Origin of the sequence: Caballeronia sp. LZ034LL, from assembly GCF_031451215.1 — a bacterium.
Classification (GTDB): Bacteria; Pseudomonadota; Gammaproteobacteria; order Burkholderiales; family Burkholderiaceae; genus Caballeronia.
Window position 1 is genome coordinate 516,948 of record NZ_JARUXR010000003.1, and the last position, 56,125, is coordinate 573,072.

The 56,125-nt window shown below is 65.6% G+C and carries 56 protein-coding genes (1 of these 56 running past the window's edge); 28 read left to right on the forward strand and 28 right to left on the reverse strand.

Annotation, left to right across the window (positions count from 1 at the left end; all coding sequences use genetic code 11):
• Both QCE83_RS23405 and QCE83_RS23410 read right to left on the reverse strand, forming a co-directional pair.
• Positions 1-270 (reverse strand): hypothetical protein (locus QCE83_RS23405; RefSeq protein ID WP_309816845.1); only part of this gene is annotated, 270 nt, incomplete at its 3' end.
• On the reverse strand, positions 270-1,613 hold the full coding sequence (locus QCE83_RS23410) for a tetratricopeptide repeat protein (RefSeq protein WP_309816848.1): 1,344 nt from the start codon (positions 1,611-1,613) through the stop codon (positions 270-272). The genes QCE83_RS23410 and QCE83_RS23405, both read right to left, overlap by 1 nt.
• A gap of 276 nt (positions 1,614-1,889) precedes the next feature.
• On the opposite strand from QCE83_RS23410, the gene QCE83_RS23415 reads away from it, so the two are divergent.
• Positions 1,890-3,926: a hypothetical protein gene (locus tag QCE83_RS23415; protein ID WP_309816851.1), complete on the forward strand. Its 2,037-nt coding sequence runs from the start codon at positions 1,890-1,892 to the stop codon at positions 3,924-3,926.
• 33 nt (positions 3,927-3,959) lie between these two features.
• Here QCE83_RS23415 and QCE83_RS23420 read toward each other — a convergent pair whose 3' ends face one another.
• From QCE83_RS23420 to QCE83_RS23440, 5 genes are all read right to left on the reverse strand, one after another.
• On the reverse strand, positions 3,960-5,183 hold the full coding sequence (locus tag QCE83_RS23420) for an MFS transporter (protein ID WP_309816854.1): 1,224 nt from the start codon (positions 5,181-5,183) through the stop codon (positions 3,960-3,962).
• Positions 5,184-5,191: 8 nt separating this feature from the next.
• A complete protein-coding gene (locus QCE83_RS23425) occupies positions 5,192-6,403 on the reverse strand; it encodes a YbfB/YjiJ family MFS transporter (protein ID WP_309816857.1) in 1,212 nt (403 codons plus the stop codon).
• Positions 6,404-6,525: 122 nt separating this feature from the next.
• Positions 6,526-7,440: a LysR family transcriptional regulator gene (locus tag QCE83_RS23430; RefSeq protein WP_309816860.1), complete on the reverse strand. Its 915-nt coding sequence runs from the start codon at positions 7,438-7,440 to the stop codon at positions 6,526-6,528.
• Positions 7,441-7,509: 69 nt separating this feature from the next.
• On the reverse strand, positions 7,510-7,929 hold the full coding sequence (locus QCE83_RS23435) for an organic hydroperoxide resistance protein (protein WP_309816862.1): 420 nt from the start codon (positions 7,927-7,929) through the stop codon (positions 7,510-7,512).
• A gap of 53 nt (positions 7,930-7,982) precedes the next feature.
• A complete protein-coding gene (locus QCE83_RS23440) occupies positions 7,983-8,255 on the reverse strand; it encodes a hypothetical protein (RefSeq protein WP_309816865.1) in 273 nt (90 codons plus the stop codon).
• Between the two features lie 327 nt (positions 8,256-8,582).
• On the opposite strand from QCE83_RS23440, the gene QCE83_RS23445 reads away from it, so the two are divergent.
• The 3 genes from QCE83_RS23445 to QCE83_RS23455 are packed head-to-tail and all read left to right on the forward strand — an operon-like array spanning position 8,583 to position 10,814.
• A complete protein-coding gene (locus QCE83_RS23445) occupies positions 8,583-8,726 on the forward strand; it encodes a hypothetical protein (protein WP_309816868.1) in 144 nt (47 codons plus the stop codon).
• Entirely contained in the window at positions 8,713-9,453 is a 741-nt protein-coding gene (locus QCE83_RS23450) for a response regulator (protein ID WP_309816871.1), read from the forward strand. The genes QCE83_RS23445 and QCE83_RS23450 overlap by 14 nt, the downstream gene beginning before the upstream one ends.
• The gene (locus QCE83_RS23455; protein WP_309816874.1) at positions 9,450-10,814 is read left to right on the forward strand and encodes a HAMP domain-containing sensor histidine kinase; all 1,365 of its coding nucleotides are present in this window, start codon (positions 9,450-9,452) and stop codon (positions 10,812-10,814) included. The genes QCE83_RS23450 and QCE83_RS23455 overlap by 4 nt, the downstream gene beginning before the upstream one ends.
• Here the strand turns inward: QCE83_RS23455 and QCE83_RS23460 are convergent, their stop codons facing one another.
• The 6 genes from QCE83_RS23460 to QCE83_RS23485 form a co-directional block, all read right to left on the reverse strand.
• Positions 10,815-11,582 (reverse strand): glycosyltransferase family 2 protein, encoded by a 768-nt coding sequence (locus tag QCE83_RS23460; protein WP_309816877.1) that lies wholly within the window; start codon positions 11,580-11,582, stop codon positions 10,815-10,817. It abuts the gene before it with no gap.
• 63 nt (positions 11,583-11,645) lie between these two features.
• On the reverse strand, positions 11,646-12,461 hold the full coding sequence (locus QCE83_RS23465; RefSeq protein WP_309816880.1) for a lysophospholipid acyltransferase family protein: 816 nt from the start codon (positions 12,459-12,461) through the stop codon (positions 11,646-11,648).
• A complete protein-coding gene (locus QCE83_RS23470) occupies positions 12,454-13,317 on the reverse strand; it encodes a MipA/OmpV family protein (protein ID WP_309816881.1) in 864 nt (287 codons plus the stop codon). The genes QCE83_RS23465 and QCE83_RS23470 overlap by 8 nt, the downstream gene beginning before the upstream one ends.
• The gene (locus QCE83_RS23475) at positions 13,314-14,642 is read right to left on the reverse strand and encodes an NAD(P)/FAD-dependent oxidoreductase (RefSeq protein WP_309816884.1); all 1,329 of its coding nucleotides are present in this window, start codon (positions 14,640-14,642) and stop codon (positions 13,314-13,316) included. The genes QCE83_RS23470 and QCE83_RS23475 overlap by 4 nt, the downstream gene beginning before the upstream one ends.
• A 42-nt stretch (positions 14,643-14,684) precedes the next feature.
• Positions 14,685-15,401, reverse strand: coding sequence for a 3-oxoacyl-ACP reductase FabG (gene fabG / locus QCE83_RS23480; RefSeq protein ID WP_309816887.1), 717 nt, complete (start codon positions 15,399-15,401; stop codon positions 14,685-14,687).
• 119 nt (positions 15,402-15,520) lie between these two features.
• On the reverse strand, positions 15,521-15,814 hold the full coding sequence (locus tag QCE83_RS23485; protein ID WP_309816890.1) for a phosphopantetheine-binding protein: 294 nt from the start codon (positions 15,812-15,814) through the stop codon (positions 15,521-15,523).
• Between the two features lie 426 nt (positions 15,815-16,240).
• On the opposite strand from QCE83_RS23485, the gene QCE83_RS23490 reads away from it, so the two are divergent.
• From QCE83_RS23490 to QCE83_RS23535, 10 genes are all read left to right on the forward strand, one after another.
• Positions 16,241-16,891, forward strand: coding sequence for a hypothetical protein (locus tag QCE83_RS23490; RefSeq protein WP_309816893.1), 651 nt, complete (start codon positions 16,241-16,243; stop codon positions 16,889-16,891).
• Between the two features lie 20 nt (positions 16,892-16,911).
• A complete protein-coding gene (locus tag QCE83_RS23495; RefSeq protein WP_309816904.1) occupies positions 16,912-18,576 on the forward strand; it encodes an AMP-binding protein in 1,665 nt (554 codons plus the stop codon).
• Between the two features lie 11 nt (positions 18,577-18,587).
• Positions 18,588-19,577 carry an acyl-CoA synthetase gene (locus tag QCE83_RS23500; RefSeq protein ID WP_309816913.1) on the forward strand — a complete coding sequence of 330 codons (990 nt, stop codon included), beginning with the start codon at positions 18,588-18,590 and terminating at the stop codon, positions 19,575-19,577.
• 4 nt (positions 19,578-19,581) lie between these two features.
• The gene (locus tag QCE83_RS23505) at positions 19,582-20,175 is read left to right on the forward strand and encodes an outer membrane lipoprotein carrier protein LolA (RefSeq protein WP_309816920.1); all 594 of its coding nucleotides are present in this window, start codon (positions 19,582-19,584) and stop codon (positions 20,173-20,175) included.
• A gap of 5 nt (positions 20,176-20,180) precedes the next feature.
• Complete coding sequence (locus QCE83_RS23510; protein ID WP_309816923.1) at positions 20,181-22,583, forward strand: MMPL family transporter; 2,403 nt, start codon at positions 20,181-20,183, stop codon at positions 22,581-22,583.
• A complete protein-coding gene (locus tag QCE83_RS23515) occupies positions 22,580-23,401 on the forward strand; it encodes a polysaccharide deacetylase family protein (RefSeq protein ID WP_309816933.1) in 822 nt (273 codons plus the stop codon). Before QCE83_RS23510 ends, QCE83_RS23515 begins: the two co-directional genes overlap by 4 nt.
• 32 nt (positions 23,402-23,433) lie before the next feature.
• A complete protein-coding gene (locus tag QCE83_RS23520; RefSeq protein WP_309816935.1) occupies positions 23,434-24,165 on the forward strand; it encodes a class I SAM-dependent methyltransferase in 732 nt (243 codons plus the stop codon).
• An 81-nt stretch (positions 24,166-24,246) separates the two neighbouring features.
• On the forward strand, positions 24,247-25,455 hold the full coding sequence (locus QCE83_RS23525) for a beta-ketoacyl-[acyl-carrier-protein] synthase family protein (protein WP_309816937.1): 1,209 nt from the start codon (positions 24,247-24,249) through the stop codon (positions 25,453-25,455).
• Entirely contained in the window at positions 25,452-26,252 is an 801-nt protein-coding gene (locus QCE83_RS23530) for a beta-ketoacyl synthase chain length factor (protein WP_309816942.1), read from the forward strand. Before QCE83_RS23525 ends, QCE83_RS23530 begins: the two co-directional genes overlap by 4 nt.
• Positions 26,246-26,734, forward strand: coding sequence for a hotdog family protein (locus QCE83_RS23535; RefSeq protein WP_309816945.1), 489 nt, complete (start codon positions 26,246-26,248; stop codon positions 26,732-26,734). The genes QCE83_RS23530 and QCE83_RS23535 overlap by 7 nt, the downstream gene beginning before the upstream one ends.
• Here QCE83_RS23535 and QCE83_RS23540 read toward each other — a convergent pair.
• From QCE83_RS23540 to QCE83_RS23550, 3 genes are all read right to left on the reverse strand, one after another.
• Positions 26,692-27,462, reverse strand: a complete 771-nt coding sequence (locus QCE83_RS23540; RefSeq protein ID WP_309816948.1) for a class I SAM-dependent methyltransferase — start codon at positions 27,460-27,462, stop codon at positions 26,692-26,694. The genes QCE83_RS23535 and QCE83_RS23540 overlap by 43 nt on opposite strands.
• A gap of 683 nt (positions 27,463-28,145) precedes the next feature.
• Entirely contained in the window at positions 28,146-28,838 is a 693-nt protein-coding gene (locus tag QCE83_RS23545; RefSeq protein WP_309816951.1) for a hypothetical protein, read from the reverse strand.
• A 279-nt stretch (positions 28,839-29,117) separates the two neighbouring features.
• Entirely contained in the window at positions 29,118-29,699 is a 582-nt protein-coding gene (locus QCE83_RS23550; protein WP_309816954.1) for a flavin reductase family protein, read from the reverse strand.
• A 204-nt stretch (positions 29,700-29,903) separates the two neighbouring features.
• Between QCE83_RS23550 and QCE83_RS23555 the strand changes: the two genes are divergently transcribed.
• The 3 genes from QCE83_RS23555 to QCE83_RS23565 all read left to right on the forward strand — a co-directional run bounded on the left by QCE83_RS23555 (position 29,904) and on the right by QCE83_RS23565 (position 33,337).
• Complete coding sequence (locus QCE83_RS23555; RefSeq protein WP_404985421.1) at positions 29,904-30,647, forward strand: PadR family transcriptional regulator; 744 nt, start codon at positions 29,904-29,906, stop codon at positions 30,645-30,647.
• A 39-nt stretch (positions 30,648-30,686) separates the two neighbouring features.
• Positions 30,687-31,517 (forward strand): siderophore-interacting protein, encoded by an 831-nt coding sequence (locus tag QCE83_RS23560; protein ID WP_309816957.1) that lies wholly within the window; start codon positions 30,687-30,689, stop codon positions 31,515-31,517.
• 83 nt (positions 31,518-31,600) lie between these two features.
• Positions 31,601-33,337, forward strand: a complete 1,737-nt coding sequence (locus QCE83_RS23565) for an IlvD/Edd family dehydratase (RefSeq protein ID WP_309816960.1) — start codon at positions 31,601-31,603, stop codon at positions 33,335-33,337.
• A 3-nt stretch (positions 33,338-33,340) separates the two neighbouring features.
• Here the strand turns inward: QCE83_RS23565 and QCE83_RS23570 are convergent, their stop codons facing one another.
• The 6 genes from QCE83_RS23570 to QCE83_RS23595 form a co-directional block, all read right to left on the reverse strand.
• On the reverse strand, positions 33,341-34,117 hold the full coding sequence (locus tag QCE83_RS23570; RefSeq protein ID WP_309816963.1) for an ABC transporter permease subunit: 777 nt from the start codon (positions 34,115-34,117) through the stop codon (positions 33,341-33,343).
• Positions 34,114-34,872: an ABC transporter permease subunit gene (locus QCE83_RS23575; RefSeq protein ID WP_309816966.1), complete on the reverse strand. Its 759-nt coding sequence runs from the start codon at positions 34,870-34,872 to the stop codon at positions 34,114-34,116. Before QCE83_RS23575 ends, QCE83_RS23570 begins: the two co-directional genes overlap by 4 nt.
• Positions 34,869-35,729, reverse strand: a complete 861-nt coding sequence (locus QCE83_RS23580) for an ABC transporter ATP-binding protein (RefSeq protein WP_309816968.1) — start codon at positions 35,727-35,729, stop codon at positions 34,869-34,871. The genes QCE83_RS23575 and QCE83_RS23580 overlap by 4 nt, the downstream gene beginning before the upstream one ends.
• A gap of 7 nt (positions 35,730-35,736) precedes the next feature.
• Entirely contained in the window at positions 35,737-36,669 is a 933-nt protein-coding gene (locus QCE83_RS23585) for an ABC transporter substrate-binding protein (RefSeq protein ID WP_309816972.1), read from the reverse strand.
• A gap of 251 nt (positions 36,670-36,920) precedes the next feature.
• Positions 36,921-37,670 carry a GntR family transcriptional regulator gene (locus tag QCE83_RS23590; protein WP_309816975.1) on the reverse strand — a complete coding sequence of 250 codons (750 nt, stop codon included), beginning with the start codon at positions 37,668-37,670 and terminating at the stop codon, positions 36,921-36,923.
• A 70-nt stretch (positions 37,671-37,740) separates the two neighbouring features.
• A complete protein-coding gene (locus QCE83_RS23595) occupies positions 37,741-38,616 on the reverse strand; it encodes a LysR family transcriptional regulator (protein ID WP_309816977.1) in 876 nt (291 codons plus the stop codon).
• Positions 38,617-39,139: 523 nt separating this feature from the next.
• On the opposite strand from QCE83_RS23595, the gene QCE83_RS23600 reads away from it, so the two are divergent.
• Positions 39,140-39,835, forward strand: coding sequence for a GntR family transcriptional regulator (locus tag QCE83_RS23600; RefSeq protein ID WP_309816980.1), 696 nt, complete (start codon positions 39,140-39,142; stop codon positions 39,833-39,835).
• Positions 39,836-39,848: 13 nt separating this feature from the next.
• On the opposite strand, the gene QCE83_RS23605 is transcribed toward QCE83_RS23600, so the two are convergent.
• Positions 39,849-40,313 (reverse strand): universal stress protein, encoded by a 465-nt coding sequence (locus QCE83_RS23605; protein ID WP_309816983.1) that lies wholly within the window; start codon positions 40,311-40,313, stop codon positions 39,849-39,851.
• Positions 40,314-40,490: 177 nt separating this feature from the next.
• On the opposite strand from QCE83_RS23605, the gene QCE83_RS23610 reads away from it, so the two are divergent.
• The gene (locus tag QCE83_RS23610) at positions 40,491-41,759 is read left to right on the forward strand and encodes a LysR family transcriptional regulator (RefSeq protein WP_309816985.1); all 1,269 of its coding nucleotides are present in this window, start codon (positions 40,491-40,493) and stop codon (positions 41,757-41,759) included.
• Between the two features lie 130 nt (positions 41,760-41,889).
• Positions 41,890-42,558: an O-methyltransferase gene (locus QCE83_RS23615; protein ID WP_309816987.1), complete on the forward strand. Its 669-nt coding sequence runs from the start codon at positions 41,890-41,892 to the stop codon at positions 42,556-42,558.
• A gap of 67 nt (positions 42,559-42,625) precedes the next feature.
• On the opposite strand, the gene QCE83_RS23620 is transcribed toward QCE83_RS23615, so the two are convergent.
• Positions 42,626-44,200, reverse strand: coding sequence for a SulP family inorganic anion transporter (locus tag QCE83_RS23620; RefSeq protein ID WP_309816989.1), 1,575 nt, complete (start codon positions 44,198-44,200; stop codon positions 42,626-42,628).
• A gap of 82 nt (positions 44,201-44,282) precedes the next feature.
• Positions 44,283-44,930 (reverse strand): carbonic anhydrase, encoded by a 648-nt coding sequence (locus tag QCE83_RS23625; RefSeq protein WP_309816991.1) that lies wholly within the window; start codon positions 44,928-44,930, stop codon positions 44,283-44,285.
• Between the two features lie 276 nt (positions 44,931-45,206).
• On the opposite strand from QCE83_RS23625, the gene QCE83_RS23630 reads away from it, so the two are divergent.
• Together QCE83_RS23630 and QCE83_RS23635 are read left to right on the forward strand one after the other, a co-directional pair.
• Positions 45,207-46,028 (forward strand): alpha/beta hydrolase, encoded by an 822-nt coding sequence (locus QCE83_RS23630; protein WP_309816994.1) that lies wholly within the window; start codon positions 45,207-45,209, stop codon positions 46,026-46,028.
• Positions 46,029-46,106: 78 nt separating this feature from the next.
• A complete protein-coding gene (locus QCE83_RS23635; RefSeq protein ID WP_309816997.1) occupies positions 46,107-46,517 on the forward strand; it encodes a hypothetical protein in 411 nt (136 codons plus the stop codon).
• Positions 46,518-46,541: 24 nt separating this feature from the next.
• Here the strand turns inward: QCE83_RS23635 and QCE83_RS23640 are convergent, their stop codons facing one another.
• Positions 46,542-47,297, reverse strand: coding sequence for a FadR/GntR family transcriptional regulator (locus QCE83_RS23640; RefSeq protein WP_309817001.1), 756 nt, complete (start codon positions 47,295-47,297; stop codon positions 46,542-46,544).
• Positions 47,298-47,848: 551 nt separating this feature from the next.
• Here QCE83_RS23640 and QCE83_RS23645 point away from each other — a divergent pair.
• The gene (locus tag QCE83_RS23645; RefSeq protein WP_309817004.1) at positions 47,849-48,274 is read left to right on the forward strand and encodes a hypothetical protein; all 426 of its coding nucleotides are present in this window, start codon (positions 47,849-47,851) and stop codon (positions 48,272-48,274) included.
• A gap of 63 nt (positions 48,275-48,337) precedes the next feature.
• Here the strand turns inward: QCE83_RS23645 and QCE83_RS23650 are convergent, their stop codons facing one another.
• Positions 48,338-48,565, reverse strand: a complete 228-nt coding sequence (locus QCE83_RS23650) for a hypothetical protein (RefSeq protein ID WP_404985429.1) — start codon at positions 48,563-48,565, stop codon at positions 48,338-48,340.
• Between the two features lie 190 nt (positions 48,566-48,755).
• Here QCE83_RS23650 and QCE83_RS23655 point away from each other — a divergent pair, with 190 nt between their 5' ends.
• Complete coding sequence (locus QCE83_RS23655) at positions 48,756-51,425, forward strand: excinuclease ABC subunit UvrA (RefSeq protein ID WP_309817008.1); 2,670 nt, start codon at positions 48,756-48,758, stop codon at positions 51,423-51,425.
• Here QCE83_RS23655 and QCE83_RS23660 read toward each other — a convergent pair.
• Positions 51,416-52,159, reverse strand: coding sequence for a YdcF family protein (locus tag QCE83_RS23660; protein WP_309817011.1), 744 nt, complete (start codon positions 52,157-52,159; stop codon positions 51,416-51,418). The genes QCE83_RS23655 and QCE83_RS23660 overlap by 10 nt on opposite strands.
• A 400-nt stretch (positions 52,160-52,559) precedes the next feature.
• Here QCE83_RS23660 and QCE83_RS23665 point away from each other — a divergent pair, with 400 nt between their 5' ends.
• The 4 genes in view from QCE83_RS23665 to QCE83_RS23680 are tightly spaced (at most 4 nt apart) and all read left to right on the forward strand, a layout consistent with a single transcriptional unit that may run on beyond the window.
• Positions 52,560-52,811 (forward strand): acyl carrier protein, encoded by a 252-nt coding sequence (locus tag QCE83_RS23665; protein WP_309817013.1) that lies wholly within the window; start codon positions 52,560-52,562, stop codon positions 52,809-52,811.
• Positions 52,808-54,061, forward strand: a complete 1,254-nt coding sequence (locus QCE83_RS23670) for an acyl-CoA dehydrogenase family protein (RefSeq protein WP_309817016.1) — start codon at positions 52,808-52,810, stop codon at positions 54,059-54,061. Before QCE83_RS23665 ends, QCE83_RS23670 begins: the two co-directional genes overlap by 4 nt.
• Before the next feature lie 4 nt (positions 54,062-54,065).
• Entirely contained in the window at positions 54,066-55,133 is a 1,068-nt protein-coding gene (locus QCE83_RS23675; protein WP_309817018.1) for an amino acid--[acyl-carrier-protein] ligase, read from the forward strand.
• Positions 55,130-56,125, forward strand: the 5' portion of a protein-coding gene (locus QCE83_RS23680) for a DUF1839 family protein (RefSeq protein ID WP_309817020.1). The gene runs 9 nt beyond the window's last position; only the first 996 of its 1,005 coding nucleotides appear in the window; it begins with the start codon at positions 55,130-55,132; its stop codon lies off the right edge, out of view. Before QCE83_RS23675 ends, QCE83_RS23680 begins: the two co-directional genes overlap by 4 nt.

Consider the following 56,125-nt stretch of genomic DNA (forward strand, 5'->3'; position numbering starts at 1 on the left):
CACTGCAACAGCCATCGCACCAGCCGCAACTGCCGCCGCGCTCACACTGCGCATTCCCAGCTTGACGATGGCTCCCGCACTCATCGCCATCATGCCCATCGACACCATGCTGCCGACGCCTTCCGGCAGCGTCGACAGGTATTCCATCGGATCGAGCACGAAGCCCACATGCGGATGCGGCAGGGGCATGACGACGCCCGCAGGCGTCTGAATCATGTGCACGTCCACGCCGATGACGGGTGTCAGGTGCGTGACCGCCGGCATGCCCATTACGCTTGGTTCCTGAGGCTGCCAGCTTCGATGTGCGCGGTGATGGCCTCAGGCGGCAGCGGCTTGATGGTCTCGGGCCAGTTCTCCCCGTACAAGGCGCGTAGTCGCGCTGTCAGTTCGCTGCGTTGCCGGTGGAGGACGCCGACACGCCCAAGCGCCTGCTGCGCAACATGCTGAACGTTACTGTTCGCGCGCAGTGCCGGATCGATCCATAGCCCAGCATCAAGCGCCCGAAAGTTCGCATTCAACGCGTCTTCCTGGCGACGCAACTGATGCATGCACTCGCCCACCATCCGCCACGCTTCCACGCCAGGAAGGCCGTCCTGCTCCGCCTGTGCGAACGAAGCCGCCTGTTCGTAGCGCTCGGCGGCGCGGGCGTACTTGCCCTGCATCCAGTGGACACTCGCCTCACCGAACAGGCTGTTGACGGCCAGTTTGTTGCCTGCCGGATGTCCAGCGTTCACCGCTTGCAGTGCGGCTTGCGTGGCCTGTTCGTAGGCAGCGAGCGCCTGGTCAGGCTCGTTCCATTTCAAGTACGCAGCGCCCGCGACCAGATGCACGGTCACGCTTTGATCGAACCAGCCCTGCTCGCTCGTGATCGCCAGCGCCTCGGCGCGCACCGATTCAAGTCGCACCACATCGCAATGTGTGAGCGTTTCGCTCAACTCCACGAACAAACGCTGAAAGTCACCTTGCGGGCCACGCTGATCCGACTCGGCCAACAACTCACGCGGCAGCGTTTCCATGCCGTAGCGCCCATGCACCACGACCATGTGTTCAGGCTTGCGCTGACGCAGCCACGCGAAAGCATCGGCATCGGTGCCGATCAGCACGAAGCGCACACGATCCGCTTGCCATGCGTCGCGCTGAATGCCATCGAGCAGTTCGTTCAGCCATCGTTCGAAGGCGCCCGGCTTGCTGACCTGTCCGGGTTCGAGCATCAACACCAGTTCCGGGAACACGTCCGGGTGATGCTGCAACAAGCTGCGTGTGAGTGTCAGCAGATACGCGGTCGGCGTCTCGCCTTGCGGCTCCAGCGCCTGCCAGTCGGCAGCGATGCCATTTGCAAGCGCACCTTCGCAATTGGCTTTATAGAACGCGATGACTTCCTGGGCGAGCGCACGAGCATATTGCTCTGCGTGATCGAAGCGCGAGGTCAGTCGCAGCACCGCATTCGACAGCGTGCGCTGTCGCTGAACATAGATCTCCACCATGCGCAGGTCGGCCTCATTTGCCTGCCAGTAGAGGAGAGACGCGCCTGAGTTACTGCGAAAACACAGCCAATCCTCATGCACCGCCATCAGGCGACGTTCGACCGGATTGCTGGGGTGCCATGTCTGCATCGTGCGCTCGAAGTCTCGTTGATCGAAGCTATCGAGCGTGCTGCATCCGGCACTGCAACGGAATGATTAAAGTCTGATTTGTGAGGCCAACAAAGAGAAGCCGAAGCGCAGCGTTTCGGAGAACAAGTTCTTGGTGGCCCTTCACACAAGCTCGACCTATGCCCGGATACCGCCCGGGCCTGGCATTCCGAATCGACACTGTGATGGCCGCGCGTCGTGCGGCCGTGTTGCCTTTTGCGGCGACACGCATCCACTATCCTCGAACAGGAGAATGCCATGCGCGTTGGTCAGAGCCCCTATCCTCAGCGAACCACCACCGATTATCTCGATCCTCAAAGTCATCAGAACCTGAACCGCGTCACTCAGAAACCCGACGGCGGTTACAGCGTCAAGGACTATAACGGCCGCGGCAACGTCGGCTCGCTGCACGAATACGACGCCTCGCGCAAGCCCCTCCAGTCGACGGGTTTCGATCCCGGCGAAGGCCGGGGCGGCACGCTTACCAAGGTCAAGTTCCATCCCGACGGCAGTCGCACGGTGTCCAAGCTGGGGCAGAACGGGTTGATGACTTATGAAGTCGGCAAGGATGGCAAGGAAACGAATATTCAAAGCCGGCCATTGACGGCGAATGAATTTCGGGATTATTTGAAGTGGCAATCCGAGGCTGACACGCCGGAAAACGGAGCCGATACGCAATCGGAGGCCGCGCCTGCTCCTCAGGCAGCAACTCAGCAACAGACGGCCCAGGCTCCCGAACCTCTGGCTCAACAACCCATGGGCGATGCCTCACAGAACGCCGGGCAGCAGCCGACGATGACCCCGCAGACCGCAGCTCAACAGCAGCCGGTCACGGTCCCGCAAACGGGTCCGCAGCACCAGATGGCTACAACTCCGCAAGTTGCGCCTCAACAGCCGCCGGCGATGGCCATGCAAGCGACTCCGCATAAGCAGATGGCTCCGGCTCCGCTGACCGCGCCTCATCAGCAGACGGCTCCGGCCGCGCAAACACCGTCGCAGAAGCAGACGGCTCCGGCTTCGTTGACTGCCCCCCACCAGCAGACGGCTCCGACCGCGCAAACGCCTTCGCAAAAGCAGATGGCCCCGGCTCCGCTAGCCGCACCCCATCAGCAGACGGTACCAGCCACGCAAACGGCTCCGCAAACCCAGACGGCTTCGGCTCCGCAGACCGCGCCCCAGCAGCAACCGGCGACGGTCCCGCAAACGCCTCCGCAAGGCCAGACGGCTGCGGCTCCGCAGACCGCACCCCAGCAGCAACCGACGACGGTCACGCAGACGCCTCCGCAAGGCCAGACGGCTACGACCCCGCAGACCGCGCCCCAGCAACAACCGACGACGGCCACGCAAACGCCTCCTCCGCAAGGCCAGACGGCTGCCGCCCCGCAGACCGCGCTCCAGCAGCAACCGACGACGGCCATGCAAACCGCAGCGCAGCGGCATACAACACCCGATCAGCAGACCGCCTCGCAGCCGTTGAAGCAGACCACGCAGAGTTATTTCGATCCGCAAAGCGGCCGCGAATTGAACCGCTTGGTTACACGGCCCGATGGCAGTCACACCATTTACTCGTTCAACGAAAATGGCCAGGAAGCGGGGCAGGACAGCTTTGACAGCAGCGGCAAGCCCACCCATTTGATCGGCTACGATCACGACGAGGGTCCGGGGGGGACGTTGACGGTTTCCAACTTCAAGAACGACGGCCGCGACGTAACGAAGGCGAATCAAGCCGGCATGACAAACTACTCGGTTGACGCCAACGGCAACGAGTCGAATATTCATGGGCAGGCGCTGACGCCGCAGAACTACGCGAACTATGCGACATGGCAGCAGCCGAACGCCGCGGCACCACAGCTCGCCAACGCACACGCGCAGACTCCGACGCAGTTGCAGTTGTCACCGGCTCCGACACAACAGCAACCGACGCCGCAAGCTCCGACGACGCAACAACAGCAACCGACGCCCCAAGCTCCGACGACGCAACAGCAGCAACCGACGGCACAAGCCCCGACGACGCAGCAGCAACAACCGACGGGACAAGCTCCAACGCAACACCAGCAGCCCGCAACACAGACTCCGTCGCAACAGGAGCAACAGCCAACACAGACTCCGACAGAGCAGCAACAGCCGGAAGCTCAGCCCGCCGCTGAGCAAGCGCCCGCCGCAGCCGACCCTGCCAACCAGCCAGACACCACGGCTGTGAACAGCGACGCTCCGGCCAAGGAAGCTCCGGAAGCCCCCACCGCGTCACAACCGGACACAAACTCCGTCGATACGTCCTCCACCCAGAGCGAATAACCTTCCCAGGCGCGCCCACCCGGGCGCCGAACCTCACCGCGTGCGCGCCCACCCCGCAAGCCCCGCGCACGCGATCAGCAAACTGCCCGTCACGAAGAACACCGAATGCAGGCCGAGCATCACGCCGATCTGCCCGCCGATTACCGGCCCGATCACCTGTCCGCTGAACTGCGCCGACTGCAGATACCCGAGCAGCGTGCCGCTGCTGTCCTCGTCGACGGCACTGCGCGCGAGCTTGGCTATTGACGGCAGCAGTCCCGCCAGCGTCATGCCCATCACCACGCGCAGTCCCGCGAGCTGCCACCAGTGGTGCACGAAAGCTTGCGGCAGCATCGCGAGTCCCGTCAGCACCAGACAGCCGACGATCACGTTCCAGCTGCCGATCCGGTCCGCCAGCGCGCCCAGCCGCGCCGCCGTCAGCATGCTGCCGAGCGCCGAGCACGCCATCACGAGGCCCGCGATACGCGTCACGTGATCGCCTGCCACGCCGAGACCGCTGATGTACACCGTGATGATCGGCTCGATCGACATGTTGGCGAGCAGCACCATCATCGCCGTCGCGAGCAACGCGGCGACCACCACGTAATTCGTGCGCCGGGCCGGTTCCGCGGCATGACGCGCGCCACGGCGCCTGGCATCGCCGGGATGGAAGTCCTCCCTGACGAACACGATGCTCAGCAGCGCAGCCACCGCGATCATCGCCGCGCCCGCGAAGAAAGTCCCGCGTATGCCGATCAGCCCCGGCAGGAACCCGCCCACCAGCGGCCCGGCGAGATTGCCGGCGAGCGCGCCCGTCGACAGCACGCCGAGCGCCCAGCCCGCGCGCTCGCGCGGGGCCTGCGTGCCGATCAGCACCGTCGAGGCCGACGCATAGCCGCCGATCAGCCCCGCCAGCAGTCGCAGCGCCACGAGTTCATATACCGAATGCGCGACCCCGATCAGCGACATCACCACGGCCATGCCGAGGGCCGCGCGCACGAGCATCGGCTTGCGGCCGTAGCGGTCGGCGAGACGGCCCCAGAGCGGTGCGGTGACGGCGGTGCCGAGAAAGGTCGCGCTGAACGCGACGCCCGACCACTGGATCACGCCCGCCTGTGACTCGACGCCCAGTTGCCGCACGTACAGCGGCAGGAACGGCAGCAGCATGCTGAGACTGACGAGCGTCGTGAACGAGCCGAACACGCACACCGCGAGATTGCGCCGCCAGTAGTCGGCGTTGCGTTCGGCATAGCCGGCAGGCGGCAAGGCCGCTGACATGATCGGGCTCATCGCGTTTCTCGCCGCGTCGCCGCGAACAGGTCGATGGCGAGCGCCATCACGAGCGCCCCCGCGCCGATGCCGAACAGCAAGCGGTAGTCGCCGCCGCTGTTCGCAAAGAGAAACGACATGCCGTACGCCGCGAGCGCCTGCAGGATGGCGAAGGACGTCGTCGCGGTGCGCCACGCGCCCTTCTGCTCCGCCGGATGATGCGCGAGCAGTTCATTGACGCGCCCCAGCACGAGCGGCACGATGCCCGGTGTGAACGCGCCGACCACCACGCTCGACATCATCAGCAGCGCTGTGTTCGAGGTCAGCGCGGGAATCGCGACCGCCGCGGCCTGCAGCAGATAGGCCACGCGCAAGGCCGGCCCGAAGCCGGCGCGATCGGCGAGATGACCGGCCAGCAGCGGCCCGGCAATCGCGCCGATGCCGTACAGCACCCAGAATTCGGCGCCGGCATCGACACCCTTGCCGAGACCGCGCGCGACGAAATCCACCAGAAAGATCATGTGCGGCACCAGACCGGCCGCATTCAGTGCGTATTCGGCGAAGAGCGCGCGCAACGCGGTCGGACGCGCGGCTTTCGCGTGACGACGCGGCGCCGCATGAGCGACATGCGCCGGTGCATCCTGCGCGGGCCAGCCCCGCCAGGCCACCACGGTCAGCAGCAGCGACACCACCGCGAGCCCGAGCCACGTCGCCGTGAGTCCCTGCCGCAGCAGCAACGGCACGATCGTGCCCGATGCCGCGATGCCCAGCCCGATGCCTGTGAAGATCGCCCCGCTCGCAAAACCGCGCCGCGACGGCGCGACGTGCGCGATGATCGTCGGCGCGGCGAGCACCATCAGCGCGCCGCCCGCGATGCCCGAGAGAAAGCGCCACGCGAAGAACCAGGCGAACGACAGCGGGATCGCGCAGGCGACGAATGCGAGGGTAGCGAGCACCATCATCGCGCGCAAAACCGTCGCTGCGCGCGCATGGCGTGCGAAGACACCGGCCATCAGCGCGCCGGCGAGATAGCCACCGAGATTGGCCGCACCGAGATACGCGGCCGTCGAGGCCGGAAACCACTGCGCGCCGATGATTGCCGGCAACAGCGGCGTGTACGCAAAACGCGCCAGCCCGATGCCCACCAGACTCGCACTCGCGCCGGCCAGCACGCCGCGCCACACCTGGAACGTGCCGCGTTCCGTTTGAACGACAACTGCATCACTCATACCGCCTCCACGACTGCGGCGGACGCGGTCTACGCATCCTGCCTGTGGAGTCAATATATATTCGACCGGTTGCCGAGAGAATCAGCGCTCAATGGAAGACACTCTTCCGCCCAACGGTTGAATCAATCCAGCCGCAACCGCTTGAATTCGCGGCGCAGGCGCGGCGTCGCGAAATCGACGAATGCGCGCACCTTCGGCACGGCAAGGCGTCCGTGCGGCGTGAGCAGATGTACAGGCAACGGCGCGTGCTCGCGATCGTCGAGCACGATCTGCAGCGACGCGTCGCGCACTTCCTTCGCGACGTGATACGAGAACAGCCGCACGAGGCCGTGTCCATCCACCGCCGACGCAATCGCCGCCCGCACCGTGTTGACGATGAAACGCGGCGCGAACTGCACGACCTGCGGAATGGCCGCGCCGCCCGCGGTCGGAAAGCTCCACGAATCCAGGCCGAAATGGGTCATCGACACAATCTCGTGGCGGGCGAGATCGGCGGGCTGGAGAATCGGCGGATGCTTCGCCAGATAGCGCGGCGACGCCGCCACCACGCGCCGCACTTCGCCCACCGGCACGGCCACCAGGGTCGAGTCCGGCAGATGCCCGATGCGCAGCGCGATATCGATGCCCTCGTCGATCAGGCTGACCGGCCGGTCCAGCAGTTGCAGCCGCACGGAAACCGCCGGAAAGCGCGCGATGAAGTCGTCGAGCATGGGACGCAGCAGATCTTCGCCGGCGGCGACCGGCGCGGTCAGCGTCAACAGGCCGCGCGGCGCGGAGCGTTCGTGGGCGATCAGGAGATCGGCTTCCTCGAGATCGGTAAGGATGCGGCGGCACGCGGCGGCATAGCGCTCGCCGGCGTCGGACAGCTTGATGGTGCGCGTCGTGCGATGCAGCAGCGCCGTGCCCGTGTGCTCCTCCAGAAACGCAATCGCCCGGCTCACGGCGGCGGGCGAGCGGCCGAGCCGTCGTCCCGCGCCCGCCAGGCTGCCTTCGTCCAGCGTGGCGATGAAGACTTTCATCGCGTCGATTCGGTCCATAAGGGAGCGGCGGCGCCGGGTCGTCTTGAGAAGCGCCCAGTCTAACGCGGGCGCCCCTTCCGGGCCGCGTCAGACCACGGTGATCGTCACGTCGATATTGCTCTTCAGCGCCTTCGAATACGGACAGGTCTGATGCGCCATCTGCGCGATCTCTTCGGCCAGCGCGCGCTCGATGCCCGGCAGGCTCACATTCAGGCGCGCACGCAGCAGATAGGCGTCGCCGTTCATGCCGAGATCCACTTCCGCGTCGACCGCCGTCTCGGCAGGCAGGCGCGTCTTCAGTTTCGCGGCGGCCTTGCCCATCGCGCCGATGAAGCACGCGGACCAGCCCGCGGCCAGCATCTGCTCCGGATTCGTGCCCAGGCCGGTCGAGCCCGGCGGCGAGAGCTTGACGTCGAGACGGCCATCGGTGCTACGTGCATGGCCCTCGCGGCCGCCGACGACGCGGGTCTTGCCGGTGTACAGCACGGTATCGATCTGGGTGGTCATGATGGATCCTTGTCCTCTGTTGATGACTGATTGAGCTGATTGAGCTGAATGGTTCAGTGATGAGCGAACAGCCGGGCGGTGTCGCTGACCGCCACGGCGCGCGCGCCGGATTGCGAGCGCGTGTCGTCCATGCCGCCGTACGCCTCCGCCGGCGCGGCGGCGGCTTCCTGCGCGAGGGTCTGCACGCTGACGCCGCGCTGCGAGGCGGGCGCGCCGGCCAGCGGGTCGTAGTGCGGCGCGGGGCCGTAGCCGCTGCTGGCGAAGGCGGAACCGGCGGCGGCCGCGCTGGTGGCGAGGAGGGCGGCGGTAACGAAGTGCTTGATCATGATCGGTGCTCCATACGAGAGAGTGATGAGTGATGACGGGTGCGTCGGCTGAAAGTGCTCACTGCGCCGTCGGTGGATGCATTTGAATGCCCGGAGGTATCCGGCATGTGTCCGCCAAGCGGGTCCGCTGCAATGTTTTGTATCGGCCATGCGGCAGATACAGTGAGATACGAAGGCCGCGCGCGCGCCCCAAATCACCGCGACATGCGTTGGCAACCGTATGTATCGCCCGGCATGCGGGATACACTGCGATACAAACCATCCGCCGGGACGCGCTATAACGCATTCATCGACGCAAACAACGCGTCACCCGCCGGAGCTTCCCGCATGAAACGCTTGCTCGCGATGTTCGCCTTCCTCGCAGGCGGCCTCGCCACCGAATTGGCGCATCCGGTCCAGTGCCTGCTCGTCAATCCGGGCCGGATGCAATCCTGGCGTCAACGAACACGGTCCAACGATGGAAAACACTGACCACGTATTGATCGTCGACGACGATCGCGGGATTCGCGAACTGCTCGCGTCCTATCTCGAGAAGAACGGCATGCGCGTGTCGCTCGCCGCCAATGGCCGGCAGATGCGCACGGCGCTGGAGCAAGGCGCGCCGGACCTGATCGTGCTCGACCTGATGCTGCCCGGCGAAGACGGTCTCGTGCTGTGTCGCGAACTGCGCGCCGGCAAGTTCCGCGACGTGCCGGTGCTGATGCTCACCGCGCGCAACGAGGAAGCAGACCGGATTCTCGGCCTCGAAATGGGCGCCGACGATTACCTGCCCAAACCCTTCGCGGTGCGCGAACTGCTGGCGCGCATCAAGTCGGTGTTGCGCCGCACGCGCATGCTGCCGCCCGGCATGGAAGTGAGCGAATCGAGCCCGATGCTCGGCTTCGGCGACTGGAAACTCGATACCACCGCGCGTCATCTGCTCGACGCCGAAGGCACGATGGTCTCGCTGTCCGGCGCGGAGTACCGGCTGCTGCGCGTGTTTCTCGATCATCCGCAGCGCGTGCTGACGCGCGATCAATTGCTGAACCTGACCCAGGGACGCCAGGCCGACGCCTTCGACCGCAGCATCGACCTGCTCGTGTCGCGCGTGCGCCAGAGGCTGCGCGACACGGCGCGCGAGCCGCGTTACATCAAGACGCTGCGCAGCGAAGGCTATGTGTTTTCTGCCGAAGTCAAACCGCTCGGGCCCTCAGAATGAGCACGCTATCCACCGCTTCCACTACTGGCGCCGCTCCGGCTGCGGCGCTGCTGCGCGGGCCGCGCACGCTGTTCGCGCGGCTCGCGCTGATTCTCGTCGTCGGGCTGGCGCTCGCGCAGACCTTCTCGTTCCTGCTCACCATGCACGAACGCGACGACTCGATGACCCACATGATGGTCGGCTACGTCGAGCGCGAGGTGGCCACGTCGGTCGCGCTGCTCGATCACCTGCCGCCGGACGAACGCGCGCAATGGCTCCCGCGTCTCGCGCGGCGCAGCTACAGCTTCGTCCTCGGGCCGGGCGAAAGCGGCACTCCGTCCGCCGCGCCGCTCTCGGCGCGCTTTGCGCAATCGATGGTCGCGGGCGCCGCAGCGGGCCTCGGCACGCACGTTCCGCCGACGGTCAACGCCGTGCCCGGCGGCAAGGAACACTTCCAGGTGCATCTGAAGCTTTCGGACGGCACGCCGCTCACCATCGACATGCGGCCGATGGTCGGCATGCCGCTGTCCGACTGGCTGCCGCTGGTGCTGCTGCTGCAGCTCGTCGTGCTGGGCGCGTGCTGCTGGCTCGCGGTGCGCATCGCGACCGGGCCGCTCAAGCAGCTCGCGCGCGCCGCCGACACTCTCGGCCCCGATCTCAAGGCCAGCCGCCTGCCGGAAAGCGGTCCGGAGGAAGTGGCGCATGCAGCGAAAGCGTTCAACGCGATGCAGGATCGCGTCGCGATGTACATGACCCAGCGCATGCAGATTCTCGCGGCCATCACCCATGACCTGCAAACGCCGATCACGCGCATGCGGCTGCGCGTCGACACGATGGACGACGATGCCACGGGCGCACGGCTGCGTCAGGACTTGCAGGAAATGGAATCGCTCGTGAAGGAAGGCGTGACCTACGCGCGCACGCTGCACGGCACCCAGGAAGCGCCGCGCCGCATCGACCCGGACGCGCTGTTCGAGAGCATCGCCGACGACTATCGCGATGCCGGGGAGGACGTGACGCTGCGCGGCAGTATCGGCGGCGCGCTGATGGCGCCGCCGCAGGCGCTCAAACGCGTGGTGGGCAATCTCGTCGATAACGCGCTGAAGTATTCGGGCGCCGCCGAGATCGAGACCGGACGGCAGGACGACGGCCGCGCGTTCATCGCGGTGCTGGATCGCGGGCCGGGGATTCCCGAAGAATCGCTCGCCGCCGTGTTCGAGCCCTTCGTGCGGCTGGAGGAATCGCGCAACCGGCAGACGGGCGGCACCGGACTGGGACTTGCGATCGCCCGTCAGCTCACGCTCGCGATGGACGCCTCGCTGACGCTGCACCGGCGCGAAGGCGGCGGGCTGGAGGCGCGGCTGGTGCTCAGGCCGGCGTGATCATCGTCCCGTGAGCCTGCGGAAGACGAGCAGCGGCAGCCGCAGCACGAAACCCGCCAGCAGCCGCAGGTGCATCCACGTCAGCAGCAGGTTGTCGCGGCCATACTGGAAGTGCGACACGCCGCCCTCTTCCGCCGTGAAATAACGCACCGGCGCGTCCAGGTTGATCGGGCGCACGCCGCGCCAGCAGAGCCGCACCACCGCTTCGGGATCGAAGTCGAAGCGGCGCATGAACGGCTGCGAGCGCATCACGGCGGCAAGCGGCGCGATCGGATAGACGCGAAAGCCGTACAGTGAATCGCCGATGCCCATCCACAGCGTCTCCAGATTCGCCCAGCCGTTCGATATGCGCCGGCCCTGCACGCGCAGTTGCGGCGCGCTCGCGTCGAAGCGCGGACGGCCGAGGATCATCGCGTCCGGCGCGGCGCGCGAGCTTTCCATGAAGTGCGGAATCAGCGCGGCGGGATGCTGGCCGTCGGAGTCCATCGTCAGCGCGTGAGTGAAACCCAGCCGCGCCGCTTCCTCGAGCCCCGCGAGAATCGCCGCGCCCTTGCCGCGGTTGTGCGGCAGCACGATCACGCGCAGGCCCGCGTCGGCTTCGGCCATCCGGGTCAGGCGTTCGGCGCTGCCGTCGGTGCTGCCGTCCACGACGACCCACACCGGATTCCACTGCTCGCGCGCGCCGCGCACGGTTTCCTCGACTTTCACACCGGGGTTGTAGCTCGGAATGAGGACGAGATGCGTGGACGATGCGCGTGACGAAAGCATTGAGAGATGGAATCGAACGAAACGGGATGCGACGAATTTTAACGGCTGCGGGACATCCGCCCGTCAGCTGCGTGGACGATGCGGGTCCAGTTCGCCGGCATAGAAGCGCTGCAATTCGGCGATGAAGCCTTGCAGCGCGGCGTGATCGCGTCCCGGCGGCGCAAAGCGGCGGCCGAGCGTCACGCGATAGGTGATCGGCAGCGCGGGCTTGCGGAAGATCTGCCAGCCTTTGCCGAGAAAGCCTGAATCCGTCTCGATGATGAGCGTCTGCACCGGCGCCTGCGCACGCGCCGCGATCAGCGCAATGCCGCCCTTCAGCGGATTCACGGAACCGGAGCCGAGGCCGGTGCGCGTGCCCTCGGGAAACAGCAGCAGCGGACTGCCACGCTGCAATTCGCCGACGGCCGCGCGAATCAGCCCGACCGGCGAGTCGTTGACGATATAGCCGGCGAGCAGCGCGCCCGGCCCGAGGAAAACGTTGCCCGCGACATCGCCCTTCATCACGCAGCAGGTGTCCGGCACGCGCGACGCGATCAGCAATGCGTCGAGCAGGCACGGATGGTTCGGCGCGAGGATCATGGCCGGCTGGCCGGCGAGCGCGTCGAGGGCCGAGAGATCGAAACGGCACGCGCCGAGCGAACGCAGCAGCACGAAATACAGATGCCAGACGCGCTGCACCGCCGCGCGGCCCACGCGCCGCCCGTCAGCGGCGGACAGCACGCGCCGCAGCAGCCACGCGAGCGGGCACCACGTCAGACACACGAGCGCCAGCACCAGCAGCGCGAAGTAGAAGGCCACGCATTGCCACGCGCATTCGAGCGCGCCGCCCGCCGTGATGCGGGCGCCCGCGCCGCCGATCTTGCGCTGCGCGTCACTCATCGCTCGCCACCATCTTCGACGACTGCCCGAACACCCACGCCACCGCGATGCCGCCCGACAGCACGCTCTTCTGCCGCACGAGCGGGCTGTCGTCGAAATGCGCGCCCGCGAGATTCGCATAACGCACGAACGCGCCGACCCAGTAGCGGCTGAAACGCCGCGACATCGACACCAGCGCCTGCGAGCCGGCGTAACCGCCGCTCGCATGGAAGGCCGGGCGCGCGGCGGTCGCGTATTGCGGGGCGACTGTGTAGTAGTGGTCGCTGTATTTGCTGTCGGCGAACATCGGGCCGGCGAACACGGCCGCGTGCAGCCCGGAGACGTGGCCGACGTCGGTGAAATCGAGATTCAGGTTCGGCGTGAACTGCCAGCCGACCGTCTTCGGCGACGACTCCAGCGTGATGCCGAGCCGCACCGGCATGCGCAGGTCCAGCTGCATGTCGCGCGACGCCGAACGCCACAGATGCACCTCCACCGAAGGCCCGACCTCGATGGTCGGCTTCAGGTCGGGCATGCCGGCGCGGGCGTTGTCGTCGCGGCTCGACACGGGCAGCGAACCGAGCACGCTGATGTTGAAGTTCACGCGATCGGTGTCGAGCAACTGGCCGCGCACACCGTCGCGATCGGCGCGCAGATACTTGCCGCGATACACGATGTACGGAAACGGAAAGACCCACGCGCGCGTCTGGTCCGAGCCGGGATAGTGCGGAAACGCGGCGACGCCCGCGCCGACACCCACTTCCCAGAGCGGTTTCGTGGGCGGAGGCGGCGCTTCGTCGGCTGCGGCGGCGCAGCTCGCCACGAGCAGCACGAGCCATGCAAGACGCGCGGGACGAATGACGGTCGGCGTGGTCAATTGGCCGGCCGCTCCATGTGCTCCGCCTCACTCAGGTTGCGGCGCCGCATGCGCCAGGCGCGCAGCGAATTGCGAAAGTCGAGCGCCGCCGTAACGTAATAAACGCCTTTGAACGCGCGCAGCGAATGCCAGATCGGCGTCTTGCCGAAGATGTCGCCCGCCAGCAGCGACAACAACGCCTCCTTCATGCGCAGCGGATTGCGCGGGCCCATGAAGAGATTGCGCATCGTCGGCGACGTCATGCGATAGATGAACCACGAGAATTCGCGCGGGCCATGCCGCACGTCGCGGTCGAACTTCGCGAGCGCAGCCCGGGCACGGGCCGGATGCGCCAGCGCCGTGTCGATGGCTTCCGCGCCCGCGAAGGCGCTTTGCATCGCCAGCATCACGCCGGAGGAGAACACGGGGTCGATGAAAGCAAATGCATCGCCGAGCAGCAGGAAGTTCGGCCCGTGCGTCATCTCGCCGGTGTACGAATAATTGCCGGTGGCGTGGACTTCGCTGACGAGCTCGGCGTCCTTCAGACGTTCCGCGAGCGGCGCGCACAGCGCGATGGTGTCGCGGAAGAACGCTTCCACCGAGGTGCCCTTCGGCCGCTGCTTGAGATACGCGGGCCACACCACCGCACCGATGCTGGTCGTCCCGTCCACGAGCGGAATGAACCAGAACCAGCCGTGCTCGAACCAGAACACGGTGAGATTGCCTTCGTTCTCGCCGGGGTTGCGCTGCGCGTGGCGGAAGTGCGCATAGAGCGCCGACGAATTGTGCCGCTCGTTGCGCCGCTTGGTCCTGAAGTGATTGGCGAGCAGCGTATCGCGGCCGGAGGCGTCGACGACAAAACGCGCCTGAACCGTCTCGCTGCGGCCGTCATCGTGCTCGGCGTGGATGGTGGCGCTCGCGCCGTCCGCCGCGAACACGACCTCGCGGGCGCGGCACCCTTCACTCACTTCAGCGCCGTGGCGGGCCGCGTTGCGCAACAGGATCTCGTCGAGTTCGGAGCGGCGCACCTGATAGGCGCTCGGCATCGACTTGTCCCAGGCGTCGGCGAACAGGAAGCGCTGCATGCGGCCGTCATGCTGCGGCGACACGAATTCGGCCGCCAGCTTGACCATGCCGATCCTGCGCACTTCGTCGGCCACACCGAGTTTCTCGAACAGGCGCAGGTTCGCGGGCAACAGCGACTCGCCGATATGAAAGCGCGGATGCCGCGCCTTCTCCAGCACGCGCACGCGATAGCCGCGCTCGGCGAGCAGCGTCGCCGCTGTCGATCCGGCCGGTCCGCCGCCGATCACGGCCACGTCCCAGGCCTGCGTCGCTTCAGTCATCCACGCTCCTTGTTTTGGTCTCGTTCCGGCGGATGCGCCGGTTCAGGCGATCCCGCCATTGATCGACAGCACTTGCCCGGTGACATACGCCGCCGCGTCCGACACCAGGTACCCGACCATGCCCGCGACTTCCTCCGCCGTGCCCGCGCGCTGCGCCGGCACCAGCTGCTTGATGCGCTCGGGCGGGAACGCTGCGCCGAGCATCGGCGAATCGATGACACCGGGCGCCACCGCGTTCACCGTGATGCCGCGCGACGCCAGTTCCTGCGCGAGCGCCCGCGTCGCGCCGATCAGCCCGGCCTTCGCGGCCGCGTAATTGACCTGCCCGCGATTGCCCATCAGCCCCGCCACCGACGACAGATTGACGATGCGCCCGTGGCGGGTGCGGATCATCGGCAGGAGCAGGGGCTGGGTGACGTTGAAGAAGCCGTCGAGCGTGACGTCGAGGACGCGTTTCCATTGCTGACGCGTCATGCCGGCCATGGGCGCGTCGTCATGGATGCCGGCGTTGTTCACCAGGATCTGCACCGGCGCGTCCGCCAGGATGCGTTCGACGGCGTGCTGGGCGGCGTCGGGATCGGTGACGTCGAAGGCGATGGCGTGCGCCGTGCCGCCTGCCGTGCGAATGGACTCCACGCACGCTTCGGCCCGCTCGATGCCGCCGTTGGCGTGCACCCAGACTTCGTGTCCCGCGGCGGCCAGGGTCCGGCTGATGGCCTGTCCGATGGCGCCGCTGCCGCCCGTCACGAGCGCGCGCATGGCTCGGCTTGTGTCATCGATTGCACTCCGCTGGTTGATTGCGCCGTCCAGTCTCGATGCACTGGATTTCACCCGCGTGAAGGCGCCCGAGCCAAGGGGACTGGGGGCCGGAACGGGGACTAGCGCGTGCGATGCGCCGCGACGTGTGCCGCGAGCGCGCCCAGGCTGGCGAAAATCTTCTGGTTGTCGGGATTGTCCGAGCGCAGCTCGAACCCGTATTTTTTCGAGATCAGCAGCGCGATCTCGAGGATGTCGATGGAATCGAGCCCGAAGCCTTCTTCATACAGGCGCGTATCGGCCGATACGGCCTTGGGATCGACGTCCTCGAGATTCAGATCGGCGACGATCAGCTCGGCCAGCTCTCTTTCCAGTTCGTTCATCGTATTGACAGAGCGGCGCGAAAAACGCGCCAAAGGCCGCCCGGCGGTAGTGCCCCGCGCGCTTGCGCACGCTTCCGGCGGCCTGATTTCAAGATAATTGCGGTTCGCGAAATTCTAGACGAAGCCCCTTGGGACGCCTAGTGGGAAAGGTAACCGCTCGTAGGGCAGGCCCCTATGCGAAATTTCTGAGAAGAATCAGTGATTTCCACGCGGGGCCGGGCGCAGGTGGCCGTAGGGTAGAATCCGGCCCGTCCGACGGTTGTAAGAGCATCGAACAATCGGTTACAGACCGGGCGCGCACCCGCACGAGAAAATAAGCGTCAGGCAGGCGACTGCCGCATTTTTGTTCAACAAACGGGCGTTTTCGACAACGCCGCAGCCGCAATTCATGGTGCGCACTCTTTTTCTTCCGCGAGCCTGCTCGCAGCCGTTGGTGCATCTGCTTCCGGAGTCCGGCCGGTGAAGGCCGCCCGCGTCCTGCGCGCGGCGGGCGTCGTGGCCGGCATCGTCGCGTACCAGTGCGCCGCGCATTACGCGGTGTCCACGCCGGGCGCGCACGGCATCGGCCTGGCGCTGGTCCTCGCGCCGCTCGCGCTGATCCTGCTCAACGCCGCCGCGCGTTCCGCGGCGCGCGCCTGGCTGCTGCCGCTCTGGGCGCTGGCCGGCGTAGTGCTGTGGCTCGGACGGGCACCGCTCGTCGAGCATTTCGGCTGGGGCTTGTGGATCGAGCACGCGGGCTTCAACCTCGCGCTCGCCTGGACCTTCGGACGCACCCTCGCGGCCGGTCGCGAGCCGCTCTGCACCCAGTTCGCCACCCTCGTTCACGGCCGCATCGAGCCGCGCGTCATGCGCTACACGCGCCGCGTCACACTGGCGTGGACTCTGTTCTTCAGCGCCACCGCGCTCGTCTCCACGGTGCTGTTCGCGGGGGCGTCCATCGTCACGTGGTCGACGTTCGCGAACTATCTCTCGTTGCCGCTCGTCGGACTGATGTTCGTCGTCGAATATGCGTGCAGGCGCATCGCGCTGCCGGGGATGAAGCCGTCGAGCATCATGGACGCCGTCCGCGCCTATTCCCAGTCCACGCAGATGCGCCGCGGCGCGCCATGAGCCCGCCGGGCCCGTTACTTATGCAGACCTTCCCGCTGGTTTTCCACGCATCGCCCGATCAGACGCTCGCCTGGCGCGATGGCGCGCCCGTCAGCGTCCGCGCGTTCCTCGCCGACGTGCGGCGCGTGGCCGCCGCGCTGCCCGAGGGCGGGCATGTGTTCAACGTCTGCGCGGACCGCTACCGCTTCACCGTGAGCCTGTGCGCGACGCTGTTGTCGGGCCGCATCAGCCTGCTGCCGTCCACGCACACGCCCGAAATGGTGCGCGCGCTGGCGTCGTTCGCACCGGACGCGTTTTGCCTGCACGACAGCGACGACTGCGCGATCGACCTGCCGCGCATGCGCTATCCCGAAGACGCCGCGCCCTGTGTCGACAGCGCCGACGATACCGATGTGCCGATGATCGATGGCGCGCGCGTCGCGGCCTACGTGTTCACGTCGGGCTCGACCGGCGCGCCGGTGCCGCATCGCAAGACCTGGGGCTTCCTGGTAAAGAACGTGCGCGCGGCGGCGGCGCGTCTGGGCCTGCTCGGCGGCACGCCTGCCACGCTGGTGGGCACGGTGCCGCCGCAGCACATGTACGGTTTCGAATCGACGGTGCTGCTGGCCCTGCTCGGCGGCCTCGCGTTCAGCAACCGCCAGCCGTTCTATCCGGTCGATATCCGCGCCGAACTCGCCGCCGTGCCCGAACCGCGCGTGCTGGTGAGTTCGCCGATCCACCTGCGCGCACTGTTCGCCAACGAAGCGCCGCTGCCGCCTGCCGCGCTGGTGCTGTCGGCCACCGCGCCACTGTCCGAGAAACTGGCGCTGGACGCCGAAGCGCGGCTCGCCGCGCCGCTGATGGAAATCTACGGCAGCACGGAAACCGGCCAGATCGCGACGCGCCGCACGTCGCGCGGAGCGGCGTGGGAATTGTTCCCCGATGTCACGCTGACGCCGCGCGCCGATGACAACGGCGACACCACCATGTGGGCGTCGGGCGGACACGTCGAGACGCCGGTGCCGATGGGCGACGCGCTCGAACTCATCGACGGCGCGTTTTTCCTGCTGCACGGACGGCGCGCGGACCTGATCAACATCGCGGGCAAGCGCACGTCGCTGGCTTACCTGAATCATCAGCTGAATGCGATTCCGGGCGTCATCGACGGCGTGTTCCACATGCCCGACGACACCCCCGCCGACGACGAAGCCGTGCGCCGCCTGATGGCGCTCGTCGTCGCGCCGGAGCTCGACGCGGCGGAATTGCAACGCGCGTTGCGCGAACGCATCGACGCCGCGTTCATGCCGCGTCCGCTGCTGTTCTTCGATTCGCTGCCGCGCAACGCCACCGGCAAGCTGCCGCGCGACGTGCTGACGCGGCTCGTCGCGCAGGAACGCGAGCGGCGCGCGGCGCTGTCGTTTTCCGTGCCGCCCGGCCATCCGGCGCTCGCCGGCCACTTTCCGGGGCGTCCGATCGTGCCGGGCGTCGTGCTGCTCGATCACGCGCTCGATGCGCTCGGCATCGCGCTCGGCCAGCGTTTCGATGTCTGCCGGATCGAATCGGCCAAGTTCCTGAGCCCTGTGGCGCCGGGCGAGGCGCTGGACGTCGCGTATGAGACGGCGGCGAGCGGCGCGATCCGCTTCACGATCCGCGCGGGCGCGCGAGCGGTGGCGAGCGGTTCGCTCACGGCACCGTCAGCGACATGAAGCGCGCGCGCATGAACCGCGACGACTGGGCCGAGCGCCAGGAACGCAGCAATTTCGCGTTGCTGCGCTTCATGACGTGGATTTCGCTGCGCTTCGGCCGCCGCGCCGGGCGCGTGCTGCTGCGGCTCATCACCGCCTACTTCGTGCTGTTTTTGCCGGCGGCGCGACGCGCGTCGCGCAGCTATCTGAACCGCGCCCTCGGGCGGCATGCGGGCTGGCGCGACGGCTATCGGCATGTGTTTTCGTTCGCCTCGACGATCCACGACCGCATCTATCTGCTCAACGAACGCTTCGACCTGTTCGAAATCCGCACGCACGGCGTCGCGGACGTCGAGGCCGCGCTCGCGGATGGCGGCGGCGCGTTCCTGATGGGCGCGCATCTCGGCAGCTTCGAGGTGGTGCGGGCGATCGGCCGGGCGCAGCCGCATATTCGCATCGCGATCACGATGTACGAGGAGAACGCGCGCAAGATCAACGCGATCCTCGCCGCCGTGAATCCCGCCGCGCATCACGACGTGATCGGCCTCGGCAAGGTGGACGCGATGCTCAAGGTGCGCGAGCGGCTCGATGCCGGCAGCCTGGTCGGCATCCTGGCGGATCGCACGCTGCGTCAGGCCGGCGATACGCTCAAGGAACGCGATTTCCTCGGCGCGCCTGCCGCGTTTCCGCTCGGCCCGCTGCACATGGCGGCGGTATTGCGGCGGCCGGTCATCTTCATGACGGGGTTGTATCTCGGCGGCAACCGCTACGATATCCACTTCGAGACGCTCGCCGATTTCTCGAAAGTGGAACGCGGCGAGCGCGCCGCCGCCGTCGATGTCGCGCTCACGCGTTACGTGGCCTTGCTGGAGAAGTACTGCCGGGCGGCGCCGTACAACTGGTTCAACTATTTCGACTTCTGGCAGGCCAATGCGGCGTCCGCGCCGCAACGCGCGGCCAAGGCATCCAGCGCCGCCCAGGCTGCAGATGCCTGCGTGCCCGAAGTCGCACGGGATTCCTGAGCTTATGCGAGTTTTGATCGCGGCCCTGACCGCTGCGCTGGTGTGCGGCGCTTCCTCACTCGCCACGGCCGCCGACGCGCCTTCCTCCGCGTGGACGCTCGACCGCCTGATGAATACGCTCGGCGCGAAGAAATCCGGCCGCGCGCATTTCACCGAGACGCGCTATCTGAAGATCGCGCAGGAGCCGCTGGAGTCGTCGGGCGAGCTGGTGTTCGTCGCGCCGGATCATCTGGAAAAGCATACGGTCAGTCCGAAGCCCGAGAACCTGGTCGTCGATGGCGACATGCTCACCGTCGACCGCAACGGCCATACCGTCACCATCCCGCTGCGCAATTACCCCGAACTGGGCGCGTTCATCGAAAGCATCCGCGCGACGCTCGCCGGCAACCGCTTCGCGCTGGAGCAGGCGTACCGGGTGTCGGTGACGGGCAAGGGCAACGACTGGACGCTGACCCTCGTGCCGATCGATTCGCGCATGCAGAAGAAAGTCAGCGAGATCACGCTCGCCGGGACCGGCGCTGCCTTGGCGCGCGTCGAGATCAGACAGGCCGACGGCGATCATTCGCTGATGCGCCTGCAAGACGCCTCCGCCCACTGACGCCGATGTCCTCAGGCGCGCGCGGCCTCGTCGCGGTGTGGCGGGTGCTGCGCCAGCCCGCCGTGATCCTCTGGCTGTGCCTGCTTGCGGCGTGCGCGGGCGTGATTGCGCGCACGCAGTTTTCCGCCGATCTCTCCGCCTTCCTGCCGCGCACGCCGAGCGAACAGCAACGCGTGCTGGTCGAGCAACTGCGCGACGGGCTGGTGTCGCGGCTGATTCTCGTCGGCATCGAGGGCGGCGATGCGGCCGGGCGCGCCGAGGTGTCGCGCAAACTGGCGGCCACGCTGCGCAACGACGCGCGTTTCTCCGCGATCCATAACGGCGAGCCGGTCGCGCAGGCGCGCGACGAGCGCTTCGTGTTCGAGCATCGCTATCAGTTGAGCCCCGACGTAACGCGCGAGCGTTTCAGCGAGGCGGGTCTGAAGGATGCGCTGACGGGCAGCCTCGACCTGCTCGAATCGTCGGCGGGCATGATGGCGAAGGACCTGCTGCCGCACGATCCGACCGGCGAAGTCACCGCACTCGTCAGCCAGCTCGACAGCGGCGCGCAGCCGCCGTTGCAAGACGGCGCGTGGGCGTCGCGCGACGGCCGGCGCGCCGTGCTGCTCGCGCAAACTTCAGCGGCCGGCTCCGACACCGACGCCCAGGGCGCCGCGCTCGGCGCCGTTCAACATGCCTTCCGGCAGGCCGCGCCGGCGGCGTCGCCGTATCGGCTGCTGCTGACGGGTCCGGGCGTGTTCGCCGTCGAAACCCGCGACACCATCATGCGCGAGGTGCGCTGGCTGTCGGCGGCGAGCATCGCGTTGATCGTCGTGTTGCTGCTGGCCGTATACCGCTCGCTGCCCACCCTGCTGCTCGGCCTGATGCCCGTGCTGACGGGCATCGCGGCCGGCGTCGCCGCCGTGAGCCTCGTGTTCGGCACGGTGCACGGGCTGACGCTGGGCTTCGGCACGACGCTGATCGGCGAGGCCGTCGACTATTCCATCTACCTCTTCGTGCAATCCGCCGGCATGCGTTTCGGCGGCCGGCGCCAGTCGCTCAAGGACTGGGTCGCGGGCTTCTGGCCGACCATCCGTCTGGGCGTGCTGACGTCGGTCTGCGGCTACGCGTCGATGCTCTTCTCGGGCTTTCCGGGCCTCGTGCAACTCGGGCTGTATTCGATCGTCGGCCTGGCGACGGCCGGCATCGTCACGCGTTTCGTGCTGCCGTATCTGCTCCCGGCGAACTTCGCGATCCGCGATGTCTCGCGCCTCGGCACGCTGCTCGCGCGCGGCGCGGCGCGCGCCTCGAAGCTGCGCGGCGCGCTCGCGGTGCTGCTGGTCGCCGCGCTCGCCGTGCTGCTGATGCAGCGCCACGGCCTGTGGAGCCAGGAACTCGCGGCGCTGAGCCCGGTGCCGAAAGCCAGCCAGGATCTCGATGCCGGCCTGCGCGCAGATGTCGGCGCGCCGGACGTGCGCTATCTCGTGGTGGTGTCGGCGACGACGGAGCAGGCGGCGCTCGAACGCGCGGAGGCGGTCGCGCGGCAATTGCAGCCGCTCGTCGATGCACGCGTGATCGCGGGCTTCGAAAGCCCCGCGCGCTATCTGCCGAGCGAGGCGGCGCAACGCGCGCGCATCGCCAGCCTGCCGCCCGCCGACACGCTGCGCACGCGGCTCGCCGACGCGCTGCGCGAGCAGACCATTCGTATCAAGCCGGAGGTGTTCGAGCCGTTCATCGCCGATGTCGACACGGCCCGCGCCCAGCCGCCGTTGCGCCGCGTCGACTTGCAGGGCACGTCGATGGCGCTGGCCGTCGATTCGCTGCTCACCGGAAGCAATGGCCGCTGGACCGCGATGCTGCCGCTGCGCGCCGCCGCGGGATCCGACCTGCAGGCGCAGCGGATTCGCGCGGCGCTGGCGGAGGCCCACGTGCCGGACGCGCTGTTCGTCGACATGAAAGCCGAAGCCGACCGGCTCTACCAGAACTACGTGCACGAGGACATCCGGCTGTCGCTGGGCGGCTTCGCGGCGATCGTCGTGCTGCTCGTGCTCGCGCTGCGCTCGCCGGTGCGCGCGGCCCGCACGCTGGCGCCGCTGGTGGCGGCGGTGATCGTCGTGATCGCCGGGCTGGCGGCGGCGGGGAAGGCGCTGACCATCCTCCATCTGATCGGCATGCTGCTGATCGTCGCGGTCGGCTCGAACTACGCGCTGTTCTTCAATTACCGCCCGCACGGCGAACGCGGCGCCGTTTCGCCGCAGACGCTCGTCTCGCTGCTGATCGCCAATCTGGCGACGGTGCTCGGCTTCGGCCTGCTCGCGCTGTCGCATGTGCCGATGCTCGAAACCTTCGGACTCACGGTCGGCCCCGGCGCGATTCTCGCGCTGCTGTTTTCGGCGATTCTCGCGCCGCGTCCGGAGTCCCGGCGATGACTGCGCCGCTTGCACCGCCCGGACAGCCGCGCCGCTGGCGTGCCACGCCGCTCGTCGGCGGCGTGGCGGCCGTGCATGCGGGCGCGCTGGCCGCGCTGCTGGCGGCGCCCGCAAGCTGGCCGTGGGCGGCGGGCGGCGTCGTGGCCTCGCATCTGGCGCTGACGGCGGCGGGACTCTGGCCGCGCAGCGCGCTGCTCGGTCACAACTGGACGACGCTGCCGGACACGGCCGGCGCGTGCGTGGCGATCACAATCGACGACGGTCCTTCTCCCGAGGTCACGCCGCGCGTGCTCGACCTGCTCGACCGGCATCAGGCGCGCGCGACCTTCTTTTGCATCGGCGAGCGGGCGCGCGAACATCCGGGCATCGTGCGGGAAATCGTTGCGCGCGGACATGCGGTGGAGAACCACAGCCAGCGGCATCGGCATCATTTTTCGCTGCTGGGGCCGCGCGCGATGCGGCGCGAGATCGAAGCCGCACAGGACACGCTCGGCGATATCGCGGGCACGCGGCCGCTGTTTTTCCGCGCCCCGGCCGGCCTTCGCAATCCGTTTCTGGAGCCGGTGCTGTGCCGGCTCGGCCTGCATCTCGCCAGCTGGACGCGGCGCGGCTTCGACACCCGCACCGGCGATGCGGCGCTCGTCGCGCGCCGTCTGCTGGACGATTTCGCACCGCGCGACATCCTGCTGCTGCACGACGGCCACGCCGCCCGCGATGCATCCGGCGCACCGGTCATCCTCGCCGCGCTCGACACCGTGCTGCTCGCGGCCGCCGCGCGCGGCCTCGCTACCGTCACGTTGCGCGAGGCGATCGCGTAGACTGCACGGGCCCATCGTTCTTCAGGTCCCGCATGGTCCCGGCCGAGCTCATCGAGACAGCCCGTCGTCCTTTCCGCGCCGCAGGGCGCTTCGCGTGGCATTTCGCGGCCGCCAAGCTGCGGCACGATCCCTTCTTCTCCTACTTGCTCGCGCACGGCCTGATTCCGGACGGCGCGCGCATCCTCGATCTCGGCAGCGGTCTGGGGCTGCTGGCCGCCTGGTTGATGGCGGCGCATGCATGGCATCGCGATGGCGCGCCCGGTACATGGCCGACGCACTGGCCCGCGCCGCCGCTGCTGAGCTCGCTGCATGGCATCGAACTGACGCCGCGCGATATCGAGCGCGCGCGCATCGGCTTGCGGGCGCACCGGGCGCGCGTGCAGTTCGTCTGCGCCGACATTCGCGCCGCGCCGTTTCCGCAAGCGGACGTGATCGTCGCGTGCGACGTGCTGCATTACGTCGATGCCGACGCCCAGGAATCGATCCTGCGCCGCATCCGCACGAGTCTCGCGGCGGACGGCGTGTTGCTGCTGCGCGTCAGCGACGCGGCGGCGGGCTGGCGCGCGGGCCTCGACCGGGCCGTCGATTTCGGCATGCAGATTGCGCGCTCCGGCCGCGCGAACGGCCTGACTTGCCGCAGCGAGGCGCAATGGCTGGCCCTCCTCGACGCGCTCGGCTTTCACGTGACAACGCTTCCGATGGGCGATGGCGCGCACGAGGCGAATCGTTTGATGATCGCCCGCCTTGGGCGCATCGGCCTCTGAGCCGCTGAGCCCCTGAGCCCCGTCCGGCTCGCGACGGAGCGTTTGTTACAATTCATCGAATACCGAATGCCCGAGCCCGTAGTGAACCCTTTTCTGCTGACGCACTTCACCGCCACGAGTTGCGCGGGACGCGGCCTCGACGCGACGCGCGCCGCGCTCGTCGAAGGACGCGGCGGACTCGCCCCATGCGACTTCGACGGGGCCGATCTCAAGACCTACACAGGCCGGGTCGCCGGCATCGAGGACGAACCCGTCCGCGCCGATCTTTCCGCCTTCGACTGCCGCAACAACCGGCTCGCGCAGATCGCGCTGACCCAGGACGGTTTCGACGCACGCGTGCAAGAAGCCATTGCGCGGGTGGGCGCGTCGCGCGTCGGCGTGTTCATGGGCACGAGCACGGCGGGCATCCTCGAAACCGAGCTCGCCTATCAGCGCCGCGATCCGCTCACCGGCGCACTGCCCGCCGACTTCAACTACGCCGCCACCCACAATCCGTTTTCCCTCGCCGCCTTCGTGCGCGCGTATTTCGGCGTGCGCGGGCCAGCGGTGTCGGTGTCGTCGGCGTGTTCGTCGGGAGCGAAAGTGTTCGGCTCGGCGCGCCGCATGCTCGATAGCGGCCTGATCGACGTGGCCGTGGTGGGCGGCGTCGATACGCTGTGTCTCACCACGCTCTACGGTTTCAATTCGCTCGAACTGCTCGCGCCGGGACCGTGCAGGCCGTTCGATCTGCATCGCAACGGCATCAACATCGGCGAAGCGGCGGCCTTCGGGCTGCTGGAACGCGATACGCCTGAGGCCGACGCCCAGGCGATTCGCTTCCTCGGCATCGGGGAAACGAGCGATGCGCATCATATGTCGTCGCCGCATCCCGAGGGTCTCGGCGCGCGGATGGCGATGGAACAGGCGCTGGCGAGCGCCGGACTCGATGCACGCGACATCGGCTATGTGAACCTGCACGGCACCGCGACGCCGAGCAACGACGCCGCCGAAAGCCTCGCACTGAACAGCGTCTTCGACAGCGTACCGTGCAGTTCCACCAAAGGCGCGACCGGGCATACGCTCGGCGCGGCGGGCGCGCTCGAAGCCGTCATTGCGGCGCTCGCGCTTCAATATCAGATGATCCCGGCGGGTGCGAATACGACGGAACCGGACCCGGCGCTCGGCCTCGATTACGTGACGGCGACGCGCCGCGCACCGTTGCGTGCGGTGCTGTCCAACTCGTTCGGCTTTGGCGGCACCAATTGCAGCCTGGTGTTCGGGCTGGGCGCGCGCGAAGGGGAATCGGCATGATTCCGCTGCGTGCGTATGTCGAAGGGATCGGGGTGATCGGGCCGGGGCTCGGGAACTGGCCGGAGGCTGCGGAGGTGCTGACGCAGCGCGCCGCGCTGCATGCCGCGCGGACCGTGTTGCCCGCGCCGGCCGGATTGCCGTCCGCCGAGCGTCGGAGGACGGGGCCGGTGGTGCGCGCCGCGCTCGCCGCCGCGCATGAAGCGGTGGCGCAGAGCGGCCGCGACGCCGCGACGCTCGCGGCTGTGTTCGCGGCATCCGGCGGCGATGGCGGCAATTTCCACGCGATCTGCGAAACCCTCGCGAGCGACGAGCCGCAGCTCTCGCCGACCCGTTTTCACAACTCGGTACATAACGCGCCGGCTGGTTATTGGAGCATCGCGACGCGCGCGATGGCGGCGTCGAACGTGCTGTGCGCGTATGACGGCAGCTTCGCGGCGGGGCTGTTGGAGAGCCTTGCGCAGGTGAGCGTCGATGGCGCGGCGACCCTGCTCGTCGCCTACGACACGGACTATCCGGAACCCTTGCGCAGCGCGCGGCCGATCGACGATGCGTTCGGCGTCGCGCTCGTGCTCGCGCCGCGTAAGAGCGAGCGCTCACTCGCGCGCATCGAGGCGCGGCTGTGCGCGGCGCCCGTTGCCGCGCTCGATGATGCCGCGCTGGAGGCGCTGCGCGTGTCGAATCCGGCGGCGCGGGCGTTGCCTTTGCTCGAAGCAATCGCCGCCTCACGGACAGCGAGCGTGGTGCTCGATTATCTCGACGACACACAGCTTGCCGTGGACGTTGAATCGCCATGCTGAACGCTGCCCGCACGTTGAATCGCGACGAAATCGCCGCGCGCATCCCGCATGATGGCGCGATGTGCCTGCTGGAATCCGTCGTCGCATGGGATGCGGAGCGCATCCACTGCACGGCGACGAGCCACCTTGCCGCCGATAACCCGTTGCGCTTCAAGGACCGGCTTGCATCGGTGTGCGGCATCGAATACGCGGCGCAGGCCATGGCGACGCATGGTGCGCTGGTCGGAGCGGATCACGGGGAACGCCCGCGCGCCGGTCTGCTGACAAGCGTGCGCGGCGTGGACCTGTTCGTCGATCGGCTCGACGCGCTGGATGGGCCGCTCGATATCGAGGCCGAGCGTATCGGCGGCGATGAGAACACGGTGCTGTATCGCTTCAGCGTGCATTGCGGCGGGCGGCAGCTGCTGAGCGGCCGCGCTGCTGTGATTCTCGATGCGGGTCAGGTCGCGGGTTTTACCGCGCCGGGTTTGACTGCGCAATAGGCTGAGAAGATGCCGAGCTCCACCTCTCGCCGCACTTCGATGAATCCGGCGCTCCTGATTGCCGCGAGGACGGTCGCGGGCGGCACGCAGGCTTCGATGCTGTCCCAGTAATAGCGCATCAGCTCGACGCTCTCCCCCTTCTTCCCCACGACGCGCGCAATCAGCGGCACCACGCCGCGCATGTAGAACTTCAACGCGGCAAGGCCCAGTCCATGTTCGGGGCGCGTGATTTCGAGAACGCACAGACGGCCGCCGGGCGCGAGGACGCGAAAGTATTCATCGAACACACGGGTCAGGTCGCTGACGTGGCGCAGCGCGAAGCCCATGCTCAGGAAGTCATACGAGGCGTCATCGCAGGGCAGCTGCTCGGCAGTGCCGATGCGCGTCTCGACGCCAACCGGCAACTGCGCCTGTCCGACCATGCCCGGACTGGGATCGACACCAGTGACGAGCGCCGCGTCGCCGGTAATCGCGACGGCCTCTTTTGTAACGAGCCCGGTGCCCATGCCGACATCGAGCACGCGCATGCCGCGCGTCAGGCCCGCCGAGCGCAGCGCACGGTTGCGATACCACGGGCCGGAACCGAGCGCCATCGCACGTTCGATGGCGTCGTAGTCGCTCGCGGTACGGTCGAACATGCCGCGCAGCCAGGTGCGGCGGTTGGATTCGTCGGGGTAGTAGGCGGTCAGGGGCTCGTGCGGGACCTCGGGGTGGGATGGTTCACGCATGGTGGTCGAGGGCCGGTGTGGCGTTCTTTGCGTTGGCCGACAACCGTGCGCGGCTTTGATCATGCAGTTGCAGCGATTGAGTCATGAAAATCATGAAGGGAGATCCGCTGTAAGGTCGACAACGGAGTATCGCGGGTGGAGAGGTTTGCGTAAACGGGTGTTTGGTGGGTTACGGGGGGTTGAGGTCCGCTACCGCGCTTGCTTGCGCAATCGAATTCGACGCATTGGGGACGAAATCATTGGCTGATTGCCAGCGTTCATTAATTCGAGATGGGGTCGGGCGGGAACGGCGTGCGTCTTATGCGCGGGGTTTGAGCGGGACGCGGATGGCAGATGTCAGATTGACGGGGCGGATTCAACAGGCTGCTGACCCGAGCTTGGTTCGTGCTCTCGCAGGCCTTCGCTGACTTTTGATGCCTTCAGCGCCCTCAAGCCCGGATTAATTTCTCGCGATCGGGTCCGCTTCGATGCGAGTTTGCATCGGCGATATCTGTCGTGATCTGCGAAGCAAGTGGAGATTCGCTGTGGGCGCGCCGCGTTCGAAACGCTTTCGGCACGTTGCATTGCTACCGCGCTGAAACGATGTAACGCTGCATGCAAAACGCAAAATGCCCTTTGGCATTTGGTATGCAAAAGGCCTAATGCAAAGTCCCTAACGAGGTGAACGACGAGGCGACAAGGCCTCAGTGGGCCGCGCGCGCAGCAAGCACTGGCTCGTTTGCCACGCCGCCCACGACGACCGACGCCACCACCGCATTCATCGCCCCCGAGGCCGCCGCCGATACATCCGCCGCGGACGTCGGCGCCGCCACCGGCGCCGGCAACGACAGCGTGATCGCACGCTGTGCACGGCGCATCGAATTGCGCACGCGCCGCTCCGGCCGGCTCAGCATGCCGCCGCCCACGAGCGCCACGAACGAAGTCACCAGCGGCACGGCGAGCAGCATCGTCGCGAACTTGAACAGCCCAAGCCGCAGCGGGCTGCGAGCCGCCCACGCCGACCAGCCGATTGCAAAACACACATAGGCGATGCCGGCAGGCGCGCCGGCAAGCTCGGGCGCACCCACGAACAGCGCGAAAGGCAAAGGAAAAACGAGCATGAAGAGCGCGACGCTCGCGAGCGCATGCACCAGCAGGGCTCGCCGGCGCTTCACCAGACCGCTCAGCGACCAGAACGCGAGCACCAGCACGAACGGCGGACAGGCGGCCACCACGATCGCCAGCGTCAGATAGACCAGCACGCCTGCCAGCAGATTGCGCGAGTAGCCCGCCGACGATGCGTACCACACCAGGTACGCCGCCGCGCCCGCCCCCACGCACAGGCAGTACGCCAGCATGCCGCTCTGCCCGTCGGGCGCAACAACGAGCCTAAGCAAAAGCAGGCTTGTGAAAGCGATGAGATAAACCAGAAAACGCAAGACCGAAAAACGTTGCTGCATGCCACACCCCAGTTCCCCTGACGGCCCCGCGGTCCTCGTGCGGCAGATGCGCCGGGGAGACCGTCTGTGTCCGTCCGTCGCCTGCGTCCGCGTTCGGATGGCGGATCGCGAGGCTCAAGATGTCGCCGCCAATGGCCACTGAGGCGTTCGCGATCGACTTTTATTTATCGACTGAGGAATGGGAAATCTTTAGCGCGTGATTAAAAACGCAAAAGTTCAGCGCGGCAGCGCCTTGGCCTTCTTCATCGCGGACGCACTCACGAAATTACCGGCGCCAAGATGGTGCAGCGTATGCAACGGCTCGTTGGACTCGTCGAGGTGCCAGTGACCTTCGGAGAACACGACAGGATCCGCGGCCGCCGCGACGACTTCCGCGAAACACGTGTCGTACACATCCTCGGTGTGCTTCTCGTCGATGAGCTTGCATTCCAGCCACGCCGCGCAGTTTTTCTCGATAAGCGGCAGCCCGAGCACCGGACCTTCCACCGTTTCGATGCCGAACGCCTTGAACTTGTCGAGTTCGCGTCCGTCCGTCGTGCCCACTGCGTAGGTCATGTCCATCGCGGCCGCGCCCGGCACGATCACGCCGAAGGTCCCGCTCGCAGCGGCGAGTTCGCGTGTGAACGTGCGCTTGTCGATGACGATGGCGATGCGCGGCGGGGTGAACTCCACTGGCATCGACCAGGCAGCGGCCATCACGTTGCGGCGGCCGGCGTGCGCGCTCGTGACCAGCACCGTCGGACCATGATTGATGAGACGGCTCGCGTGTTCCAGCTTGACGGGAAGAAAGTGGCTCATGGGGTTTCGAAAAAAAATGGAACGATTTTCGTGGAAAAAAAGCGGAACGAATGGCTTAGAAAAAAAGCGGAACGGATTGCGTGATTTTAGGCGGCGACCGGCACACACGCCCCGGATCCGCTCGAAGCCGATAATTCGCCTTGACAGACACTCTTACGATATATATCTTTAGATATGTTTTACGACATATCTGGAGCGTACCTCATGAGATCCCGTTGCTTTCAGCACGCACGTGAAGCCGGCTTCCGTGCCTTTGGTTTCGATTTCCCCTTCGACGCGCCCGAGTGGTTCGAACGGTTTGCCATCGAGCGTCGCGGCATGATCGGGCGCCACGGCCGTGGCGGCGGTCGCTTCGGCGGCGGCCCTGGCGGTCCCGGAGGCATGGGTGGGATGGGCGGCATGGGCGGGTTCGGCGAAGACGGCATGCCGCGCGGCCGCAAGTTCTCGTCCGACGACCTGCAATTGCTTCTCCTCGCCATGCTGGCCGAGGCGCCGCGTCACGGCTACGAACTCATCAAGGCGCTGGAAGACCGTTCGAACGGCTTCTACGCACCCAGTCCCGGCATGGTGTATCCGGCGCTCACGTATCTGGAAGAACTCGGCCACACCACCGTCGAACTGGAAGGCAACCGCAAGCGTTACGCGCTGTCCGAGACCGGCCGCGAGTACCTCACGGCGAATCGCGAACGCGTGGACATCATGCTCGCGAAGCTCACGCATTTCGCACGCAAGATGGATCTCGTACGCCGCGCCTACATGGGCGAGGACGTCGAGGACCCGAGCGGCGACACCGGCTGGGTGCCCGAGCTGATCGCCGCGCGGCGCGCGCTGAAGAAAGCCATGCTGCTGCGCACGAACGCATCGGCGGACGAACAGCGCCGCATTGCCGCGATCCTCGCCCGCGCCACGACCGAGATCGAACAGAACGCCGCGCCGAAACAGGCGTAATCAGGACGCAAAGAAAACGGAACAAGGAAACCGCATACGATGACCGATTCCATCCTCCACCAACGGCCCGACCTCGAAGTCACCCGTGTCCGCCACCCGCTCAGGTTTCGCCTGGTGCAAGTGCAGCGCGTGCAGACGCTCAACCCTTACTTCGTGCGCGTGACCTTCAGCGGCGACGATCTCGCCGATTTCGTCACCGCCTCGTTCGACGATCACGTCAAGCTGTTCTTCCCCGCGCCGGGCGACACCATGCCCGCGCTGCCGCAATCCGGTCCGGACGGTCCGGCCTTCGATCCGTCGAAGCCCCGTCCAGTCGCACGCGATTTCACACCGCGCCGTTTCAACCCGGCCGCCCGTGAACTCGACATCGACTTCGCGTTGCACGAAGCCGGTCCCGCTACCGACTGGGCATCGCAAGCCGCGCCGGGTCAGTATCTCGGCATCGGCGGGCCACGCGGGTCGTTCGTGATTCCGGTGCAGTTCGACTGGCATCTGCTGATCGGCGACGAAACCGCCTTGCCCGCCATCGCACGACGCGTCGAAGAACTGCCTGCCGGCACGCGCGTCGCCACGTTGATCGAAGTCGCCGATCCCTCTGCGCGCATTGAATTCGACACGCACGCCGACCTCTACGCGCAATGGCGTTATAGAAACGAAAGCGATCATCCCGGCGGCGCGCTGCTGCTCGCCTTGCGGGAAACCTACATGCCCGAGGGCGACGGCTATGTATGGGCCGCAGGCGAAGCCACGCTCATGCGCGCCGTGCGCCAGTTGCTGACCGCCGAGCGCGGCATCGACAAGCGGCGCATCCGCGCGTCCGCCTACTGGAAGCGCGGCGAGCAAGGCGTGCATGGCAGCATCGAAGACTGAGCATGTGCGGTCCGCTTTCATGGCGCGGACAGCCGGACCCAAAGCCGCGATAATCGCGTCATGGAGACAACCGGCAACCGGACATGACCGACGACACCAGCAAGAAGCCACGCGGCCTGCGCAAATCGCTGACGAGCTATGGAGACAACGGCTTTTCGCTCTTTCTGCGCAAGGCCTTCATCAAGGGCGCGGGCTATACCGACAGCGCGCTCGACCGCCCGGTCATCGGCATCGTCGACACCGGCAGCGCATACAACCCCTGTCACGGCAACGCGCCGCAGCTGATCGAAGCGGTCAAGCGCGGCGTGATGCTGGCAGGCGGCCTGCCGATGGACTTCCCCACCATCTCCATCGCCGAATCGTTCTCGCAACCGACGAGCATGTATCTGCGCAATCTGATGTCGATCGACACGGAAGAGATGATCCGCGCGCAGCCCATGGACGCCGTCGTGCTGATCGGCGGTTGCGACAAGACCGTGCCCGCGCAGTTGATGGGCGCGGCATCGGCGGGCATTCCTTCCATTCAACTGATCACCGGCTCGATGCTCACCGGCGCGCATCGTGGCGAACGCGTCGGCGCATGCACCGATTGCCGGCGCTACTGGGGCCGCTTTCGCGCTGAAGAAATCGATGCCGATGAAATCGCCGCGGTCAACAACCAGCTCGTCGCAAGCGTAGGCACCTGCTCCGTGATGGGCACCGCGAGCACCATGGCATGCATCGCCGAGGCGCTGGGCATGACGGTGCCCGGTGGCGCATCGCCGCCGGCGGTGACGTCGGACCGCATGCGCATCGCCGAACTCACGGGCACGCAAGCCGTGAAGATGGCGCACGAGCAGCTCACCATCGACAAGATCCTCACCGCCGAGGCCTTCGAGAACGCCATGCGCGTGCTGCTCGCCATCGGCGGCTCGACGAACGGCATCGTGCATCTGACGGCCATCGCGGGACGCATGGGCTATGAAGTCGATCTGAAGGCGCTCGACCGCATGGGACGCGAGACGCCTGTGCTCGTCGACCTCAAGCCTTCCGGCGCGCATTACATGGAAGACTTCCACAAGGCCGGCGGCATGGCGAGCTTGCTGCGCGAGCTCAAGCCGCTGCTGAACCTCGACGCCCTCACCGTGACGGGACGCACGCTCGGCGAGGAGATCGATGCGGCCGGCCCGGCATTCGCGCAGGACGTCGTGCGTCCTTTCGACAGACCGGTCTATCCGCAAGGCGGCATCGCCGTGCTCGAAGGCAATCTCGCGCCGGGCGGCGCGATCATCAAGCAGTCGGCAGCCGACGCGCGGCTGATGGAACACGAAGGCCGCGCGGTCGTGTTCGAGAACGGCGCGGACCTCGCGGCGCGCATCGATGCCGATGATCTCGACGTCACGCCGGACGACGTGCTCGTGCTGAAGAACATCGGGCCCAAGGGCGCGCCAGGCATGCCGGAAGCCGGCTATATCCCGATCCCGCGCAAGCTCGCGGTGCAGGGCGTGAAGGACATCGTGCGCATCTCGGATGGCCGCATGAGCGGCACCGCGTTCGGCACCATCGTGCTGCATGTGACGCCGGAGTCCGCCATCGGTGGACCGCTCGCGCACGTGCGCAGCGGCGACCGCATTCGCCTGAGCGTATCGAAACGGGAACTGAGCCTGCTGATCAGCGATGAAGAACTGGCGGCGCGCGCGCAGGCATCGCCCGTGACGGAACCGAGCGCGGATCGTGGCTATCGCAAGCTCTTCTATGACACCGTGACGCAGGCGGACAAGGGCGTCGACTTCGACTTCCTGCGCGCGGCACACATGCGCGGCGTGACACCGCGCGGCTGATGATCAGTCTTCATGCGTGAGATGACGCTGCCACGCCAGGAACAGCATGTTCACCAGCGTCGCGAACACGAACAGCATCAGCGCGAGCGCCATGATCGTGCTGGTCTCGTTGCGGTTCATCGCGATCATCAGCAAGCGTCCGATGCCGCTTTGCGACGCGAACATCTCGCCGATCAGCGTGCCCAGCAAGGTCAGCGAGAAGCCGATGCGCAGGCCCGCGACCACCTCGGGCACGCACGCGGGCAACAGGACGAAGCGTGCGAAATCGCCGGGGCTCATGCGATAGGTTCGCGCCGCCCGCGCGTAAATGGGCGGCATGTTGCGCACGGCATTCATCGTGAATAATGCAATCGGCACGATGCCATGCATCACGCCGAATACGATCTTGGCCCATAGCCCGAGGCCGCACGCGAGCAGCACCACGGGATAGAGCGTCACCTTCGGGATCGAATAGAAGCCCATCATCAGCGGCTCCATCACGTTGCCGGCAAGGCGTCGCGCGCCCAGCAGCAAGCCGATGCCCACACCCGCCACCGCCGATATCGCAAACGCCGACGCGAATGCGAGCGACGTCACATAGAGACTCTGCGGAAAGTCCACATCGCTCACGATATGCACGGCGCGCTGCACGGTATGCAGGGGCGTTGTCAGCACATCGGGGCCGAGCCATTCGCTCAGGATCTGCCACAACCCGACCAGCACGACGATCAGCGCGAGCGCATCCGTCCAGCGTCGCGCGGCGCGCGGCTTCGCGACAGTCGATGCAAGCGCCGTGCTCATGCCGTCTCCCTGCGGATACGCCGGTAAAGCCGCTTCTCCGCTTGCCGCAACAAGCCGTTGATCGTCGTGACGAAGACCAGCATCAGCACCATGAGGCCATACATGACGGCGTTGTCGAACGCGTTGTAGGCGAACGCGATCTGATAGCCGAACCCCGAACCCGACAGCACGAATTCACCGGCCACGACCGCAATGAACGCATACACCACGGTCAGCTTGATGCCGGTGAAGACGAACGGCAGGCTGGCGGGCAGCGTAATCAGGCGTATTTCGTCGAGCGTGCTCAGGCGGCATACGCGTGCAGTGCGCAGAAGAACACGCGGTACGCGTTCGAGACCGTTGAGCGTGTTGACGGCCATCGCGACCACCGCGAACAGGAAGCCGATGCCCACCAGCGGCCAGCGATTAAGCCCGAAGATCACGATCAGGATCGGATACAGCACGAATACGGGCACCGCGTAGTACGAGAGCAGCAACGGGTCGAGCACGCGGCGCAGACGCGGCAGCCTGAACAGCACCACCCCGCCGATAAAGCCCGCGATCACCGCGAGCACCACGGCCAGCAAAGCGCTGCTGAGCGTCTGCACGATATCGAGCGTGAACTGCCCCGACGTAAGGATCTGCCACGCGCTGAGCGCCATGCGCGAAGGCGGAATGAACGACACCGGGTTGATCCACGCGAGACGCGTCGCCACTTCGAGCAAGGCGAGCAGCGCGACGACCAGCCCGATGCGCCAGCGCGCCGCCTCGTTCATGGCCGGCTCCCGAGCGCCTTCAATGCCTCGTCGCGCAGCAGGCCCCACACTTGCGCGGTCAGCTCGCCGAAGCGCGGATCGAGCGCGATGGTGCTGTCGCGCATGCGCGACCAGCCCGTCTCGATGGTCGCAATGAATCGCCCCGGACACGCCGACATCACGCCGATGCGGTCCGAGAGCAGCACCGCTTCATCGATCGAATGCGTGATCAGCATCACGGTCGCGCCGGTATCGCGCCACAGCTTCAGGGTTTCGTCGCCCATCAGGAGGCGGGTCTGCTGATCGAGCGCGCCGAACGGTTCGTCGAGCAGCATGAGACGCGGCCGGACCACCATGGCCCGCGCAATGCACACGCGCTGCCGCATGCCGCCCGACAATTGCGCGGGATAGGCGCGCGCAAACGACGCGAGGCCCATGAAAGAAAGTGCATGCTGCACGCGTTCGCGCACTTCGTTTTCCGGAACGCCGGCGCGGCGCGCGGCGAACGCGGCGTTATCGAATACATTGAGCCACGGGAAGCTCGCGTCTTCCTGGAACACGACCGCCACGCCGTCGGGCACCTGTCGTCCCACCGGCTGCCCTTCGAATTCGACCGCGCCGCCGCTCGCCGGATTCAGGCCCGCGAGCACGTCGAGCAAGGTCGACTTGCCGCAACCCGAAGGACCGACGACAGAAAAGAATTCGCCTGCACGCAATTCGAGGCTCACCGGCCCGAGCGCATGAAAAGGCGGCTTGCCTGCGGTGCCGGGATAGATGCGCGTGACGTCCGTCAGGCGCGCCTGGATGCGCTGCTCGCCGGAGCCGGCGGGCTCGTTCGACACCACCGATATCTTCGTGCGACGCGGCAGCACGCTCATTGCGGCCTCACTTCGCCGCGCGCAGGTCGGCGGGCAACTGCGATTCGTCGATGATCTTCGTCCAGTCGAACGCACCATCGGGAATGGCCTTGACGAGAATCAGGCCCTTCAGCACTTCGTCCATGCTCTTGCGATCGAAGCCGCCTTCGCTCCAGTATTTCGGATCGGCATCGAGCACGTTATTGATCGCCGAGGCCGCGACGGCCGGGTCCATCTTGTACTGCTTCGCCAGAATCTGCGCGGACTCCTCGCGATGCGCGGCAATGTACTGCACGGCCTTGCGGCGCGCCTTGATGATGCCGCGTATCACTTCCGGATGCTGCTTCAGATAGTCCGTGCGCACGATGCCGACGGTCTGCGTTTCGTTGGGCACGATATCGCTCGAACGAAACGCGATGCGCAACTGATCCTTCTTCGCGCTATACGACGGCTCAGTCATGTAGGCCACGTCCACGGCGCCCTGCTGCAGCGACGTCAGCATCCCGCTCGAGCTGCCCACGGGCTTGCGCTGCACCTGTCCCGTCAGGCCGGCGCGATCCAGCGCGATGGTGACGATGGTATCGGTCGTGGACTTCGGACTGCTGTAGCCGATGGTCTTGCCCTTCATCTGCTGGATGTTGGTGATCGTGCCGTTCTTCTGTTCGACCCACACGAGATCCGCGAGGCTTTGCACGCCGCCATGCACGATGGTCAGGTCGACGCCCTGCTTGACCGCCGAAATGGCCGCGGGCAGTGCGACTTCGCCGTAGGGAATGTCGGATGCCATCGCGTTGCGCACTGTCGTGCCGCCGCCTTCGGACGTAATGAAGCCCGTGACATCGACGCCTTCTTCCTTGAAGAAACCCTTGTCCATGGCCACCGCGAAGGGCACGCCATACATGCCGTCGCCCCAGTGCGTGACGGTGAGCGGCGCGGCCTGCACGCGAGCGGTGCCTGCCATGACCGCAGCGGCCGCCATGAAGGAAAACAGACCGGCTCTCCCAAGCTTCCCAAGGGCAAACATGTAGGCGTCTCCGTGCATGAGCGGCGGCATCTACCGTGGTGCGCGAACTCGTGCACAGGCGCCCGCCTTGTGATTTTGAATACGGTTATCGCGGATAACCGTGCAAGTTAATGTATGCATTAACTCCATGAAAGTCCAGTTTGATGCAGGGCGTAGATACCCTCGTCTTGCATTCGGCGAACGATGTTTCAGGCCTGCTGAATGCCGTATTGCTGCAGCACGGCGGTTTGATCGCGCCAGCCCCGTTCGCGATGAGCGCGGTACAGCGCGCTTGCTTTCGCTGCATCGCCGCAGCGCAAAGCATCGATGATCGCGCGATGTTCCTCGATCGACTTTGCAGGCTGCGGATGCGGGCGGACGCGCTGCGTGAAGCGCCTGACGCGATGCACCTGGTCACGGCAGTTCATCACGATGCCTCGCAGCCGTGCATTGCCGCTGAGCGCGACGAGGGTCTCGTGAAAGACCTCGTCTGCTTCGGCCCAGGTCAGCATGTCGCCGGCTTCGAGCGCGCGGACCATCGTGTCGCAGGCATCGGCGAGCGGCGTGAGGTCGATGTCGGGCTGCGCAGCGACGAGCCCCGCAGCCGTGGATTCGAGGCTGATCAAGACCTGATAGATATGCCGGATATCGGAGATCGACGTGGGAACGATGCGAATGCCGTGGCGCGGCACGATCTGCACCAGCCCTTCACCCTGGAGTCTCAACGCGGCCTCACGGATGGGCGTGCGGCTGAAGCCCAGCATCAGGCCCAGTTCCTGTTCGAGCAGATAGGACCCGGGCGTGAGTTCGCTTTCGATGATGCGTCGGCGCAGTTCGCCATAGGCGAGATCCGCGGTGTTGAGCCGGGCGGGCTTGGCGCTGTCGACGGGATGATCGTTCGAGATGACCTTCACGCGCCTCGCTGGATGCGGCGCGACCGTGCTGCGCGATGCGGCCATGCTGAACTCCCTGAAGGAAACTCCGCGTTGAGCGGATAGTACTGCATCGGACCCGTCAGGATATAACCCGTCACGCGCGCGCAAGATGGGCGACCAGTTTGCTGCATGCCTCGGGCAAGGCACCCGGCGAGCGTATGGCGATCAGCAGTTCGCGCATCGCCCAGACATCCGTGAGCGGCACGAAGCCCAGCCCGTGTTGCCGCGCCACCGCCTCGGGCATCACGCCGAAACCCAGCCCCGCTTCGATCATCAGGCACTGGGCGTCATAGCTCGACACCTGCATCCGCACCCGCACCGAACGCCCTATTTCGTTGGACGCGCGCGTGAGGCTCAGCGTGATGGCCGCATCGACGGGCAGCGTGATGAACTCATGTTCGAGCACGTCGGCGAAGGCCGTCGCCTGCTGCTGCAGCAGCGCGTGTCCCGGCGGCGCGACGAGTACGAGGTGATCTTGGCGATAGGGAATTGTATGGATCGCATAACCATGCGGAACGGACGTAAAGATACCGATGTCAGCCGCATTGCCGGCCACCGCGCGCACGACCTGCACGCTGGGTTTCTCGTCGAGCTCGATGCGCACATGCGGATGGAGCACCGCGAACGACTGAAGATCGCGCGGCAGGAACTGCACGATCGACGAGACGTTCGCCACGATGCGCACGACGCCGCTCGTGCCGCCTGAGTACTCGCGCATCTGCACGACGATGTCGTCGATTTGATGCAGTGCGCGATGCGCGAGCGTCCTGAGCCGCTCGCCCGCTTCGGTGGCGACGACGCCCTTGTTAGTGCGGCGCAACAAGCTCACGCCGATCGACGATTCGATCTCGCTGATGCGACGGCTGACGGCGGCGGCCGCAATATGTTCGCGTTGCGCAGCCGCGGCGATCGTGCCGGCCTCGACCACGGCAAGGAAGAGTCTTAGCGAGAGTGGATCGAGCGTCTGCATGAACGATGTCCTTGTACGGCCAGCAGTTCACGACGTCTTTTTGGGGGCGCTGGCCATCGCATGCGGCGATGGCGGCATGACGAGACGTTGCTTTGCCGTCATCGCCGCATCACGCAGAATGCGCGCAAACGTTACCGTCTGACGGAAAGACATGCAATAGGCATCTTTTAACGACACGCTTTCCCATACGACTCCACATCCTCATCATGCATCGCCGCACAGTGGCGGCAATCGGCCTCGGGGGCTTGTCGTTGCCGCAGAAAGTCTGAAGGTGCGATCGGTCTCTCTCCCGATCGCGCGGCCGCGTGCAAGTCCGTTTCAGCCGCCCCTTCGGGGGCGGCTCTTTTTTGTGCGCACATCTGTCCGCGCATCTGTCCGCCTATCCGCGAGCCGTATTGTTTAATGCATGCATTGAACAATACGGCGAGTTTCTTTTCTTATAATGAAGACAGCCTGTCGCCCGATGATCAGCGGGCCGACCTGTCCTCCGTGCATCGACGGCAACGTTATCGGAAAGCCCAGCATGGCTCCAGCCCGACCCGTTGAAGCAATCAGCAAGCCACGCGAGAAATCCACCGACACGGTCTATCTCGCGCTGCGCGAGCAGATCCTCAGCAACGCGCTGCGGCCCGGAACCCAAATGCTGGAACAGGAACTGGTGCAGTGGTTCGGGGTTAGCCGCACGCCGGTGCGCGAGGCGCTGATCCGCCTGCAGAACGAACGTCTCGTGCAGATCATCCCGCGTCACGGCATGCGCGTGTGCAATGTGTCGCTGACGGACCTCGAGGAAGTTTTCCAGGTGCAGACAAGTCTCGAAGCCACTGCGGCCGCTGCCGTTGCCGCGCGCAAGCCCGGCGCCAAGGAGTTCAGGCCGCTCGAGAAGGCTTGCGCGGACATGGACCGCGCGCTGGACAAGGACGACCGCGATGCCTGGGCCGCGGCGCATGACGCGTTCTATGCGCGGCTCGTCGAACTGAGCGGCAATCCGCGTCTCATGCAGATCGTCGGCGAATGCGTCGATCAGGTGCGCCGCGTGCGCGAGCTGACGCTGCGGCTGATCGCGCCGGATGCATCACAAGCGCAGACCTTGCGCGAAGTGATCGAAGCCTTGCGCCGGGGCGATGCCGAAACGGCCCAGGCGCTCTGCCGCGACAACCGGCTGCTCAATCTTCAGACGCAGGTCGAAACGCTTCAGCGCTACCGGATCCTCGACGTCTGAGCGCCGTCATGCGCTACGCGTATTGCAAGGTGCGCGGGGTCGGGGCATGTGCAATCAGCACGTTGCGGCCCGTCCGACGGCGCACGATATTGCGCACATGATGCATGTCGATACCGCCGAACGACGACCTGCCCGCACCCAGCACGATGAGATCCACATCCAGCCGGTTCGCTTCGAGGGCGATCACGCCGCCGATGCTATGGCCGTCCTCCGGAAGCCTGCGCGTTTCCCAGTCAGCCTCCATGCCGGCGTTCGCCAGCATCTTTTCGCAGTGGCCGCGAATCGACAGCGCGAGTTGATCGACGAGCTCCGGCATGTTGCAGAAAGTCTCGACCGACCAGCCTGCCCACCACGGGGCGGATTCGATCACGTGCAGCAGCGTGATGCGGGCAGCGTTGCCGCGCGCGAGTTCGATAGCCTTTGACAAAGCGGCTTCGCTGAAGCCGGGGCCCACGGCGACGAGAATATGCGGGTACATGGCATTGCCTCCATTCGTTGTACGGCACTCTCTTCGAGTGACCGTCGTTGTTTGCATGAAGGCATGATGGCCGCGCAAAGTTAGGAAAGACTGAGCCTGACATTTCCCCCGATGCGTTCCGATGCCGCGGCTCGCGATAAATTAAACTGATGGCATCGACCTGCATGCCGGACACCCATGGACTCACGCGACCTTTTCAACCTCGCCTACCTGCGCGCGTTCCGCCTCGTGGCGGAGACCGGCAGCGCCACGCGCGCCGCCTCCGCGCTGTTCCGCGCGCAATCGGCGGTCACGCGTTCATTGCAGGAACTGGAGGCGGCCGTCGGCGAAACCCTGCTGGAGCGCCGTCCATCGGGCATGCTGCCCACGCCTGCGGGACGCGCCGTGCTGCTGCGCTGCCAGCGCATCTTCGCGGAACTGGAGGAACTCGCGCAGTGGTGCGCGGCACGGCAGTCGCGCCGCAGAACTGCGGCGGCCAGTACGCTGCCGGCGTTTCTGCTCAACACGCGGCGGCTGCAACTGTTCTCGGCACTCGCGCGCCACCGGCACATGCCGAGCGCGGCGCAAACCCTGGGGCTGAGTCAGCCCGCGGTCAGCAGCGCCATCCGCATCATGGAAACAGGCGCGGGCATGCAGTTGTTCTATCGCAGCCCGCGCGGCCTGCTGCTGACGAGCGAAGGCGAAACCTTCGTGCTGCACGTGCGCCGCGCGTTGAACGAACTGCGCCATATCCCCGACGATCTCGCCGCCCTGCGCGGCACCATTCAGGGCGTGGTGACCGTCGGCGCACTGCCGCTCGGCCGTACGCTCATCCTGCCGGGCGCCATCGCCCGCGTGGCCGCGCAGTATCCGGGCGTGCGCATCGTGACCGATGAAAGCGCGTACGAAACGCTCGTGGCGGGACTGCGCGCGGGCGACATCGATTTCGTGCTTGGCGCGCTGCGTCCGAACGATGCGTCGAGCGGGTTGGTGAACGAGCGCTTCATGTCGGAGGATATCGTCGTGATCGCGCGCAGCGGGCACCCGCTTGCCCGTTCGCGTGGCCTGGCGCTCGCCGATCTCACCACCGCGCAATGGATCCTGCCGCGCAACCAGGCCCCCGCGCGCGGCATGTTCGAAGCACAGTTCAAGCGCGGCAAGCTCAGGCCGCCGATGCCTACCGTCGAAACAGCGGACCTCGCCGTCATCCGCGGCTTGCTACTGCACACCGACATGCTCGCGGCAGTCTCGGCGCAGCAACTACATTACGAGCGTGAATCGGGGCAACTGGCCGTGCTCGACATCGCGATGCAGAACACCCGGCGCGACATCGGACTCACGCTGCGCGCGGGCGGATCACCCTCACCGGCCGCGCGCGCGATGATCGACGCGCTGCGTCTCACCGTCGATCAACTGGGCCACGCCATGCGCCGCGATGCACAAGCTGCCGCGATGTCACGCGCATGACAAGCGCGAGGTGCAATCTGAATTATTTATCGGGGAAGCGGCTTTTGCAGTGCGTGCTTGCGGTGCGGTATGGTGACTGTCGCGCATGGCGTGAACCGCAGCACATCCCAGCGAATAACGAGGAGTTGGCATGAACGAACAGCAGTGGATCGCAATGGACGAATACCTTTGCGAACGAACCCAGGCGCCGGACGAAGTGCTCGAAGCCGCGCTGCGCGACAGCGCGAACGCGGGATTGCCCGCCATCAACGTCGCGCCGAACCAGGGCAAGATGCTGCACATGCTGGCGAAGCTGCGCGGCGCGCGGCGCATCCTCGAACTCGGCACGCTGGGCGGCTACAGCACGATATGGCTCGCGCGCGCACTGCCTTCGGACGGCACGCTGCTGACACTCGAAGCCGTCGACGCGCATGCGAACGTGGCACGCGGCAACCTTGCACGGGCGGGCTTGTCGAGCGTGGCGTCGGTGATCGTCGGCGATGCGGTACACACGCTGCAGTCCTTCGTGCGCGACGGCATTCCGCCGTTCGATTTCATCTTTCTCGATGCCGACAAGAAAAGTTATCCGGCTTATCTCGATCTTGTCCTGCGCCTCAGCCGCCCGGGAACGCTGATCGTCGCCGACAACGTGATTCGTCGCGGACGGGTACTGGAAACCGGCAGCGATGACCCCGACGCGAATGGCGTGCGCACCTTCTTCGACATGCTCGCCACCCATCCCCGCCTCGACTCCACCGCCATCCAGACAGTCGGAAGCAAGGGATGGGACGGCTTCTCGATGTCCATCGTGACCGAATGAAGTTATGAAGCTGTGAGGTTATCGGGCACGTCTTGCGCGATGCGTTGCGCAAGACGTGCTTCGAGCATTATTCCGATGCGGTACGCGGTCTTGCCGCGCCGAACCAGCGGTTCCGGACAGGCGTGAACGTTTCTTCCTCCACACGCGGCATGTTCCGGCATTCGACGTGCATGTTCCGCGCAGGCGCGGCGGCCACGAACTTGTCGATCTCCTCACGCACATCCGGATCGACATAGTCGGCTCGCGAAGCATCGAGAATCACCACGGCCCCGTCCGGGATCGCGGCGAGCCGGCGCTTGAGCGTCACCTTGCACAGGAACGACACGTCCTTGCGGAACGACAGCAGGTAATGGTCATCGTGCTGCGCCATCGTGATCGGGCGGCGCAGGTTGGCGCGCACGGCAAGGAACAGACTGCATGCAATGCCGATCACGATGCCGATCAAAAGATCAGTGAGCAGCACGCCCGCAATGGTCGCGATGAACGGTGCGAAACGTTCGAAGCCTTCCTTCGCGACGGATGCGAAGAGCGAGGGCTTGGCGAGCTTCAGTCCCGTGAAGATCAGAATGGCAGCGAGACATGACAGCGGAATCAGGTTGATCACACTCGTCAGGCCGAATACGCTCACCAGCAGCAACACGCCATGCACGAACGCCGACCAGCGGCTCTGTGCGCCCGCTGTCACGTTCGCCGAGCTGCGCACGATCACCGAGGTGATCGGCAGCGCGCCGACTGCGCCGGCCAGCATGTTGCCGATGCCCTGCGCCTTCAGTTCACGGTCCGGATTCGCGGTGCGCTTCTTCGGATCGATCTGCTCGACTGCTTCGAGGCTGAGCAGCGTCTCGAGACTCGCAACGATCGCGAGCGTCACCGCAAGCCGCCACACGCCGGGATTCAGCAGTTGGGAGAAGTCCGGCAGCTCGAGCGCTTTCGTCAAGGCCGTGAACGATTCGAGCGAAGGCAACGCCACGCGATACTGCTCGGGCGGCGCAAAGCCCGGTGCGAAGCGGTCGATCAGCAGCGTGGCGCCCACGCCGAAGGCCACCACAGCCAGCGGACCGGGCACCAGCCGCACGAGCGCGAAGCGGCGCAGCGCGGCCGTTTCCCACGCTGCGAGCATGCCGAGCGAAACGAACGCGATGACGCAGGCCGCGATCGATACATGTCCATAGGAAGTGGACAGCAAACCGTCGCCGCCGGTGACGTGAACACCATCGTTCGCGAAGCCCGCGGCCAGCGGAATCTGCTTGATGATCAGAAGAAGGCCGATAGCCGCCAGCATGCCCTTGATGACCGACGAGGGCACATAGGCGGCGAAGCGTCCCGCCTTGAGCATGCCGAAGCCGAACTGGATCACGCCCGACAACAACACGGCGAGCAGGAACGCGGAGAAGCTCCCCAGCCCCGCAATGCCGCCGACGACGATTACGATCAACCCCGCCGCCGGGCCGCTGACGCTCAATTGCGAACCGCTCAGCAAGGCAACGACGACGCCGCCGATGATGCCCGCCATCAGGCCGGCAATCGGCTCGACGCCGGAAGCATTGGCAATGCCGAGACATAATGGCAATGCCACGAGAAATACGACAATGCCCGCGAATAAATCGCGTGGAAGATTGGCTAAACGATTAGCTGCTTTCATGGTTCATTCCGTTTGCGCGAGTGAATGCCTGCGAGTGCCGCTTTCGCGACATCGCATAAGATTCAACGGCTGAATTGAGTGCTTAGACTGTTTCGAGCAGAGCAGTGCCTACTTGCGCGCTGCCTTGATGACCGGATTCGTTTTCATAGCCTGAAGCCAGCACCTTGAGATGTCCGTCATGCAGGCCGAAGATCCACCCATGCACGAGCGGAGGGGTATCGCGTTCACGGATGATGGCGTGCTCGCGCAGCAAACGCACCTGTTCGAACACGCTCAGTTCGGCGAGCCGATTGGCGCGGGTATCGAGGTCCGCAAAGGTGCCGAGATGGTCGCGATGCGTCTCGCCCAGTGCGCATAGCGGCGCAATGCGGCGATTGACATGCGGCAGGTCATTCGACAACGGCAGCAGTGACGCACGCACGCCACCGCAGCCGTAATGGCCGCAGACGATGACGTGATCCACCTTCAGCACGCGCACTGCATATTCCAGCACGCTCAACGTGTTGTCGTCGGATGGACAAAACAGATTGGCGATGTTGCGATGAACGAACAGGTCTCCAGGATCGGCATTCGTGACGGTCTCGGCCGGCACGCGACTATCCGAGCAACCGATCCACAGCACGCGAGGGCTCTGACCTTGCGCCAGGCGAGGAAAGAAGTCTGCATCGGCATGCGCTGTTTCACGCGCCCAGGCAATGTTCTCCAGCAACATTCGTTTAGGTCGTTTCATCCACACACTCCATAAGCGACATTCAATTAAATAGGGCCAAGGTTTAACGCAGCATTGCGCGCATTCTTACGAATGACTTTCGCAGAAAAAGTTCAGGCAAGTCCAGAGAAAAAAATCGAATGGACCGAGATACCTGTTTTTTCTGCGGGGATGGCGATTCAATAGCTTTATTCATTACCTTGCATGCACCCTTTCGATGCATCCTCGCGAAGGAGATTCGCATAACCGCCTGAAGGTGTCTGTTAATCTTTGTGCTCTATCTTGCAGATTTCCAATATGACATTTCAGCCAGGCGAGTCTGTTTCTTTTGCCGATTTGAACGGCGGCGCCTATCCCGTGCGTGTCGAATATGCATGGCTCAATGCCGGACGCGAAGATGCGCCCATCGCCGTATTCCTGCATGAGGGACTGGGGTCGGTCAGGTTATGGAAGCGTTGGCCGCAAGCGCTGTGTGACCGGCTGCAATGTCGCGGGCTGGTGTTCTCGCGTCCGGGCTATGGACGCTCGACTCCGCGCCGGCCCGGCGAAACCTGGCCGGTGAGCTTCCTGCATCATCAGGCGCAGGTGGTGTTGCCCGCGTTGCTCAATGCATTGCGCATCGATGCCCGCGAGCGCGCCCGCATGTGGCTCATCGGTCATAGCGACGGCGGCACGATCGCCCTGCTCTATGCCAGCGCATTCCCCGATGCGCTGGCGGGCGCCGCGATCATGGCGCCGCATGTGTTCGTGGAACCCATGACGGTGCAGGCGATCAGGGAGACGCGCGCGGTCTATGAGACCAGTGCGCTGCGCGACAGGCTGGGCGCCTATCACGATGACGTGGATTCGGCCTTTTACGGCTGGAACGACGCGTGGCTCAATCCGGAGTTCCTGCACTGGGACATCACCGCCGAAATCGCCGCGATCCGAAAGCCGCTGCTCGCGATTCAGGGACACGATGACGAATATGCATCGATGCTGCAACTCGACAGGATTCAGGAAGCCGTGCCGCACGCGCGGCTCGTCAAGCTGTCGCAGTGCGGACATTCACCGCATCGCGATGCCGCCGATGCCGTGAACGACGCGATTGCCGCCTGCATCGCGGAACATCGCGATTGACGCTGGCGTGAACGCACGCTGGACCGCCATGTGCTGCGGGCCGTGATAACTTGACCGAATTCCGCAGGGAGAACCTCCATGTTGCTGTCCGATGAAGAACTGGCGCGTCTGCAGGACGTTGCTCCTTTCCTCGCAAGCGAAGCACACGGCGCGCTGGAGGCCGAAGCGCCCTATCAGGTAAGCGCGGAACTGGCGTCACATTTGCAGCCCGGCTTGCGCATACGAACACCGGGTTCGCCGTCGACCGACGCCGATCCCGATGCGCCGCCTTACGCGATCGATCTGTTCGTGGGCTTGCCGTTGAGTGAACTGCGTGCGCTCTCGCATGCCGATGAAGCTACGCGCAACGATGCCCTCGCACGTTTCGGCGCGAGCTTCTCGCCACGCCTGCTGCGCGCCATTGCGAAGATGGCGCCGCACGAAATTGATCTCGATGCAGGTGTGCAGAGCGAAGCCGGCACGCTCTCCGTCATGCTCGACGAGGCATAGCGCGCAAGCATGACGCGAGGCGGCTCAGCTCGCGTCCTGTGCCTTGCCCGAAGCCTCGTGCGCACGACGCAGACGCTCGCGGCTGTTCGACAGGTGCATGCGCATCGCGGCGCGCGCGGCTTCGGGATCGCGACGCTCGATGGCGTCGAAGATATCCTCATGCTCGCGATTCACGCGATCGAGATAGCTGCCGGGATCGTGATGAGCGAGGGCAGCGGAATTGACTCGCGTGCGCGGAATGATGGTGTTGCCGAGCTGGCTCAGAATGCTGTGGAAATAGCGGTTGCCCGTGGCCTTCGCGAGTTCGAGATGGAAGGCGACATCGGCGGTCACCGCACTGCTCTCGCCCGCTTCGATCAGGCGTTCGAACTCGTCGAGCGCGCGGCGCATCTGTGCCAGATTCTCGTCCGTGCGGCGCATCGCGGCGAGTCCGGCTGCTTCGGCTTCGAGACTGATGCGCAGTTCGAGAATGGCCATCACGTCGCGCACGGTGAGATCGCCCGCGGCTTCAATCTGAAAGCGGTCGTGATCGGTCGCCTCCAGCACGAAGGTGCCGATGCCATGCCGCGTCTGCACGAGGCGCGCGGCCTGCAGGCGCGAAATCGATTCACGCACGACGGTGCGGCTGACGCCGAGCTGCGCCATGATTTCCGATTCCGTCGGCAGCTTGTCGCCGGGCTGAAGTGCGCCGCTGCGAATGCGCTCCGACAACTCGGCAACGACCTCCTCGGTCAGATTGCGGGAGCGGCGCAGCGCGCCGGACGACAGTGCTTGGGACATGGATGGACCGGTCTTGATTAGGCTCGATCGCCCATTATAGGGCGCAAGTCAGCTTGTACGATGACTGATCGTTCACGCGGTTTTTTGTATACATCATGCAGCATGCCAATGCTGCGATCGCCATGCCGCTGCGACGAACTGTCTCGAAAAAACCTTGCGTTTCAAGCGATTAGGGCCGCATCAAACCGTTGATAATCGGTCCTTTGCGGCGTAAAGTTCATGTACCGCATGAAGTGAACGCGCCTGGAATCGCAACCGCGGCTCCGGGTATCGGCTGTATCTGCCCCCGGCACCCGGCCAGTGTGTTCGCTTCGTCGTCAGGCTCGCGTATCCCGGTCCGCATCCGTTGGATTTGCCATCTCCTCGCGCACTTGCGAGCCCGAAAAGCGGTTTTTCCGGTGTGTCGCTGCCGCGCGCTGCTGCGCGGCTCCCTGTGCCTCTCGCGCTTTTCCCGATCTCTCGGGGCGACAACCGGTATGAACCCGTGTTCACAACGGCGCGCTTCACGGCGATACTGAATTCGTGGCACCGAGGCAGCAAGGAGACAAGCAATGATGCGAGAAGTATCCGGAGCTTTTTTCGGCTCCCGCAAGCTCGACGAAGCACTCGAGGACCTCCGCGCGGAAGGCATCGCGGGAGACCGAGTCCGCGTGGCCAGCATGACCGGCTTTGCGGACTTTCACAGTTCGGTGGTGCAGAGTGCGGCGGCGCAAACCCAGTGGATCTCAGCCGAATACGCTGGTCACGGCGAACATCTTGGCGTCGTCGATACGCATGAGTACCCATTCGGTCTCGACATGACCGACGACGACATTCTTCCGTCATTCGGCGCGGACGGCGGCGACGCCGACACGCTGTGCGGCCTGACACGCGTTGTCGTCTGCATCCGCGACGAAGCGGAGATGCGCGCAGTCTGCGACATCTTTTCGCGCCTCGGGACCGACGACATCGACATCGAAGGCGTCGCAGCAGCCTGAGCCATTCCGCGCGTCATTCTGCGCGGACGCGTGCCCTGCCGCGCTTCGTCGTGCTCGTCCTCGTCACTGCGCGCTGGACGGCGCGGGCTTCGCCTTCTTCTTGTGCTTGAAATGCAGCCCCGGGCGCGTGCTGCCCGGTACGGAGGTATTGTCTCCTCCGGCCGTCGGTCCGGCAGTCGCCGCGCCATGCGCATTGCCTCCGCCCGAACCACCATTGCCGTTTCCGCCCGCCATCGCTGCGCCCGATACGCCCATCGCCAGGCTCGCCGTCAGCGTGAGCAGTATCTTCAATCCGCTTGTCTCTGATTTCAACGCGTTACCTCTCCGATCAGTCTCATCACGGTTCTGATCGAGCGCTGACGTCCACGCAATCCTCGCGCGAAAATCCCGCCCGCATTCTGCATTCAACATGCATGACGCAAAATGCCATCCGGCATATGGCATGCTGCATGCAATCTCGAAGCCATCACCACTTTTTGCCATGGATGTCCGCAAAGCCCACCACGCTGTCGCCGCACATGACGATGCCAACGAACACTCCAGAGCAGGTTTCGTGCGCGTTCGCGGCGCGCGTGAGCACAACCTGAAGAACGTCGATGTCGATGTCCCACGCGACGCCCTCGTGGTCTTCACCGGCGTCTCGGGGTCCGGAAAATCGTCCCTGGCATTCGGTACGCTTTACGCGGAAGCGCAGCGCCGCTACTTCGAATCGGTCGCACCGTACGCACGACGGCTCATCGAACAGGTCGGCGTGCCGCAGGTCGATTCGATCGAAGGCCTGCCGCCCGCCGTCGCGCTACAGCAGCAGCGCGGCGCGCCGAATGCGCGTTCTTCCGTGGGCAGCGTGACAACGCTGTCCAGCCTCGTGCGCATGCTGTATTCCCGTACGGGCAGCTATCCGCCGAAGCAGCCCATGCTTTACGCGGAGGACTTCTCCCCGAACACCGTGCAGGGCGCGTGTCCCGTCTGCCATGGCCTCGGACGCGTGTACGAGGTCACGGAGAAGTCGATGGTGCCGGACGACTCCCTCACCATCCGTGAGCGCGCCATCGCCGCGTGGCCGCCCGCCTGGCACGGCCAGAACCTGCGCGATATCCTCGTGACGCTCGGCTATGACGTCGACACGCCCTGGCGCGATCTACCGAAGAAGGACCGCGACTGGATCCTCTTCACTGAAGAGCAGCCGACTGCGCCGGTGTACGCCGGCCTCACGCCGAAGGAAACCCGCGCGGCATTGAAGCGCGGCGCCGAGCCGAGCTATCAGGGCACCTTCACCGGTGCGCGCCGCTACATCCTGCACACCTTCGCGCACACGCAAAGCGCATTGATGAAGAAGCGCGTGTCGCGCTTCATGGTGGGCAGCGACTGCCCTTCGTGCCACGGCAAGCGGCTGAAGAAGGAAGCGCTCTCCGTCACCTTCGCGGGACTGGACATCGCCGAATTCGCGCATCTGCCGATGAACCGCCTCGCCGATCTGCTCACGCCCATCGCACGCGGCGACTGGTCCAGGCAGGCGCAGCCGCATGGCGAGACATTGGACAAGGCCGCTCGCCGCGCGGCCACGACGCAACGAGTCGCGGCCGGCGGCTCGGCGCACAAGGCGGCGCCCGATGTCCGCCGCACCGCGAATCTCTCGGACGAAAAACGCGCCGCAGCCGAACGCATCGCCGCCGATCTGCTTGAGCGACTGCGAACGCTCATCGATCTTGGCCTCGGCTATCTGTCGCTCGACCGCGCGACGCCGACGCTCTCCTCCGGCGAGTTGCAGCGCCTGCGGCTCGCCACGCAACTGGCGTCGCAACTGTTCGGCGTCGTGTACGTGCTCGACGAACCCTCGGCGGGACTTCACCCCGCGGACAACGAAGCGCTCTTCGTCGCGTTGCAGCGACTGAAGGCCGCGGGCAATTCGCTGTTCGTCATCGAACACGATCTGAACACGATGCGCCGTGCCGACTGGCTCGTCGATGTCGGTCCGGCCGCGGGCGAAGGCGGTGGCCACGTGCTGTACAGCGGGCCACCGGAAGGCCTTGCAGCCGTCGATGCCTCGCAGACCCGCGAGCATCTGTTCGCGCAACATCGCGCGGTCGAACGCGAGCCGCGCAGGCCGCGTGGCTGGCTCAAGCTTGCACGCATCGAGCGCAATAACCTCGATGGCGTCGATGCCGCCTTTCCGCTCGGCGCCTTCACGACGGTCACCGGCATCTCGGGCTCGGGCAAGTCGAGCCTCGTCAGCCAGGCTTTGCCGGAGCTCGTCGCCGAACACCTCGGACGCGCCCTCGACGACGCCACCGAAGACGAATCCGACCCATTGCTCGCGACACCGGACACGCCCGCGGGCGGAAGCATCGTCGAAGGCATGGAGACGATCCGGCGCCTCGTGCGTGTCGATCAAAAGCCCATCGGCCGCACGCCGCGCTCGAACCTCGCGACCTATACCGGACTGTTCGATCACGTTCGCAAGCTCTTTGCGGACACGCCGAGCGCGCGCAAGCGCCGCTATGGCGCTGGCCGCTTCTCCTTTAACGTCGCACAGGGACGCTGCCCCACGTGCGAAGGCGAAGGCTTCGTGAGCGTCGAGCTTCTGTTCCTGCCGAGCGTGTACACGTCCTGCTCGACCTGCCACGGCTCGCGCTACAACGCGCAGACACTGGAGATCGAGTGGCACGGCAAGAACATCGCGCAAGTGCTGGACATGAGCGTCGATGCCGCATGCGCTTTCTTCGCCGATGAACCCAGCATCATGCGTGCGCTTGCCGTGCTGCGCGACATCGGGCTCGGCTATCTGCGCCTGGGTCAGCCGGCCACCGAGCTATCGGGAGGCGAGGCGCAACGCATCAAGCTCGCGACGGAACTGCAGCGCGCCCATCGCGGCGACACGCTCTACATCCTCGACGAGCCCACCACCGGCCTGCATCCCGCCGACGTAGATCGCCTGATGCGCCAGTTGCAAGGCCTGGTCGATGCGGGCAACACGGTAGTCGTCGTCGAACACGACATGCGCGTGGCGGCTCACTCCGACTGGGTCATCGACATGGGCCCGGGTGCAGGCGAGGATGGCGGCAAGGTCGTGACTACAGGCATTCCCGACGAGGTCGCCAAGCATGCCGAAAGCCGCACTGCGCGCTATCTGAAAGAAGCGCTTCAACGCTGAACCCCGGGCTGCAATCCCGGATACAGCCCGATCCAGTGCCACACATAAAAGCGCATGATGCCGATCAATTCATGCAGCGCAAAGTTCGAATCGATCCATCCTTCAGGGTGCGGCACCCACCATGATTTTGGATTCCGTATGAAGGCCACGCCGGGCTGCGGATCGATGCCAAACACCTGAAAAGCCAGCAGCGCGCGCTGCATGTGCAGCGATGAGGTGACGAGAATCGAAGTGTCGTATCGCCGCGACCGTAGGATTTTCTCCGTATTGCGCGCGTTGGCGTAAGTGTCGAGACTCGTGTTGTCGAGGATCAGGTCTTTGCTTTCGACACCCTGTGCAAGCAGCAAAGGTCCGATGACATCGGCTTCGCTTTGTTCATGATGCTGCGGATTGCCGCCGCTCACGATCACGAGACAGTCCGTTTCGAGTGCGCGGCAGCGCCGGTACAGCGACGCACCCAGATCCACGCGGGTGATGCTGTCGCCTTTCGGAATCAAATGCCGGTTGCGATCGTATTCGGTGCCGCCGCCGAGCACGATGATGACCGTGCGCGGGCCCAGGCGCGGTTCGGTCATGACGGCATGCCCGTCGTTGGCGAGCCTCATCAACGGTCCGGCCAGCCAACTCCCGACCAGCCAGAAGAAGACACCTGCCATCAGCAAGACCGCCACGCGGCGTTTCTTCCATACGATGAACAGTGCGACAAAGCCCAGCAAAAAGGAGAACAGTACCAATTACCTTACCCCATGCGTCAGTTTTCAAATGCCTTGCAGTCTCGCATAGTTTTTGCAAGGCCCATGTCGGCGAAAGCTGCAGGACTTACCTGAAGTAGTGCAGTAGCCAGTCTGAAGGATTGCCGCAAAACGCTGCGTGCCGGATATCGCACATAGCACGCCTTTGCTCTTGAAGGCCCACCGTGCGCCATCGCACGGACGTCCCGGCCTCGTAATTCGTTAAATACGATCAAACGACAAACAAGAAGGTGAGTGCGAGGGCTCTCGTGAAATCGTCTTCACGAAAGTGAACAACACCACCCCGACTTCGCCCCGGAGCGAAGGCGACATTCGACCACCACGCTACGTCGCCGTCCGGATTTAATGCACCGTTGGCCGGGTACAAGGGAAAACACAGACAATGAAAACTGAATTGCGCCGCATCCTCGCCGAGTCCGCTCGGCTCGACGTGCCTGTCGATACGCTCTCCGACAGCGACGATCTCTACGCCGCCGGTCTCTCATCGCTCGCCACGGTTCACGTGATGCTCGCGATCGAAGACGAGTTCGGCATCGAGATCCCCGATCACATGCTCACGCGCCGGCTCTTTTCGAGCGTCGATTCGCTCGCGGCCGCCGTCGAGGAGTTGCGCCGCTCGCAGGCGGCCGCATGAACGCGCCCGCTCAGGAGCTCGAGGCGGCGCAACTGGCACAGAGCATGAACGCACGTAGCGAAAGCGCGTTGATCGATGCTGCAAAGCGTGTCGCCGCCGTCGCGGCGCGACACGCGGATGCAGTGGATCGTGAAGCGCGCTTTCCTGCGGAAGCGGTCGCTGCGATGCGCGAGGAGCGTCTCTTCTCCGCGATGGTGCCGGTGGAACACGGCGGCGACGGACTCTCGCTGACCGGCGTGGCCCGCCTGTGCGAAGCCCTCGCCCAGGGCTGCGCCTCGTCCGCGATGATCTATGCCATGCACCAGAGCCAGGTCGTGTGCATCGTCGATCATGGCGCGAACGTGCCCTGGCAGCGTGCGTTCCTCGCGCGCATGGTGAACGAGCAACTGCTGCTCGCATCGGCCACGTCCGAAGAGAACATCGGCGGCAACATGCGGACGAGCGCATGCGCAGTCGATCTCGTCGACAACGCGTTCCAGATCGAGAAGATGGCGCCGACCATTTCGTACGGCACCTACGCGGACTGCATTCTCGTGACGGCGCGCCGTCATCCGGATGCACCGCCTTCGGATCAGGTCCTGATCGTCGCGCCGCGTGAAACGCTCACGCTCGAACAGCGCGGCACGTGGGACACGCTCGGCATGCGCGGCACGTGCAGCCAGGGACATCGGCTCACGGCAAGCGGCATCGCCGAGCAGATCCTGCCCGCGCCGTTCTCGAAGATCGCCGACGAAAGCATGCTGCCCGTATCGCACACGTTGTGGTCGTCGGTGTGGTGCGGCATTGCCTGCGATGCAGCGAATCGCGCGCATCAGTTCTTCCGCAACCAGGCGCGCGGCAAGCCCGCCCTGCCTCCTTCGGCGGCGCGGCTCTCGCAGATCATCACGCTCATCAGGATGATGCAGGCACGCCTGCGCGAATCGCTCGCCAACGTCGAGGCCGCGAGCACCGAACGCGCCATCCGCCGGGCCACGCAAGGCAATGACGACGACGCGCCGCTCACGGCGTCGATCGGCATCAACGCAGACCTCAACATGCTCAAGCTGGCGATTTCGCAGTCGGCGCTGCACGTGGTGCAGGAGACGCTGATGATCTGCGGCATGGCCGGCTACAAGAACGACACGCCGTTCAGCGTGGGACGCCATCTGCGCGATCTGCACTCGGCGCCCCTCATGATCAGCAACGACCGCATTGAATTGAACACGGCGAACCTGCTGCTTGCGCAGCGCGCCGCAACGGGAACCCTTTGACGCTATGAACATGCCGACAGAACAGGCCGCCATGATGCAGGCCGAAGCACAAGCTCAAACACAAGAGACGCAGGCACCGTACGACAAATCGGACCTGACCTTGCGGGACCGCCTGATGGATGCGGGCATCCTCATCGATACCGGCGAAGACGGCCTCTATGGCCGCAGCGAAGTGTTCGAGGACATCGTCGAGCGCCTGAACCAGGCGATCACGCTGCTCGGCGCCGACCAGCACGCCGAAGTGCTGCGCTTCCCGCCGGCCATGCGCCGCCGTGACTTCGAAGACAGCGAATACCTGAAGAGCTTCCCGAACCTCGCCGGCACGATCCATTCGTTCCAGGGCAACGATCGCGGGCATCATCGCCTGCTCGAAGCGCTCGACAAGATCGTGCACATCGGCGAAGAGGAAGAGCGCTCCGACGACTGGATGGATCAGCAGAAGCCCACGCGCCTCGTGCTGACACCGGCCGCATGCTATCCGATCTATCCGCTGGTTGCGAAGCGCGGCAAGCTCGCCGCCGACGGCGCGATCTTCGACGCCTTCTCGTACTGCTTCCGTCACGAGCCGTCCATCGATCCGGGCCGCATGCAGATGTTCCGCATGCGCGAATACATCCGCGTGGGCAGCCCCGAACAGGTGATGGCGTTCCGCCAGAAGTGGATCGATCGCGGCTCCCTGCTGATCGAACTGCTGGGCCTGCCGTATGAGATCGATCTCGCCAACGACCCGTTCTTCGGCCGCGGCGGCAAGATCGTCGCGGACAGCCAGCGCGAACAGCAACTCAAGTTCGAACTGCTGGTGCCGGTGGCGACGCCCGACCGTCCCACGGCGTGCCTGTCGTTCAACTACCACCAGGACCACTTCGGCGAGCTGTGGCACATCAGCCAGGCCGACGAGCAGGTCGCGCACACGGCCTGCGTGGGCTTCGGCATGGAACGCACGACGCTGGCGCTGTTCCGCCATCACGGCCTCGACGTCAATGCATGGCCGGAGCAGGTGCGCCAGCTGCTGTGGGGCGACAAGGCCGCGCTCATCGCCCAGGGTCTCGACAAACTGGGTAACCGGGCATGAACGCACGCTCGCCGGCTGATGCCGTGACGGACACGTCCGCGCCCGCGCATGGCGAATATCGCCAGCACGCGCTGCATCGCGACGAGCGCGTGTGGCTGGAGACGAACTGCTACGTCGACTTGTGGATCGAGTTGCTGCATCACTACGGCTGCGATCCGCACGCGGCGCTCAGTTTCACCGTGACGCAGGACTTCGAGGGCGATCAGTTCACGTTCCCGAAGTTCTCGCTCGACGATATCGCGCGGCTCTACGGCCTCCAGGCCCAAGAGCTCGCGATCTACGACACGGTCGAGGCGCACGTAGTGGAGCAGACGAAGCGCGGCCAGATCGTGGTCGCGGAGATGGATTCGTACTGGCTGCCGGATACGCGCGCCACCGCGTACCGGCAGACGCATACGAAGACGACCATCGCCATCGACGCCATCGACCCGCAAGCGAAGCACATCACGTACTTCCACAACGCGGGGTATTTCTCGCTGTCCGGCGAGGACTACGACGGCGTCTTCCGTCTGACGCCCGGTCTCGCGAGCGACGTGCAGGCGCTGTTTCCTTACGTCGAATTCGTGAAGCGCGCGCGCGATCCGCTGCAAGGCGAAGCGCTCGTACAGCGTTCGGTGGAACTGCTCAAGCTGCGTCTGCAGGACCGGCCCGCGTCGAACCCGGTGGCGCAATGGCGTGCGGCGTTCCCCGAGCACATGCGTGCGATGCTCGAACGCGACCCGGCGTACTACCACCTCTACACGTTCAACATGATGCGTCAGATCGGTTCGAACTTCGAGATGCTGTCGAAGTATCTCGGCTGGCTGAACGCACATGGCGTGGAAGTACCGGGCGAGATCCAGGCAAGCGCTCAGGCGATTGCAAGCGAAGCGATGGTCATGCAGTTCCGTCTCGCGCGCGCCCGCATGCGCTCGCGCACCGACTTGTGCGAGGACTGCCTCGAATCGATGCAGACTTCCTACGACAAGGTCATCGAGCCGCTCGCCGCGCGC

Excerpts from the sequence above, each read along its gene's own strand:
- QCE83_RS23645 (WP_309817004.1), top strand. The coding sequence starts at position 47,849 with ATGATGCGAGAAGTATCCGGAGCTTTTTTCGGCTCCCGCAAGCTCGAC.
- QCE83_RS23505 (WP_309816920.1), top strand. The coding sequence starts at position 19,582 with ATGCGAGTTTTGATCGCGGCCCTGACCGCTGCGCTGGTGTGCGGCGCT.
- QCE83_RS23580 (WP_309816968.1), bottom strand. The coding sequence starts at position 35,729 with ATGAGCGTGCTGCCGCGTCGCACGAAGATATCGGTGGTGTCGAACGAG.
- QCE83_RS23460 (WP_309816877.1), bottom strand. The coding sequence starts at position 11,582 with ATGCTTTCGTCACGCGCATCGTCCACGCATCTCGTCCTCATTCCGAGC.
- QCE83_RS23675 (WP_309817018.1), top strand. The coding sequence starts at position 54,066 with ATGAACATGCCGACAGAACAGGCCGCCATGATGCAGGCCGAAGCACAA.
- QCE83_RS23605 (WP_309816983.1), bottom strand. The coding sequence starts at position 40,313 with ATGTACCCGCATATTCTCGTCGCCGTGGGCCCCGGCTTCAGCGAAGCC.
- QCE83_RS23570 (WP_309816963.1), bottom strand. The coding sequence starts at position 34,117 with ATGAGCACGGCGCTTGCATCGACTGTCGCGAAGCCGCGCGCCGCGCGA.
- fabG (WP_309816887.1), bottom strand. The coding sequence starts at position 15,401 with ATGCGCGCGCTCGTGACGGGCGGCAGCGGCGCCATCGGACAGGCCATC.
- QCE83_RS23430 (WP_309816860.1), bottom strand. The coding sequence starts at position 7,440 with ATGGACCGAATCGACGCGATGAAAGTCTTCATCGCCACGCTGGACGAA.
- QCE83_RS23670 (WP_309817016.1), top strand. The coding sequence starts at position 52,808 with ATGAACGCGCCCGCTCAGGAGCTCGAGGCGGCGCAACTGGCACAGAGC.
- QCE83_RS23440 (WP_309816865.1), bottom strand. The coding sequence starts at position 8,255 with ATGATCAAGCACTTCGTTACCGCCGCCCTCCTCGCCACCAGCGCGGCC.
- QCE83_RS23410 (WP_309816848.1), bottom strand. The coding sequence starts at position 1,613 with ATGCAGACATGGCACCCCAGCAATCCGGTCGAACGTCGCCTGATGGCG.
- QCE83_RS23630 (WP_309816994.1), top strand. The coding sequence starts at position 45,207 with ATGACATTTCAGCCAGGCGAGTCTGTTTCTTTTGCCGATTTGAACGGC.
- QCE83_RS23595 (WP_309816977.1), bottom strand. The coding sequence starts at position 38,616 with ATGCAGACGCTCGATCCACTCTCGCTAAGACTCTTCCTTGCCGTGGTC.
- QCE83_RS23600 (WP_309816980.1), top strand. The coding sequence starts at position 39,140 with ATGGCTCCAGCCCGACCCGTTGAAGCAATCAGCAAGCCACGCGAGAAA.
- QCE83_RS23640 (WP_309817001.1), bottom strand. The coding sequence starts at position 47,297 with ATGTCCCAAGCACTGTCGTCCGGCGCGCTGCGCCGCTCCCGCAATCTG.
- QCE83_RS23450 (WP_309816871.1), top strand. The coding sequence starts at position 8,713 with ATGGAAAACACTGACCACGTATTGATCGTCGACGACGATCGCGGGATT.
- QCE83_RS23435 (WP_309816862.1), bottom strand. The coding sequence starts at position 7,929 with ATGACCACCCAGATCGATACCGTGCTGTACACCGGCAAGACCCGCGTC.
- QCE83_RS23530 (WP_309816942.1), top strand. The coding sequence starts at position 25,452 with ATGATTCCGCTGCGTGCGTATGTCGAAGGGATCGGGGTGATCGGGCCG.
- QCE83_RS23655 (WP_309817008.1), top strand. The coding sequence starts at position 48,756 with ATGGATGTCCGCAAAGCCCACCACGCTGTCGCCGCACATGACGATGCC.
- QCE83_RS23415 (WP_309816851.1), top strand. The coding sequence starts at position 1,890 with ATGCGCGTTGGTCAGAGCCCCTATCCTCAGCGAACCACCACCGATTAT.
- QCE83_RS23445 (WP_309816868.1), top strand. The coding sequence starts at position 8,583 with ATGAAACGCTTGCTCGCGATGTTCGCCTTCCTCGCAGGCGGCCTCGCC.
- QCE83_RS23615 (WP_309816987.1), top strand. The coding sequence starts at position 41,890 with ATGAACGAACAGCAGTGGATCGCAATGGACGAATACCTTTGCGAACGA.
- QCE83_RS23515 (WP_309816933.1), top strand. The coding sequence starts at position 22,580 with ATGACTGCGCCGCTTGCACCGCCCGGACAGCCGCGCCGCTGGCGTGCC.
- QCE83_RS23540 (WP_309816948.1), bottom strand. The coding sequence starts at position 27,462 with ATGCGTGAACCATCCCACCCCGAGGTCCCGCACGAGCCCCTGACCGCC.
- QCE83_RS23500 (WP_309816913.1), top strand. The coding sequence starts at position 18,588 with ATGAACCGCGACGACTGGGCCGAGCGCCAGGAACGCAGCAATTTCGCG.
- QCE83_RS23565 (WP_309816960.1), top strand. The coding sequence starts at position 31,601 with ATGACCGACGACACCAGCAAGAAGCCACGCGGCCTGCGCAAATCGCTG.
- QCE83_RS23585 (WP_309816972.1), bottom strand. The coding sequence starts at position 36,669 with ATGGCAGGCACCGCTCGCGTGCAGGCCGCGCCGCTCACCGTCACGCAC.
- QCE83_RS23560 (WP_309816957.1), top strand. The coding sequence starts at position 30,687 with ATGACCGATTCCATCCTCCACCAACGGCCCGACCTCGAAGTCACCCGT.
- QCE83_RS23665 (WP_309817013.1), top strand. The coding sequence starts at position 52,560 with ATGAAAACTGAATTGCGCCGCATCCTCGCCGAGTCCGCTCGGCTCGAC.
- QCE83_RS23610 (WP_309816985.1), top strand. The coding sequence starts at position 40,491 with ATGGACTCACGCGACCTTTTCAACCTCGCCTACCTGCGCGCGTTCCGC.
- QCE83_RS23495 (WP_309816904.1), top strand. The coding sequence starts at position 16,912 with ATGCAGACCTTCCCGCTGGTTTTCCACGCATCGCCCGATCAGACGCTC.
- QCE83_RS23420 (WP_309816854.1), bottom strand. The coding sequence starts at position 5,183 with ATGTCAGCGGCCTTGCCGCCTGCCGGCTATGCCGAACGCAACGCCGAC.
- QCE83_RS23590 (WP_309816975.1), bottom strand. The coding sequence starts at position 37,670 with ATGGCCGCATCGCGCAGCACGGTCGCGCCGCATCCAGCGAGGCGCGTG.
- QCE83_RS23455 (WP_309816874.1), top strand. The coding sequence starts at position 9,450 with ATGAGCACGCTATCCACCGCTTCCACTACTGGCGCCGCTCCGGCTGCG.
- QCE83_RS23475 (WP_309816884.1), bottom strand. The coding sequence starts at position 14,642 with ATGACTGAAGCGACGCAGGCCTGGGACGTGGCCGTGATCGGCGGCGGA.
- QCE83_RS23625 (WP_309816991.1), bottom strand. The coding sequence starts at position 44,930 with ATGAAACGACCTAAACGAATGTTGCTGGAGAACATTGCCTGGGCGCGT.
- QCE83_RS23425 (WP_309816857.1), bottom strand. The coding sequence starts at position 6,403 with ATGAGTGATGCAGTTGTCGTTCAAACGGAACGCGGCACGTTCCAGGTG.
- QCE83_RS23575 (WP_309816966.1), bottom strand. The coding sequence starts at position 34,872 with ATGAACGAGGCGGCGCGCTGGCGCATCGGGCTGGTCGTCGCGCTGCTC.
- QCE83_RS23555 (WP_404985421.1), top strand. The coding sequence starts at position 29,904 with ATGAGATCCCGTTGCTTTCAGCACGCACGTGAAGCCGGCTTCCGTGCC.
- QCE83_RS23510 (WP_309816923.1), top strand. The coding sequence starts at position 20,181 with ATGTCCTCAGGCGCGCGCGGCCTCGTCGCGGTGTGGCGGGTGCTGCGC.
- QCE83_RS23520 (WP_309816935.1), top strand. The coding sequence starts at position 23,434 with ATGGTCCCGGCCGAGCTCATCGAGACAGCCCGTCGTCCTTTCCGCGCC.
- QCE83_RS23635 (WP_309816997.1), top strand. The coding sequence starts at position 46,107 with ATGTTGCTGTCCGATGAAGAACTGGCGCGTCTGCAGGACGTTGCTCCT.
- QCE83_RS23550 (WP_309816954.1), bottom strand. The coding sequence starts at position 29,699 with ATGAGCCACTTTCTTCCCGTCAAGCTGGAACACGCGAGCCGTCTCATC.
- QCE83_RS23535 (WP_309816945.1), top strand. The coding sequence starts at position 26,246 with ATGCTGAACGCTGCCCGCACGTTGAATCGCGACGAAATCGCCGCGCGC.
- QCE83_RS23465 (WP_309816880.1), bottom strand. The coding sequence starts at position 12,461 with ATGAGTGACGCGCAGCGCAAGATCGGCGGCGCGGGCGCCCGCATCACG.
- QCE83_RS23620 (WP_309816989.1), bottom strand. The coding sequence starts at position 44,200 with ATGAAAGCAGCTAATCGTTTAGCCAATCTTCCACGCGATTTATTCGCG.